We start from the raw sequence: 56,656 nt of genomic DNA on the forward strand, positions 1-56,656 counted from the left end.
CAAGCGTGCCAAGGAATACAACAACGACACGATTCCCGGCGAGTACGCCACCTTGCGGACGCCTTGCCCGAACTGCGCCGGCGTGGTCAAGGAAAACTACCGCCGCTTCGCCTGCACCAAGTGCGACTTCTCGATGAGCAAGACGCCGGGCAGCCGCCAGTTCGAGATCGAGGAAGTCGAAGAGCTGCTGGAAAAGCGCACCATCGGACCGCTGCAGGGCTTCCGCTCGAAGATGGGCCGTCCGTTCGCGGCCATCCTGCGTATCGTGCGCGACGAGGAAATCGGCAACTTCAAGCTCGAATTCGATTTCGGCCAGGACCAGGAGGGCGGCGAAGACGGCGAGGGCGTCGACTTCACCGGCCAGACCGCGCTCGGCCCCTGCCCGAAGTGCTTCGGCGGTGTCTACGAGATGGGCCTGGCCTATGTCTGCGAGAAGAGCGTGGCCAAGCCGAAGAGCTGCGACTTCCGCAGCGGCCGCATCATCCTGCAGCAGGAAATCCTGCCCGAGCAGATGGCCAAGCTCCTGAACGACGGCAAGACCGACCTGCTGCCGGGCTTCGTTTCGCAGCGCACGCGCCGTCCGTTCAAGGCCTTCCTCACGCGCGGCAAGGACGGCAAGATCAGCTTCGAGTTCGAGGAACGCAAGGCCAAGCCGGCGGCCAAGGGCAAGGCCGCGGCCGCGAGTGGTGCTGACGGTGCCGATGGCGCCGAAGCGACGGCGCCGATCAAGGCCGCCGCACGCAAGTCGCCAGCCAAGGCCGCCGCCAAGACGGCCGCCAAGCCCGCCGCCCGCAAGGCGCCGGCCAAGACCGCCGTCAAGCGCGCCAGTGCGTCGGCCAAGAAGGATGCGGCCGGCTGACCAGGACGGCGCAAACAAAAACCGCGGACTTGTTCCGCGGTTTTTTTTCGTCTGGACAGGGTAATGCCGCTAGGCCGGCGGCGGGCGCAATGCCTGTGTTAAGTACTCACCCAAAAATAAATGTGTTTTTGGCTTCCAGAACCGGCGCGTTGCTGCGTCGGCTCGTGCTTGCAGTGCTCGCACTGCGGCGCTCTCGCCGTCTTGCACCGCATCCGAACCGGCACGTCCGGTTCTGTTTGCCAAAATTCCCATTTATTTTCGGTCGAGTACTTAGCGGCGGCGGAAATAAAAAAACCGCGAGCCTTGCGTCGCGGTTGTGTGGGGTGCCTGCGCTGTTGCCCGGCGCCTTATTCCTGCCAGTCCTGCAGGGCGCGGATCGCAGCTTCTCCGTTGCGGATCGCCTTGACGCGGCGAACAACCTCGTCGCGCCACGCTTCCTCGGCATCGAGGTCGGCCGGGCCGTCGACGTCCTGCGACAGCAGGCGCAGTACTACATGCTTGTCTTCAGCGGAGAGCAGCTGAATCTTCTCGCAGATTTCGGCAAGCATGGTCGACATCGGTGTCCTCACTGGAAAACGGTGATTTGATCATAGCCCGAGTTCTATCGGCTGTCGACCGGAACCATGTTGTCTGTGGGTTTCTTGTCAATCAGCTTATGGTCCGGGTCGATGCCGGCCCGCGCCGGAGGGGCGTCGACGACGAAGCGCACGTCCTGGTGCCGCTCGCGCACCAGGCGCCGCTCGCGCACCAGAGGCTTGCCGTCGCGGTCGTCGACACCGAATTCGATGTAGTCGGCCAGCGCCGCGTCGTGCTCGGCCGCGCCGCCGACGCGCACCTTGCCCGCGCTGGCATGCAGGGTGACCTCGTACTTGCCGTCCGGCCGGCGCCGCGCTGGCGCTGTCGGCGCGGTTTTCATACAGCACGATCGCCTTGAACAGGTCGTCGACCAGGTAGGCCTTGTCCGCCGGCGCGGCCGCGCGCAGCGCCGTCGCCAGCGCGGTGGCCGCGGCCGTGCGTCCTGTTGCCGCCGGCGCCGTGCGCAGCATCTCGCGCAGCGTCGCGTTGAGCTGCTCTTCGCCCAATATATCCTGCAGCAGGTAGAGCGCCATGCCGCCCTTGCGCTGCTGCAGCCAGGCTTCGTCCATGCCCTGCATGAGCGGCTGTTCGCGGCCGAGGACGAGCGCGCGTCCCATCAGGTAGGCCTGCAGGTCGTGGCGCAGGTAGCGCCGCATCCCGGTCGAGCCCTCGCTGCGGCGCAGCGCCATCAGTGCCGTGTATTCGGCCAGTCCGTCCACCAGCGCGTCGCCGGGCAGGCGCTCTTCCCACCACTGGCGCGCGGTGCCATACGCGCCCATGTAGAGGGGGTAGTCGATGTCCCGGGCCGCGCCGCCGTCGACGCGGGCAATGAAGGCGCCATCCTCGGGCAGGGCCAGCATGCCGGGGAAAGCACGCGCGGGACCGGCATTGCGCGGCGTCTCGACCACGCGCAGGTCGTGCAGGCCATAAGGGCCGAACTGGCGCGTGCCGTAGTCGAGCACCGCGCTCGCGCCGCGCAGCAGGCCGTCGACGCTGTCGTCGTGCGCCGGCTGGAAGTAGGCGTCGAGGGCGACGTCCTGCCAGCGCTCGTGGCGCACCGCGTAGCGGGCCGACGCCACCGCGTAGCCGCCCGCGATCGGCTGCTCGACCCGGTAGTGGAAATGGCGCCGTTCGTTCGCGATCCATTCGCGTTCGAGCGCGCCGGGGCGATCGCCACCTGGTCGACCGTGGTGCTGACGATGGCACTGAAGCGCACGCTGGCGGCGGGGAGAGCGGCGCTGCTGGCGGGGCGCGTCAGGCGGTGGTGGCGGCGGTCGCGCGCGTCGCGCAGTTCCACCAGCGGCTGGTAGCCGATGCGTGGCAGCGCCTCGTCGGTGAACCAGGTGCCGTTGGCCGCCACCGGAGTATCGCTGCCGAAGCCGAACAGGCCGCCGGGCGCGTAGCTGAGGTCGAACTGCAGGGCCATGCGCGCGCCCGGCGCCAGCGGCGTCGCCAGGCGGTAATGGAAGAAGCCGCGCGCGCGGTCCGCCGTCACCAGGCGCGCCGGCAGCGACAGCCGCGCCACCAGGTCGGCACCTGGCTGCTGGTAGAGAACCAGGTCGGCCAGCGGCGCCGTGCCGCGGTTTTCCAGCTGGTACACGCCTTGCACGGCCAGCGTACGGCTGCGCGGATGGATGTCGACGCGCAGGTCGACCGCGACAAGGGCGGGCTGCGCCAGGCCGGCGAAGCGGCGGTAGCGGGTTTCGTAATCGGCGCGGCGCGCTTCCTCGCTGCGCGCCATGCGGTAGCTGCCGGCGACGTCCAGTTCGTACCAGGCCAGGGCGCCGCTGCCGGCAAAGAGCAGCAATCCGGCCGCAAAGGTGGCGAGGATGGGCAGCGTCAGGTGCTGGCGCGCCATGCGCAGGCGGCTGCGCAGCTCGGCATTCACGCCGTGTGGCCACAGCACGACCGTCAGCGCGAGCAGCACCAGGGCCGCGCCGGCCCAGTACAGTTCGAGCGTGCGCTCGAGCAGCAGGTGGTGGCCGAAGCCGTTCATGCTGGAATACTCCAGCTGCGGGAACACGCCGTACAGCAGCAGCGGGTGGTCGATCCCGCGGCCCTGGACGGCCGTGAAGCCGACGTAGAGCGCCACCAGCACCGCATAGCCGAGGTATTTGCGTGCGCACAGCACCTGGACGGCGATGGCAAGCACCGCCAGCAGGGCGTACTGCGGCAGCAGGATGGTGAACAGGAAGCGCAGGTACAGGCCTGGCTCGAGCGCGAAGTAGCCGCGCAGGAGCTGGCACAGCATCGCGCACAGCATCACCAGGAATAGCAGCAGCGCCTGCATCGCCACCAGTGCCAGCGTTTTCGACAGCGGCGCCAGCCAGGCCGGCACCGGCAACGCGTCGAACAGCTGGGCCACGCGCGCATCGCGTTCGCGCCACACCAGCTGGGCCGCGTAGAATGCGGTCACGACCAGCATGAAGCTGCTGAACATCTCGCGGATCAGGGCCAGCATGTTCCGGGTGACCGGATAGGTGCGGGCGCCGTGCAGGATGCCCAGCTCGAAAGTGCCGCCCGCCAGCATCGCCATCGCGACCAGGGCAATCAGGGCGAAGGGCAGGGTGGCCACCGTCTGGCGCAGGTGCAGGAGGGTGGTGCGCGCCAGCAGTGCCAGTGTGTTGCGGCGTGCGAAGTCGGGGCGCTCGCGGGTATGCACGGCCACCTGCGAGAGGGGCGTCGTTGCGCTGTCGGCGGGCGCGTCGGCGGCGCGGGTTTCCAGCATGCCGACCAGGTGCAGGCGCCAGTAGCCGAGCAGCAGCACGGCCAGGCCGAAGCCGCACCAGATCAGGCGGTTGACCAGGTACACGCCTTCCAGGCCGATGGGGCGTGCGTTGCGTTCGGCGGTCGGCCAGTATTCGGTCAGGCGCAGCACCGCCGTGGTCGCGAACGGGTCGATCAGCGCCGCCAGCGTCTTGTAGTCGAAGTCGCGCGCGAGCGAGGGGGCGATGGTGTAGCCGAGCATCAGGACGATGCTGGCCACGTACACCGGCAGCATGCGCCGCGTCAGCGCCGCCAGCACGAAGAAGATGGCACCGAAGACGAACAGGTTGGGCAGCAGCGTGAACAGCCAGGGCAGCAGGTAGGTGCCGAAGGCGGCGCCGCCGACGCGGTCGGGGTCGACGCCGGGCACCAGGCTGCCGAGCCACTGGCCGAGCAGGATGCCGCTGAAGATCAGGGCCAGCACCGGGTAGGCGCCGAGGAAGCGCCCGAACACGTAGGCGCTCTTCCTGACGGGCGCGCTGAAGAAGAAATGGTGCATGCCGTGCTCGAAGTCCTGCTGGATCGCGCGTCCCATGATGGCGGCCACCACGATCACGGCCGGGCAGCCGAGGAAGGCGGTCGACAGTGCCACCTGGCGCGGCGCGTCGATCAGCATGCGCGCGCCGAAGGCGACGATGGTGTCCTTGAACACGCCGCCCGCGGCCGCCGTCCACAGCAGGGCCAGCACGACGAAGATGCCGAAGCAGCTCCAGGCCAGCAGGCTGCGCGCTGGCGGAGCTCGAAGCGGACGATGGCGAGGAAAGCGGACATCGATCAGCAGTTCCCGGCCTGGGCGTTGTGGCGCCCGGCGATGGTGGCGAAATACACGTCCTCGAGACTCGCGTGGGCGGGCTCGAAGCCCATGCCCGGGTCGTGCTCGGCATAGACGTGCACCAGCGTGCGCCCGGCGCGCAGGCGCGTCGAAATCACCGCATGCTGCTTCTGGAACAGCGGCAGCTCGGCCTTGTCGATGAAGCGCGCCCAGATGCGCTCCTCGATGCCCTCGATCAGGCGCGCCGGCTCGCCGCAGAGCAGCACATGGCCCTTGTGGAGGATGGCCATGTTGGCGCACAGGTCGGCCACGTCGGACACAATGTGGGTCGAGAGCAGCACGGTCTTGTCGCTGCCGATGTCCGACAGTAGGTTATGGAAGCGCACCCGCTCCTGCGGGTCCAGGCCGGCGGTGGGCTCGTCGACGATGATCAGCCGCGGGTCGCCGATCAATGCCTGGGCCACGCCGAAACGCTGGCGCATGCCGCCGGAGAAGCTGCCGAGCTTCTGGTGGCGCACCTCGAACAGGTTGGTTTGCTGGAGCAGGCCGTCGACGACTTCGCGCCGCCGGCTTTTATTCGCAATGCCCTTCAGTTGGGCGAAGTGGTCGAGCAGTTCCCAGGCCGAGACGCGCGGATAGACGCCGAAGTCCTGCGGCAGGTAGCCGAGCATGCGCCGCACGGCGTCCTTTTCGTCGAGGACGTCGATATCGTCGGCGAACACGGAACCGCTGTCGCACTCCTGCAGCGTGGCCAGGATGCGCATCAGCGTCGACTTGCCGGCGCCGTTCGGGCCCAGCAGGCCGAACATCCCGGGCGGGATGTTCAACGTGACCTTGTCCAGCGCCACCACACCGTTGGCGTAGGTCTTGGACAGATTGCGGATGCGTAATTCCATGCGGACTCCCCTAGCAGCTTTGCATGGCGTTCATTTCCGTTTCCGCCAGGCCCTTTTTGACGCCTGCATTGTATGCGCTAACGGCTGACTCAGGCGGACCGATGCGACGCACGGCGCGATGTGCGTTCCAGAGTGCAGAAAAGCGGGGACGGTCTGCACGCGGCGCCTGGCCGGCAGGCGGACGGCAGCGGGGTCGGCTGGCGCATATAATGGCGTTTTGCCGCGAATGAAGGACCCCCATGTTAGCGAACCGTTTCTTCGGCCCCCTGGATGATCTGATCGTCGGCTTCGACAAGGCGCTGCGCGTCGTCGGCGGCGTGGCCTCGGCCTCGCGCGCGAACCCCGCGGCCAACTCGGTCGACTGCGAACTCGACGAACGCGAGCAGCGCCATAGCGCCGGCCTGATGCGCGTGAACCACGTCGGCGAAGTCTGCGCCCAGGCGCTCTACGATTCGCAGGCGCGCCATGCCCAAAGCCCGGCCATGCGCGCCCAGTTCGCGCAGGCCGGCCGCGAGGAAGAAGACCACCTGGCCTGGACCGCGCAGCGCCTGACGGAACTCGGCTCGCAGCCGAGCATGCTCAATCCGCTCTGGTACGCGGGCGCCTACGCGATGGGCACCGTGGCGGCCAGGCTGGGCGACGCGCGCAGCCTTGGCTTCGTCGTCGAGACCGAGCGCCAGGTCGAGGCGCACCTGAACAGCCACCTCGAGACGCTGCCGATCAAGGATGCCAAGTCGCGCGCGATCGTCGAGCAGATGCGGGTCGACGAGATCGCCCACGGCGGCGCCGCCCAGGCGCTCGGCGCGGCCGAGATGCCGGTGCCGGTGAAGCTGGCCATGCGCGCGATGGCGAAGGTGATGACGACGACGGCGTATTACGTCTGATCTTCGATCATCGTAGGGTGGACTCGGGAGTCCACCCTGCACACCCTAAGGCGCCTCGACAATCTCCACGGAGTGCGTCATCTCGACCGAATGGGCCAGCATGATCGAGGCCGAGCAGTACTTCTCGTGCGACAGCTTCACGGCGCGCTCCACCGCCGCCGGCTTCAGGTTGCGGCCGGTGACGACGAAGTGGAAGTTAATCTTGGTAAACACCTTCGGGTCGGTAGCGGCACGCTCGGCCTGCAGGGTGACGTCGCAGCCGAGCACGTTCTCGCGGCCGCGCTGCAGGATCAGGACGACGTCGTAGGCGGTGCAGCCGCCGGTACCGACGAGCAGCATTTCCATTGGACGCGGCGCCAGGTTGTGGCCGCCGCCCTCGGGCGCGCCGTCCATCGCCACCATGTGGCCCGATCCGGTCTGGGCGCGAAAACTCATGCCCGACGGGCCGTTCCAGCTGACTTTGACTTCCATGCAGATTCTCCGCTATCTAAGGGTGCCTGTATTGTAGAACAGCCCACCGCGGCATGCCGGGGTGGGCTGTTCTGGCAGGGGCGCCGCGTGGCTACACGGCCAGCACGTAGCGCTCGCTCTTCATGCGCCAGGTGGCAAAGGCGATCACCGCCGCCACCGGCAGCGCCGCGCTGACGAAGGTGAGCAGGTAGGGCAGGAAGCCCAGCTCGACGCCCTTCGACATTTCGCGCAGCAGGGTCTGGTTCGACAGCATCGGCACCGCGTACATCCACAGCGAGGTCTTCAGTTCCATCATCGAGACCACCAGGCCGGGCAGCATCGGCAGCAGCAGCACGATGCTGAGCAGGCTTTGCGCTTCCTTGAAGGACTTGGCGTTCATCGCCAGGGCGATCTGGGCGGCAGCCGCCAGCAGCGCCAGCGGCAGCGCCAGGAAGCACACCAGCGCGACGTCGAACCAGTTCAGGCTCCACGACATGCCCAGTTCCTCCAGCGGCACCCAGGACAGGACGATGTGCGCCAGGATCAGTTCGAGCGTGAGCCCGACCACGGCCAGGGTGCCGGCCATGAGCCACTTGCCGGTCACGATTTCCCAGGCCCGGGCCGGCTGCGCCATCAGCACTTCCATCGAGCGCCGTTCGCGTTCGCCGGCGGTGCTGTCGACCGCGGCCGACATGCCGCAGAAGAAGGCCGGGAAGAACAGCATGCTGAGCATCCCGCCAATCAGGTTTGGCCGAGCGCGAGGCGTTGGTGCCGGTGTCGTAGCGCTGCACGTTGATCGGCGCCAGCGTCGCCGGCGACACCCCGTGCGCCAGCAGGCGCGCTGGCGACGTTGGCGCTGTAGTTCTCGAGCACTTCCTCGATCTCGCGCCGCTGGGCGCCCTTTTCGGCCGCCGAGTCGTACCACAGCTCGATGCGCGCCGGGCGCATCGCCGCGTAGTTGGTGCCGAACTTCTCCGACAGGCGCAGCACGGCCGCCAGCTTGGTGTCACCCTGCAGTTTCTCCTCGATCGCCGCCTCGTCCAGCATGGCGATGTTGGTGATCGTGATGTTCTTCTGCCGGAGCTGGGCCATCAGGGTGGGCGCCTTGTCGGCGCCGATCACGGCCAGTTCGATGCCCTCGCGTTCCGAGCGGGTGGCGCGGTCGATCAGCTGCTGCATCAGGAAGCCGAACATCACCGGATACATCAGCGTGAACAGCAGCAGCAGGCCGACGTTGCGCTTCTCGCGCAGCGTTTCGCGCAGTTCTTTCAGGTAGATGATGAGGAAGCGCGGCTTCATGCGGCGATCCCTTCTTCGCCAACCAGGCTGACGAAGGCGTCTTCCAGGTTGTCGATGCCGGTACGGCGGCACAATTCGTCGGGCGAGCCCTGCGCCACCGTGTGGCCCTTGGCGATGACGATGACGTCGTCGCACAGGTGGGTCACTTCCTGCATCACGTGGGTGGCCATGATGACGCAGCAGCCGTCGGCGCGCAGGGAAGAGAGCGCACGGCGCAGCGCGCGTGTGCTCATCACGTCCAGGCCGCGGCTCGGTTCGTCGAGCAGCAGGTTGCGCGGGCGGTGCAGCAGCGTGCGCGCCAGCGCCACCTTGATGCGCTGGCCCTGCGAGAAGCCCTTGGTGCGGCGCTCGAGGATGTCGTCCATGGCCAGCAGGTCCGACACCTCGTCGATGCGCGCGGCCAGGGCGGCGCCGCCCATGCCGTTGAGCTCACCGAAATAGGCGAGGTATTCGCGCGTCGACAGGCGTTCGTACAGGCCGAACTGGTCGGTGAGGAAGCCGATATTGCGGCGTACCGCGAGCGGGTCGCGCTCGGGGTCGACGCCGTCGATCGACACGCTGCCGTGGTCGCGCTTGAGCAGGCCCACCAGGGTGCGCAGCAGGGTCGTCTTGCCGGCGCCGTTGGGCCCGAGCAGGGCGGTGATGTGGCCGTCGCAGGCGCTGAAACTGACGCCGCCAAGCGCCTGCACGGTGCCAAACTGTTTACGTACTTCTTGAACTTCGATCATGGGCGGCTCGATGTCAGGGTTGCGGCCCGGCGCTGCCGAGCTGGAAGGTCGGGGCCGGAATCTCGTCCAGGCAGGTGGCGTCGAGCTTGGCGCCGGGCTTGTCGAGGAATTCGCGCAGCAAGCGTGGCGCGCAGCCCAGCTGCGAGACGCCGTGGCCGGCATTGGCCACGACCAGCTGGCGTGCGTTCGACATGTGGCGCGCGGCACTTTGCGCGCCCGCGGCGGCGTCACCGGGTCGAGCGCGCCCGAGAGCAGCAGGGCGGGCGCGGCGATCGTGGCCGGGGCGGCATACGGCACCGCCGGCACGTTCATCGTCTTGCACATGGCCGGCATGCGTTCGGCCAGCGCGCGCGTCAACTGGCCGGTGTTTTCCTTCATCAGATCAGGCGTCATGCGCGGCACGTCCTCGGCGCAGACCACCGCCAGGTGCAGCAGGAAGGCGCTGCTGGCCTCGCTGGCGAAGTCGCCGCTGATGTTATGGCGGGCGATGAAGGGCTCCCAGCGGCCCCGGTAGGCGCTGTGGATCAGGAAAGGCAGGCGGCGCGCGTCGGCCGGCGAATACAGGATGTTGTGGACGGTGCCCGTGAAGCGCTGCCCGGTCATGCTGAAGGTGGCCGGTTGGGCGGTGCGCGGGTCGCTGATCGACAGCTTGATGCCGGCTTCGGCGCGCGCGCCCAGGCTGCCGAATTCGGCGCGCAGGTTCGGATAGGCCTTGTGGCAGGCGGGGTCGCGCGCGCAGCCGTCGAAGAGCTTGTCGAGGGCGGCCTGGCCGTCGCGCCCACCGGCGGGAATCACCTGGTCGGGCGCGGCCACGCCGTCGAGGATCAGCGAGCGCACGCTGTCCGGGAAGGCGCGCGCATAGGCCTGGCCGAGGCGGGTGCCGTAGGAACCGCCCCAGACGTTGACCTTGCCGTAGCCGAGCGCGCGCCGCACTTCGTCGAGGTCGCGCGCGGCGTTCGCGGTGGTGTAGGCGGCGAAGGGGGCGCGGCTGGCCTTGATGCAGCGCGTGACCTCGGCACCCAGTTCGTCATCGCTCATGGTGGCGTGCTCGGGCCGGTCCTCGCAATCGAGCCTGCCCGACAGGCCGGTGCCGCGCTGGTCGATGAAGACGATGTCGCGGGTGGCGCGCACGCGCTTGAAGGCCGCCGACAGCAGGACGATGACGTCGCTGCCGGCCTGGCCGGGACCGCCGGCGAGCACGAACAGCGGATCGGGTTTGGCTCCTTCGCGGAGGGTCGGGGCGACGGTGACGTGCAGCTTGAGCGCGCCGGCCGCCGGTTTCGCGTAATCGAGGGGCACCGGGACTTTGACGCAGCGCAGCGCTTCTTCGGCACCCGGCAGGTGGCAGCTGCGCGGAGCGGGACGCGCCGCGTCCGCCGGCGCGGCTGCAGCGGCGCCTCCCGACGACAGCAACAGCGCCAGCAGGGCAGGCAGGATGGGACTGGTTTTCACTCGAACTCCTCAGTAGTTGACCAATAGTAATTTGGGTTCGTTTGCACGGTCAACTCATGCTTGCGCAAGAAATTACTTGAGGGAAGTCTAGTGGGGTTCGCTTGAGAATGGTTGCGCAAAATCATTAGCCTTCGGATATGAACGTGTCGCATGCGACGGAGGTGCGGGAATGCCACAGCCGGCCTGGGGCCGATCTTGACCGGGTGCCTGCGCTTGAGGTATCATCGCTGGCTTTCCATTTGCTCTGGAAAAGACAATAAGGATGAGTCCGCAGCAACAATTGCGGAACCGCCATTTGAGCAATTTACCTATTTTAGGAAGTCAACATGAAAACTTTTTCCGCTAAGGGCCATGAAGTCCAGCGCGACTGGTTCGTGATTGACGCGACGGACTTGGTCCTCGGACGTGTTGCCAGCGAAGTGGCACTCCGACTGCGCGGCAAACACAAGCCAGAATTCACTCCTCACGTCGATACCGGTGACTACATCGTCGTCGTCAACGCAGGCAAACTGCGCGTGACCGGCACCAAAGCCACCAACAAGACGTACTACCGTCACTCGGGCTACCCGGGCGGTATCTACGAAACCAACTTCCTGAAAATGCAACAGCGTTTCCCGGGCCGCGCGCTCGAGAAGGCTGTCAAGGGCATGCTGCCCAAGGGCCCGCTGGGCTACGCCATGATCAAGAAGCTGAAAGTGTACGCGGAAGGTACCCACCCGCACGCAGCACAGCAACCACAAGCACTGACCCTCTAAGGAACTGACATGATCGGTAACTACAACTACGGCACCGGCCGTCGCAAGAGTGCAGTCGCTCGCGTGTTCATCAAAGCCGGCACCGGCCTGATCGTCGTGAACGGCAAGCCTGCGAACGAGTACTTCTCGCGCGAAACCGGCCTGATGGTCATCCGTCAGCCGCTGGAACTGACCGGCAACGTCGAGCGTTTCGACATCAAGGTCAACGTGCACGGCGGTGGTGAGTCGGGCCAGGCTGGCGCCGTCCGTCACGGCATCACCCGCGCCCTGATCGACTACGACGCAGGCCTCAAGGGCGACCTGGCACGTGCCGGTTTCGTCACCCGTGACGCCCGTGAAGTCGAGCGTAAGAAAGTCGGCCTGCGTAAAGCACGTCGCGCCAAGCAGTTCTCGAAGCGTTAATCGCTTGCAGCCTTCGGGCGTCAGCAGCTTCACGCTGCTGACCTGTTGGACAGAAAGCCGCCTTCGGGCGGCTTTTTTTTCGTCCGTCAATGCTGCGGCATCGCTGGGAGACGCATTGTAGACTGGCCCGTCGATCATTTCGCCGGAGACCTTTCGTCGTGAATAATGGAATCAGGAAGATCAGCCTCGGCCTGCAGGGCGGTGGCGCCTATGCCGCCTTCGGCTGGGGCGTCCTCGACCGCCTGCTCGAGGACGAGCGTTTCGACATTGCCGCCATCAGTGCCACCAGCGGCGGCGCGATCAATGCCGCCGTGCTGGCGGACGGCTATGCCCGGGGCGGCGGCCGCGCGGGCGCACGCGGCCCCGGGAGCGCTTCTGGCGCGCCCTCAGCAGCGCCAGCATGCTCAGCCCGCTGCGCCCGAGCGCCTTCGATATCCTGGGCGGCGCCGGCTCGATGCAGGCGTCCCCGGCCTACCACCTGATGCAGGCGATGAGCGCGGTCTTGCCGCCGCAAATGACGCCAGTCAGCATGAATCCCCTGCATGCGCTGCTCTCGTCGCTGATCGATTTCGAGCGGGTGCGCAGCTGCGAAGAGATCCGCCTTTTCATTCCCGCCACTAACCTGCGCACCGGCAAAGCGAAAATTTTCCTGCGCGACGAGCTCGATGCCCGCATGGTCGCGGCCTCGGCCTGCCTGCCGCAGGTCTTCGCCGCCGTCGAGATCGACGGGGAAGCGTATTGGGATGGCAGCTTTGTCGGCAATCCGGCATTGTCTCCGCTGGTCGAGCAGGGCGACGGCACCGATATCCTGATCGTGCAGAACAATCCGATCGCTCGCGAGCAACTGCCGCGCAGCCTGGCCGATATCGGCAACCGCGCCAGCGAAATCGCCTTCAATCTCAGCTTCGTGCGCGAAGTCAGTGCCATCGAGCACGTCCGTGCCGTGGTCGACGAGGAGCGTATCGAGCAGACGCACGCGGCCGCCGTGCGCCTGCACATGATCAGCGGGAATGGCGAACTGGCCAATCTCGATATCTCGAGCAAGTTCAACCTGGAATGGCCCTTCATCCTGCAGTTGCGCGAGGCGGGGCGCAAGGCGGCGGGCGACTGGCTCGATGTCCACGCCGGGAACGTGGGCCTGCGTTCGACCATCGACACCGAGGCGGTGTACTACCCCGAGCGCCAGATGGCGCGCGCGCGGTGAACGGCCTGAGGGCACTTGGCTGTTCGCCGGCGGCATCCCCTTTGCCAGTCGTACGGGCGCGAAAACGCGCTACCTGACAGGCTGTTAAAATTGCGGCCTCGTCCTGCAAGGGCTCATATTTCATGGAAGGAACAGACATGATCAAAGTTGGCATCGTTGGCGGAACCGGTTACACGGGCGTGGAATTGCTGCGGCTGTTGGCCGCGCATCCCGGCGTGGAGCTGACCGCGATCACTTCGCGCAAGGAAGACGGCCTGCCCGTAGCCGACATGTTCCCCTCGCTGCGTGGCCGCGTGAACCTGGCCTTCTCGGCGCCCGACAAGGCCGACCTGACGGCCTGCGACGTGGTGTTCTTCGCCACCCCGCACGGCGTGGCAATGGCGCAGGCGCCCGCCTTGCTGGAAGCCGGCGTGAAGGTCATCGACCTGGCGGCCGACTTCCGCCTGAAGGACAGGGCAAGCTTCGAGAAGTGGTACAAGATCGAGCACACGGCGCCGCAGCTGATCGAGGAAGCCGTCTACGGCCTGCCCGAGCTGAACCGTGACGACATCCGCAAGGCGCGCCTGATCGCCAATCCCGGCTGCTACCCGACCACGATGCAGCTCGGCTTCGTGCCGCTGCTGAAAGCCGGCTTGATCGATGCCGGCAGCCTGATCGCCGACGCCAAGTCGGGCGTGTCCGGCGCTGGCCGCAAGGCCGAGATCGGCACGCTGTTCTCGGAAGCGAGCGACAACTTCAAGGCCTATGGCGTGGCCGGTCACCGCCACACGCCCGAAACCTCGGCCCAGCTGCAGCGCTTCACCGACCAGAAGGTCGGCCTGATCTTCACCCCGCACCTGGTGCCGATGATCCGTGGCATGCACGCGACCCTGTATGCGCGCCTGACGAAAGACATCGACGACGACGCCCTGCAGGCGCTGTTCGAGGATGCCTACAAGGATTCGCCCTTTGTCGACGTCATGCCTTTCGGCTCGCACCCGGAAACGCGCTCGACGCGCGGCTCGAACATGCTGCGCCTGGCCGTGCACCGTCCGGACGGCGGCGACACCGTCGTCCTGCTGGTGGTGCAGGACAACCTGGTCAAGGGCGCATCCGGCCAGGCGGTGCAATGCATGAACCTGATGTTTGGCCTGGACGAAACGACCGGGCTGCAAGGTATCGCGCTGTTGCCGTAATGTAAGAATTCCTGGCGGCATTGCCGGACACGAGCTAGATCAAGGTGGCAACTGTTGAGAACGGTAAATTGACCGATGCACTGGTCGGTTTACACGTCGCAACTTCCATCTACTACAGGGGTGCTCCATGTTCGGTCGCAACGCAAAAAGCGAAATTGACAGCCTGATCGGCGTAGCCGCCCGTATCGAGGGAGACCTGTGTTTCAGCGGCGGCCTGCGCATCGACGGCGAGGTGCACGGCAATGTCATCGCCAACGAGGGTCCGGATAGCGTGCTCATCGTTTCCGAGCACGCGCGCATCGAGGGAGAGGTGCGTTGCGCCAACCTGGTGGTAAACGGTTTCATCGCCGGGTCGGTGCATTCGACGGAACTGCTTGAATTGCAGCCGAAAGGCCGCATACATGGGGATGTCCATTACAAGCTGCTCGAGATGCACGGCGGCGCCCTGGTGACCGGCAAGCTCACGCACCAGCCGGCCGGGGAACCCGTGTTTCATCTGGCGCCGGCGGTAGCGACCGGAGCATGACCGGCGCGAACAGTCTATAATGGGAATTGTTGAATCCAATCAGGAGTTTATCCCATGACCGCAGTAGCCGAAGCGCAAGACTTTGACACCATCCCGACCCCCATCGTCTTCACCGACAGCGCTGCCGAAAAAGTGGCCCAGCTGATCGAGGAAGAGGGCAATCCCGACCTGAAGCTGCGCGTGTTCGTGCAGGGCGGCGGCTGCTCGGGTTTCCAGTACGGCTTCACCTTCGACGAAATCGTGAACGAAGACGACACCACCATGGAGAAGAACGGCGTGCAACTGCTGATCGACTCGATGAGCTACCAGTATCTGGTGGGCGCCGAAATCGACTACAAGGACGACCTCGAAGGCGCCCAGTTCGTCATCAAGAACCCGAACGCCACCAGCACCTGCGGTTGCGGTTCGTCGTTCTCGGCCTGATAAGCCAATCTGCCGCCCGGTTTTTTCTGGGCGAGAATGAAAAATCCGGGCATTGCCCGGATTTTTTTTCGTCCATGCCGTACATGCCCGCTGCGCCTGTGGCCATCTTCAAGCGGGGTACAGCGCCCCCAGCACCCGCGGACCTGTTGCGCCCGTCACCGCCGGCATGTTGCCTGGCTGACGCAGGTTGAAGCGATAGCCCAGCCAGGCAAAGGCCAGTGCCTCGACGTGGTTCGGGGCAATGCCCAGTTCCGCCGTCGATTCGACCAGCACCTGGCCGCCGAGGGCGGCGCCCAGCATGCGCAGCAGGGTGCCGTTATGGGCACCGCCGCCGCAGACGTAGACGGCGTCGATCCGGACCTGTTCGTCGAGGATGGCGCGCGCGATCGTCTGCGCGGTCAGGGCGGTGAGCGTGGCCTGTACGTCGGCCGCGGCCACGCCGGCGAAACCCGCCAGGCGGGCGTCGAGCCAGTCCATATGGAACAGGTCGCGGCCCGTGCTCTTCGGTGCCGGCTGATGGAAATAGGGTTCCTGCAGCAGGTAGGCCAGCAGGGCGGCGTCCACCTTCCCGCTCGCGGCCCAGGCGCCGCTGGCATCGTACTCCTTGCCCTGGTGGCGCCCGATCCAGCCGTCCAGCAAGACATTGCCGGGACCGGTATCGTAGCCGGTCACGCGGCCGTCGGCATGCAGCATGCTGATGTTGCCGATGCCGCCGATATTGACCACCACCCGCGTCGTGCCGGGTTTGCCGAAGGCCGCCGCGTGAAAGGCCGGCACCGGGGGCGCGCCTTGGCCGCCGGCGGCGATGTCGCGGCTGCGAAAGTCGGCGATGACGTCGATGCCCGTCAGTTCGGCCAGCAGGGAGGGATTGTTGGTCTGGCGCGTAAAGCCGCGTTCCGGGCGGTGGCGTACCGTCTGGCCGTGCACGGCGACGGCAGCAACCGGTCCCGGGGCGCGTCGCGAGCATGCCGGCACACTGCGCGTAGGCATGCGCCAGGCCGTTGGCGGCGATCGCCTCGCGCTCGATCTCGTTGGGGCCGTTTGCCTGCAGCCCCATGAGCTCGGTGCGCAGCGCGGCAGGGAAGGGGACGAAGGCAGACTCCAGGGTGCGGATCGCGCCATCGGCGAAATCGGCAAGCACGCCGTCCACGCCGTCGAGGCTGGTGCCGGACATCAGGCCGATATACAGGGAGGAAGATGAGGTCGTCATATGCGCATCATAGATGAAAGCGTGACTGCAAAATGCCCGCCGTGGCTGCGGCAGGCAACAAAAAAGCCTGCCGTGCAAATGCAGGGCAGGCTTTCTCGAAGAGGCGAATCGCTTTAGCGGGCCGCCATGGCGTTGCCGCCTGGAGTCAGCAGCGAGAAGCGGTGGTTCATCTCGGCAGCTGCCATGCGGAAGCGGGCCAGCTCGCCCTTGCTCAGCGGGGCGGCCATCAGGTCCTTCAGCGTGCTTGGATCGCGCGCGACATTGGCAACGCGGAACTCATAGTGCAGGTGGGCACCGGTCGACCAGCCGGTCGAGCCGACAAAACCGATCACTTCACCCTGGCTGACCTTGGCACCCTTGCGCAGGCCGCTGTTGAAGCGGCTCATGTGGGCATAGGCGGTGCTGTAATTGCCCCAGTGCTTGATGACGACCATGTTGCCGTAGCCGTTCGAGACGCCGATGAAGTCGATGGTGCCGTCGCCCGAGGCGTGGATCGGGGTGCCGAGGGAAGCGGCGTAGTCGATGCCCTTGTGGGCTTTCCACTGGCCCGAGATCGGGTGCACGCGGTTGGCGAAGCCCGACGAGACGCGCGAGAATTCCAGCGGCGACTTGAGGAAGGCTTTTTTCAGCGACTTGCCGTCCAGGCTGTAGTAGCCGCCCTGCCTGGTCACCGGGTCTTCGAACCAGACAGCCTGGTAGCTCACGCCGCGATTGATGAATTCGCCTGCCAGGATGCGGCCGGTTTTCACCAGTTCGCCGTCGAGCCAGAAGGTTTCGTAGACAACATTAAAGCGGTCGCCGCGCTTGATGTCGCCGCGGAAGTCGATGTTGGTCGAGAACATCTTGACGATTTCGCCGACGACGGAGTCGGGAATCGAGCCGCCGTCGACATTCGCGTCGGTCGCCGAATACAGCGAGGAGCTGTTGAGCTCGCGCGAACGCATTTCGACGCGGCGTTCCAGCTTGGCCGGTGCTTCCGAAGCCTTGAAGCTGTCGCCATCGCGTGCGATGGTGAGCGTGGTCGGGGCGTTGTTCTTGTCGGTGAGGGTGGCGCGCAGCGACAGCAGCAGGCCGTTTTCGTCGGTCTCGGCCTGCAGGCGCTTGCCGTTCTTCAGCGACAGGATGCGGCGGGCCAGTTTGTCGGAGCGGATGAAGTTCTGTGCCTGTGCATCTTCCACACCCAGGCGTGCCAGCATGGTGCCAACGGAGTCGCCCGAACGGACGCGCTCTTCGTGGATGAACTGCTGCTCGTCCTGCTGGAGCGCGGCGATCTGGTCGGAGAGATTGGGCAGGGCCAGGTTCTCGGCAACCGACTTGACCGGCACGTCGGCGTCGTCCTGCGCGATCGGCGCCGTAGCCACGGCGCCGAATGCGCACAGTGCCAGGGCGAGCGCGCCAGCGCCGACGATACGGGTCTTGCGACTCATGTTCGCCAAGCGGAACGGGCTGTTGCCAGTGATTTTATGTATAGGATTCATGCAATCAGTTAAAATTTGCCGCTTCAACTTCGGGCCACTTTTATTCTTGTTGTTTTGAAAAGTTTTCCTACGGCAAGATTGATGGGATCGAGCATTATACCAAAATACGTGGTCCTACAACCGCTTTAGCCAATTTCCTACAAATAATTTATGACCTCGCCCGCGTCTTGTAGTAATAACAACCCTGCGTCCGCCACCTCTACCTTGCCCCTGTCCGACAAGGTGCAAGAGGCGCTCGCCATCACGAAACGCGGTGTCGACGAACTGCTGATCGAAAGCGAATTTGCACAAAAGCTGGCCCGCTCGGAAGCGACCGGTACGCCGCTGCGCATCAAGCTGGGCCTGGACCCGACCGCCCCGGACCTGCATCTGGGCCACACCGTCGTACTGAACAAGCTGCGCCAGTTGCAGAACCTGGGGCACCAGGTGATCTTCCTGATCGGCGACTTCACTTCGATGATCGGCGACCCGTCGGGCCGCAACGTCACCCGTCCGCCGCTGACGCGCGAGCAGGTCGAGGAAAACGCCCAGACCTACTTCCGCCAGGCAGCCTTGGTGCTGAACGCCGAGCGTACCGAAATGCGCTACAACTCCGAGTGGTGCGACCCGCTGGGCGCGCGCGGCATGATTCAGCTGGCCTCGCGCTACACCGTGGCACGCATGATGGAACGCGACGACTTCACCAAGCGCTACAAGAGTGGGACACCGATTGCTGTGCATGAGTTCCTCTATCCTTTGATGCAGGGCTACGATTCGGTTGCTTTGAAAGCAGACCTTGAGTTGGGTGGAACAGATCAAAAATTCAACCTCCTCGTTGGCCGTGAATTGCAGAAAGATTACGGTCAGGAACCGCAGTGCATTCTGACCATGCCGCTGCTCGAGGGCCTGGACGGCGTCGAGAAGATGTCGAAATCGAAGAACAACTACATCGGCATCACCGAGGCGCCGAACACGATGTTCGCCAAGCTGATGAGTATTTCCGACGTCATGATGTGGCGTTACTACGAGCTGCTTTCGTTCCGCTCGCTGGACGACATTGCCTCCTTGAAAGCCGCAACCGGGGCCGGCGCCAATCCGCGCGACGCGAAAGTCGCCCTGGCCCAGGAAATCGTCACCCGTTTCCATTCGGCGCAGGCGGCCCAGGATGCGCTGGCCGACTTCGTCAACCGCTCGAAGGGTGGCATCCCGGACGAGGTGCCGGAAGTCACGGTCGCGGGCGCGCCGCTTGGCGTGGCCCAACTGCTCAAGGCTGCCGGCCTGTGCGCGTCCACCTCGGAAGCGATGCGCATGGTCGACCAGGGCGGCGTACGCATCGATGGCGCTGTCGTGAGCGACAAGAACCTGAAGGTCGAGGCCGGCAACTTCGTGATGCAAGTTGGCAAGCGCAAGTTCGCGCGTGTGAATTTCAGCGCATGATCGGACTGCTGCAACGCGTCAGCCACGCAAGCGTCGTGGTCGATGGCGCCACGGTAGGCGCGATTGACAAGGGCTTGCTGGTGCTGGTCTGCGCCGAGAAGGGCGACACCGAGCGCGAGGCCGAAGCCTTGTTGGCCAAGCTGCTCGGCTACCGCGTCTTTGCCGACGAGGCCGGCAAGATGAACCGCAGCCTGCGCGACATCGCCGGCGATCTGCTGCTGGTGCCCCAGTTCACGCTGGCGGCCGATACCCGTTCCGGCACCCGGCCCTCGTTTTCGCCGGCCGCGGCGCCGGAAGACGGGCGGCGCCTGTTCGACCATGTCGTGCGCCAGGCCAGGGCCTCCCATGGCAAGGTGGAAACAGGGCGTTTTGGCGCCGACATGCAGGTGGCATTGACGAACGATGGTCCCGTGACGATCTGGCTGCGCGTTGATCCCGTCGTTGTCGCGCGTTGAAACCTGCCTTGCCAGCCGCGGTCAATATGAGGAGGCCCACCGGGAGTCTGCGATGAAGATCTGGAGTGATTCGTTTACCGAAGGCGGGCTGATCCCGCCAGAGTGCGCGTTTGCCGTCGCCGATGCGGCCAGGCATGTGCGCCTGTCGAGCAACCGCAATCCGCACCTGGCCTGGGACGAGGTGCCGGCCGGCACCCAATCGCTCGTCATCCTCTGCGTCGATGGCGACGCGCCTTCGGATGGAACCGACGTCAACAAGGAAGGGCGCACCGTGCCCGAAGGCCTGAAACGGGCTGATTTCCATCACTGGGCACTGGTCGACATTCCGCCCAGCCTGAAGTCAATTGCAGAAGGGCAGTTTTCCGACATGGTGACTCCCGGCGGCAAGAGCGGGCCGAACCTGCCTTTCCTCGTCAAGAACGGCACCGAGCACCAGTTGCGCCAGGGTATCAATGACTATACTGGCTGGTTCGCGAACGATCCCGACATGGCTGGCCAGTATTTCGGCTACGACGGACCCTGCCCGCCGTGGAACGACGAGCGCGTGCACACCTATGTGTTTACGATCTACGCACTCGACGTTCCGCAGTTGGCGCTCGATGGCGAGTTCACCTGTGCGGAAGTACGCGAGGCGCTGATCGGCCATATCCTCGACGAAGCCCAGATTTTCGGCGTGTACTCGCTCAACCCCGACGTCGCCTCGACGCTGTCCACCTGAAGCGCCGGGAATCCCGGCGCACACTTAACTCATGCAAGACGACAAGACCACGCGGATCCTGCTGATCCGCCACGGCGAAACGGCGTGGAACGCCGAGCGCCGCCTGCAAGGCCACCTCGATATCGACCTCAACGAAGAGGGCAGGCGCCAGGCCCGGGCCCTGGCCGCGGCGCTGGGGGACGAGCCGATCGACGTGCTCGTCGCCAGCGACCTGGCGCGCGCCAGCCAGACGGCAAAAGCCATTGGCGACGGGCGCGGCCTGCCGCTGTTCATCGATGCGCGCCTGCGCGAGCGCTGCTATGGCGGCTTCGAGGGCCTGCTGTACTCCGAGATCGCCGCACGTTTTCCACACGCGTTCGCTGCCTGGCAGGGGCGTGATGTCGATGCAGTGCTGCCGCCTGGTAAGAATCGGGGCGAAAGTTTCCGCGAGTTCTATGACCGGTCGATCGGCGCCATCCTCGGCTGGGCTGCGGACAATCCCGGCAGGACGCTGGCCCTGGTGGCCCATGGCGGTGTGCTCGAGTGCGCCTACCGGGCCGCTCTCGGCCTGTCTCTGGTAACGCCGCGCGATTTTAAAATCCACAACGCCAGCATCAACCGCTTCCTGGTGAAAGATAGCAAGCTCGAGCTGGTGAACTGGGGCGAGGTTGAGCATTTGCGCGACGCCACGCTGGATGATGTCGGCTAGCCACTTCTTTCCATTCTGTCCAGCACCATTTATCGCGTTCGCTACAGTTTGGAAAAAAATTTGCTGATTAATTGAGCAGGGGATCGGGTAAAATAGCAGGTTCCCGTGCCTTCCCAACATATTCCTGCTGTGCAAATCGGTCCTTATCTCCTCCGCAATAATGTCTTCGTTGCGCCCATGGCCGGCGTGACCGACCGCCCGTTCCGCCAGCTGTGCAAGCAGCTCGGTGCCGGCTATGCGGTGTCCGAGATGGCGGCCTCCAATCCCCGCCTGTGGGCCAGCGAAAAGACCAGCCGCCGCACCGACCACGCGGGCGAGATGGAGCCGAAGGCGGTACAGATCGCCGGCGCCGACCCCCAGGACCTGGCCGACTGCGCCCGCCATAACGTCGAGCGCGGCGCGCAGATCATCGACATCAATATGGGTTGCCCGGTGAAAAAGGTTTGCAATAGCTGGTGCGGTTCGGCCCTGCTGCAGCACGAAGACCTGGTCGAACGCATCCTGCATGCGGTCGTCGCGGCGGTGGACGTGCCCGTTACCCTGAAATTCCGTACTGGCTGGGATCGCCAAAACAAGAATGCTTTGAATATTGCGCGCATGGCGGAACAGGCCGGCATCCAGATGCTGACCCTGCACGGGCGTACCCGGGCCGACGGCTACAAGGGCGAGGCCGAATACGACACGATCCGCGCCGTCAAGGCGGCGGTCGGCATTCCGGTGGTCGCCAACGGCGACATCACGACCCCGCAAAAGGCGAAATTTGTGCTCGACTACACGGGTGCGGACGCCGTCATGATCGGCCGCGCGGCCCAGGGCCGGCCCTGGATCTGCCGCGAAATCGACCACTACCTGCGTACCGGCGAACTGCTGCCGCCGCCGCTGGTGGAAGAGGTGCGCGCCCTCATGAACGAACACCTGCCGGCACATTATGCCTTCTACGGCGAGTATGTCGGCGTGCGCACCGCGCGCAAGCACATCGGCTGGTATGTCGAGGATTTGCCCGGCGGCGAGGCGTTCCGCCAGCAGATGAACCGTCTCGAGTCGACGGCCGAGCAGCTCGCGGCCGTGGATAATTTTTTCCAATCCCAACTCCGACATGGCGAGCGGTTACAATACCGGCCCGCAGAGCTTATGCAAGATGCAATAGCGGCATAGTAAAAGTAGTCAAACAAGAAAAACGATTTGGGGACAGTGCCGGCACATCGGCACAGCAATCACTAACCAGGACGAAGCAGCAGACATGAGCAAAGAGAGTATCCAGGAAGTTGTCCAGAAGAGCCTCGAGGACTATTTCAATGACCTGGGCGAGCAGAAACCGACGAACATCTACGACATGATGCTGCTGACCGTCGAGAAGCCGATCCTGGAAGTGGTGATGACGCGCGCCGACGGCAACCAGTCGCACGCCGCCCAGATGCTGGGCATCAACCGCAATACCTTGCGCAAGAAACTGCAAGAGCACGGACTGCTGTAAAGTCTGCCGGCACGAGTGGCCGTGCGCGGGCGCGGCCAATATGGCGTGCCCTGATTCCGCACAGAATTCCCATCAACAACGGCCACTCCCCATGATCAAACAAGCTCTCATTTCCGTCTCCGACAAGACCGGCGTGCTCGATTTTGCCCGTGCGCTTTCCGCGCTCGGCGTCAATATCCTGTCCACCGGCGGCACCGCCAAGCTGCTGCAAGACAATGGCGTGCCGGTGACGGAAGTTGCCGATTACACCGGCTTCCCGGAAATGCTCGACGGCCGCGTGAAGACCTTGCATCCGAAAGTCCACGGCGGCATCCTGGCGCGCCGCGATTTCCCCGAGCACGTCGCCAAGCTGGAAGAGCACGGCATCCCGCAGATCGACATGGTCGTGGTCAACCTGTATCCATTCCAGCAGACCGTCGCCAGGGAAGCGTGCTCGCTGGAAGACGCGATCGAGAACATCGACATCGGCGGCCCGACCATGCTGCGCTCGGCGGCCAAGAACCATCGCGACGTGGTCGTCATCGTCGACCCGAGCGACTACGGCGTGGTGCTAGCGGAAATGAAAGGGACCGGTGAGGGCGCCGGCGCCGTGAGCTACGACACCAAGTTCCGCCTGGCCAAGAAAGTCTTCGCGCACACTGCCCAGTATGACGGCGCCATCACGAACTACCTGACCAGCCTGGGCGAAGACAAGGCACACGCCACCCGCTCGAGCTATCCGCAGACCATCAACATGTCGTTCGAGAAGGTGCAGGACATGCGCTACGGCGAGAACCCGCACCAGGGCGCCGCCTTCTACCGCGACATCGTCACGATCGATGGCGCGCTGGCGAATTACCGCCAGCTGCAGGGCAAGGAACTGTCGTACAACAATATCGCCGATGCGGACGCGGCCTGGGAATGCGTGAAGTCACTGGGTGGCTTCCAGCAACCGGCCGGCTGCGTGATCGTCAAGCATGCCAATCCCTGCGGCGTGGCCATCGGCGTCGATGCGCTGGACGCGTATGCCCGCGCCCTGCAGACCGACCCCACCTCGGCCTTCGGCGGCATCATCGCCTTCAATGTCGAAGTCGATGGCCGCGCCGCGGAGGCGCTGGCGAAGCTGTTCGTCGAAGTGCTGATCGCACCGTCCTTTACCGCTGAAGCGCGCCAGATCATGGCGGCCAAGCAGAATGTGCGCCTGCTGGAAATCCCGCTGGGCAATGGCCACAACGCCTACGACGTGAAGCGCGTCGGCGGCGGCTTGCTGGTGCAGGCGCCGGATGCGAAGAACGTCGGCATGGCCGACCTGCGCGTGGTGAGCAAAAAGCAGCCGACCCCGCAGCAAATGGCGGACCTGATGTTCGCCTGGCGCGTCGCCAAATTCGTCAAGTCGAACGCCATCGTTTTCTGCGCCAACGGCATGACACTGGGCGTCGGGGCAGGGCAGATGAGCCGCATCGATTCGGCCCGCATCGCCTCGATCAAGGCACAGAACGCCGGCTTGTCGCTCGCCGGTTCGGCCGTCGCCTCGGATGCCTTCTTCCCCTTCCGTGACGGGCTCGACGTGGTGGTCGATGCCGGCGCCACCTGCGTCATCCACCCGGGCGGCTCGATGCGCGACCAGGAAGTCATCGACGCGGCGGACGAACGTGGCGTGGTGATGCTGTACACGGGAACGCGTCACTTCAGGCACTGATTGACCGTTGTCCGCGTAGGGTAGGCGGGGCGGAATAGTCCAGTGGACTGTTCTGCGGCCTACGCGTTCAACGCACGCATGCGCATTCGCGCAGGGTAGGCGGGTCCCCCGCCTACGCGTTCAACCATCACATGAAATTCCTGCAGCGGTTTGTCACCGACCGTTGAACGCGTGGGCGGCAAAGCCGCCCACGCTACGTCCATGGCATGCTATACATGGACTCTGCGCTCGCCGTAACTGGTTTATTGTTGTCAGGCTACCACTGTGCACCCTTCCGCGTGGGCACGGGGTGCCCACCCTACTGGGTTTTTACCCAGTATTTTTCCCACGAACGTTGCTGGCCGGTATAACATTCGTCCATGATTATCCTCGGCATCGACCCAGGCCTGCGCACCACCGGCTTTGGGGTTATTGAAAAACACGGCAGCAAGCTGCGCTACATAGCCTCGGGCACCATCAAGACCGGACTCGAGGGTGCGCTGCCGCCGCGCCTGAAGATCATCCTCGACGGCGTGCGCGAAGTCGTGGCCACCTACGGCCCGCACTGCGCCGCCATCGAAAAAGTGTTCGTGAACGTCAATCCGCAGTCGACCCTGCTGCTGGGCCAGGCGCGCGGCGCCGCGATCAGCGCGCTGGTGGGCGCCGACCTCGACGTGGCCGAATACTCGCCCACCCAGATCAAGCAATCCGTCGTCGGCACCGGCAAGGCCGCCAAGCCGCAGGTCCAGGACATGGTCGCGCGCCTGTTGATGCTGCCCGGCCTGCCCGGCAGCGATGCGGCCGATGCGCTGGGCGTGGCCATTTGCCACGCGCACACCCACGACACGCTGGCGCTGCTGAACGTGCTCAGCCCGCAGAAGGCCACGCTGCGCATGAAGAACGGCCGCCTCGTCTAACTGAACATCAAAAAGAAAGGCCCACCATGATCGGTCGCATTTCCGGAATCCTGCTCGACAAAACCCCGCCGCAACTGCTGGTCGATTGCAACGGCGTCGGCTATGAAGTCGACGTGCCGATGAGCACCTATTACAACCTGCCGCATACCGGCGAAAAAGTCGTGCTGTTCACCCACCAGGCCATCCGCGAGGACGCGCACCTGCTGTTCGGCTTCGGCACGGCCAGCGAGCGGGCACTGTTTCGCCAGCTGATCAAGATTACCGGCGTCGGCGCACGCACCGCGCTGGCGATCCTGTCGGGCATGACGGTGGCCGACCTGTCGCAGGCGGTGACGCTGCAGGAAGCCGGCCGCCTGGTGAAGATCCCCGGCATCGGCAAGAAGACCGCCGAACGCCTGCTGCTGGAACTGAAAGGCAAGATCGGCGCCGACCTCGGCGTGGTCGGCGGCGGCGCCCCGCGCGACGATACGCAAGCGGACGCCATGAATGCGCTGCTGGCATTAGGGTATTCTGACAAGGAAGCGCTGGTCGCGACCAAGAACCTGCCCGAAGGCGCAAGCGTGTCGGACGCCATCAAGTTCGCACTGAAAGCGCTGTCCAAAGGATGAGGCAGGATTTTCGCGCGGCACGCCGCGCGCCTGCCGAACGGGTTCGCCATGCAGGGCGAACCCTGGCCTGCGACCATACACGGTATTGTAGAGATTAAGCAATGAGCATCCAGACCGACAATTTCACCGAGCACCGCGTCATCGACGCGGCCCCGGCCTCGCCCAACGAGGAGGCGATCGAGCGCGCCTTGCGCCCGAAGCAGCTCGACGAATATGTCGGCCAGGTCAAGATCCGCGACCAGCTCGAGATCTTCATCTCCGCCGCTCGCAAGCGCCGCGAGGCGCTCGACCACACGCTGCTGTTCGGCCCGCCGGGCCTCGGTAAAACCACGCTGGCCCACATCATTGCGCGCGAGATGGGCGTGAACCTGCGCCAGACTTCCGGCCCGGTGCTGGAGCGTCCGGGAGATCTGGCCGCGATCCTCACCAATCTCGAACCGAACGACGTGCTGTTCATCGACGAGATCCACCGCCTGTCGCCCGTCGTCGAGGAAATCCTGTATCCGGCGCTCGAGGACTACCAGATCGACATCGTGATCGGCGAAGGGCCTGCCGCGCGTTCGGTGAAACTCGACCTGCAGCCGTTCACGCTGGTGGGCGCCACTACGCGCGCCGGCATGCTGACGAACCCGCTGCGCGACCGTTTCGGCATCGTCGCCCGCCTCGAGTTCTACAACGTCGAGGAGCTGACCAAGATCGTCACCCGCAGCGCAGCCCTGCTGGAAGCACCGATCAACCAGGAAGGTGCACGCGAAGTGGCGCTGCGCGCACGCGGCACCCCGCGTATCGCCAACCGCCTGCTGCGCCGCGTGCGCGACTATGCGGAAGTGAAGGGCAATGGCGAGATCACCAAGGACATGGCCGACCGCGCCTTGCTCATGCTCGACGTCGACTCGGTCGGCTTCGACGTCATGGACCGCAAACTGCTGGAAGCGGTGCTGTTCAAGTTCGGCGGGGGCCCGGTCGGCATCGGCAACCTGGCGGCGGCGATCGGCGAAGCGGCCGACACCATCGAGGACGTGCTCGAGCCCTACCTGATCCAGCAAGGCTACCTGCAGCGCACTCCGCGCGGACGTATCGCGACGCCGGCGGCGTATCAACACTTCGGCGTGGCCGCACCGCGCATCAGCCCGACCGGCGACCTCTGGGACAATTTGCGATGAGCCTCCGTTGAGCACGAATCCTGGCCAGATGCAGATCTGGGTCGACGCCGACGCCTGTCCCGCCGTCATCAAGGACATCCTGTACCGGGTGGCCGAGCGCACGCAGATCCCCGTGACGCTGGTGGCGAACCAGCTGATGCGCGTGCCGGGCTCGAAATTCATCCGTGCGCTTCAGGTGCCCAGCGGCCCTGACGTGGCCGACGCCGAGATCGTCGAACGCCTCAGCCCCGGCGACCTGGTCGTCACCGGCGACATCCCGCTGGCGGCGCAGGTGCTGGAGAAGGGCGGCTACGCCCTCAACCCGCGCGGCGACTTTTATACGAAGGACACCATCGCCCAGCAACTGACGATGCGCGCCTTCATGGAAGAACTGCGCAGCGGCGGCGTCGACACCGGCGGCCCGCCCGCCTTCAGCCAGGCCGACCGCCAGCAATTCGCGAATGCCCTCGACCGGCACCTGGCACGCCACCGTCCGCGCAGCTGACCGCAGCTGACCGCAGCTGACATTTGTCACCTTAAACTGGTGGCAGCTGCTTCTGTTGCGGCGTCCTCGCCAAACGCATACTGGGCTCATACCAACACGGGAGAGCCCTGATGAACACCACCACCCTGAAAACCCTGCTGCTGTGCGCCGGCATCGCTTGCAGCCAGGCCGCCCTGGCCGCCGCCACCCTGGTACGCGACGTGCGCGTCTTCGACGGCGAGAAAGTGCACGAGCGCCGCTCGGTGCTGTTCGAAAACGGCAAGATCGCCGACGCCGACTTCCGTGGCGCCGCCCCCGCCGGCAGTCGCATCGTCGAAGGCGCCGGCCGCACGCTGCTGCCCGGCCTGATCGACGCCCACACCCACGCCTTTGCCTTCCAGGAGTTGCCGGTGCTGTTCGGCGTGACGACCCAGATCGACATGTTCACCGACATTGGCATGATGAAAAAGGCCAGGGAAGAGATGGCACAGGGACGCCGCCATGACCACGCCGACCTGTTTTCGGCCGGCACCCTGGTCACCGCCCCGCACGGCCATGGTACCCAGTTCGGCGTCGCCATCCCCACCATCACCGGGCCGGAACAGGCCCAGGCCTTTGTCGACGAGCGCATCGCCGAAGGCTCGGACTTCATCAAGATCGTCATGGAAAGCGGCTACGGCTTCCCCTCGCTCGACCTGGCCACGGCGAAGGCAGTAATCGAGGCGGCGCACCGGCGCGGCAAGCTGGCCGTGGTCCACATCGGCACCGAGAAGGATGCGCGCGCCGTGCTGGAAGCGGGCGCCGACGGCCTGGTGCACCTGTTCCCGGCGGCATCCGCCGATGCGCAAGGCCTGGCGCGCCTGGCCGCCAGCCGCGGCGCCTTCGTCATCCCGACCTTCACCGTACTGGAAAGCATGGCGGGCTGGCGCGGCGACGACCTGCTGGCCGATCCCGCTCTGGCCGGTCTGCTCGGCAAGGACGCGCAGGCCCCGCTCAAGGCACGCTACGGCAATACGTCGCATCCCGAGCGGCTGGCGGCGCCCAAGGCCGTCACCGCGGCGCTGGTCAAAGCGGGCGTACCGGTGCTGGCCGGCACCGACGCCGGCAACCCCGGCACCCAGTACGGCGTGAGCATGCACCGCGAGATGGCGGCCCTGGTCGAAGCGGGCCTGACCCCGGCGCAGGCTCTGGCCGCCGCCACCAGCGTGCCGGCGAAAGTGTTCAAGCTGGGTGGGCGCGGCCGCATCGACAAGGGCTACAAGGCCGACCTGCTGCTGGTGGAGGGTAACCCTGCGGCCGACATCCTGGCCACGCGCCGCATCGTCGAAGTGTGGAAGGACGGCGAGAGCGCGAACGCGCTGCGCGCGGGCCAGCGCCAGCAGGTGGCGCAAGCCGCCCGTGAAGCCGCCAGGGGCAGGGCGGCATCTCCCCTGCCGGCGGACGGGCGCATCAGCCGCTTCAGCGAGAAGGGGCTGGCCAGTCCCTTCGGCATGGGATGGGGACCGTCGACCGACGGTTTCGCGGGCGGCAAATCCACCGTGGCCTTGAAGACGGGAGCGGTGCTGGCGGATGGCGAGGTGCCGCTCGCGATCGAGGCCAAGGTGGCGCCGGGCCTGCCCTTCGCCCGGGCCGGCGTGGCCTTCATGCCTGGCGCGCGGCCGATGGAGCCGGTGAACCTGTCCGCCGCCAACAGCGTGCGCTTCAAGGTGCGCGGCGACGGCAAGACTTACCAGATCATGGCGATGACGGACGGTGTACGCATTCCCGCCGCCAAGTCCTTTGTCGCGGGACCGGAATGGACGGAAGTGTCCGTTCCCTTCAGCGAGCTGAAAGGCTTCGATCCGTCGGCGATGACCATGTTAGGATTCAACGCCGGTCCGCAGCCGGGCGACTATCGCTTCGAGATCGCCGACGTGCGCCTGCTGGCACAATAACGACTACCACAGGAAGAGATGAACACGATCACGCAGGCGATGCGGCGCGTATGGACGGGGCCCTGGCTTCCGCCCGAGCAGGGCAAGCGGCCCTACCTCTGGCTGCTGAGCCTTGGCTACATGTTCTGGAAGTACGCCTACGTACCACCGAGCCTGCGCGAGGCGCTGCTGCTGTCGCTGACCCTGGTGGTCTTCTTCTGGCTGTACTGCGCCAGCTACTGGGCGCGCGGCAGGCAAGTCGCCGCCTGCATGCTGGTCAGCTGCCTGATCGGCGCTGCCTGGGTGCGCTGGAACGTGGGCGCCGCCACTTTCTTCATCTTCGCCTGTGCCATGGCCGGCCAGATCGTCTCGGTGCGGCATGCCATGCTGTCGATCGCCGGCGTCATCGCCTTTGGCGGGCTGGCCGCGCTGCTGATCGAGGAAACGCGCATGTGCTGGCTGTTCCTGATGCCGCTGCTGACCGTCAGCCTGCCGGTGGGCATCGGCGCCGTGCTGGACGCACGCCTGCGCCGTTCGCGCGAGGCGCTGCTGCGCAAGCAGGAGGAGGTCGAGCACATGGCCACCATCGCCGAGCGCGAACGGATCTCGCGCGACCTGCACGATTTGCTGGGGCATTCGCTGTCGATGATTACCCTGAAGGCGGAACTCGCCGGCAAGCTGCTGGACCATGAGGGCGGAGGCGACGCCGCCCGCGTCGCCGCCAGGCGCGAGATCGCCGACATCGAGCAGGCCGCGCGCCAGACGCTGGCCGAAGTGCGCGCGGCCGTCAGCGGCTACCGCGAGAGCGGCCTGGCACAAGCCCTCGCCAGCGCCCGCGCCAGCCTCGCCGCGGCCGATGTCGAACTGGACGAGCAGGTCGCGCGCGTGCCGCTGGCACCGGCCGCCGAACACGTGCTGGCATTGGCGCTGCGCGAAGCCGTCACCAACGTGGTGCGCCACGCCGGCGCGCGCCGCTGCACGCTGTCGCTGGGGCTGGAGGAGGGCAATGCGGTGCTGCGCGTTGCCGACGACGGCACCCGCCTGCGCGGCGAACACGACCTACGTCACGGCAACGGCCTGGCCGGCATGCAGGAACGTGCCGCATCCCTTGGCGGCAGGCTGGCGCTGCGTGTCGGCGCCGGGCTGGCGCTGGAACTGCGCGTGCCCGCCGGAGGCGCGGCATGATCCGGGTCCTGATCGCCGAAGACCAGGCCTTGGTACGGGGCGCGCTGGCGGCCCTGCTCGGACTGGAACCGGACCTCGAAGTGGTTGGCACCGCAACCGACGGCAGGCAGGCGCTGGGGCTGTGTGCCGAGCTCAAACCCGACGTGGTGCTGACCGACATCGAGATGCCGCACCTGACCGGCCTGGAGCTGGCGGCGCGCCTGGTCGAGGAGGGGCGCCGCCTGCCGCGTCCTGATCGTAACCACGTTTGGGCGCAGCGGCTACCTGCGCCGCGCGCTGGCGGCCGGGGTACGCGGCTACCTGCTCAAGGATGCGCCCGCCGAGACGCTGGCAGCCGCGATCCGTACCGTGCACGGCGGCGGCATGACGGTGGCGCCGGAGCTGGCCGTGGCCAGCTGGAGCGGCGGAACCGATCCGCTCACCGAACGCGAACGCCAGGTCCTGCGCCTGGCGGGGGAGGGCAGCAGCAGCGCCGACATCGCGCGCCAGGTGCACCTGTCCGAAGGCACGGTGCGCAACTACCTGTCCGAAGCCATCAGCAAGCTCAACGCGGGCAACCGGGTCGAAGCCTATCGCCTCGCGCGCGACGCCGGATGGCTCTGAGGAGTACCTGCGGCCAGCCGGAACGTAGCGCCGTCCAGCTTGCTTATCTGTCATCATCCCCACGGATGCGCGAGAGGAGCGGCAAGTGTGGATGGAACGTAGCTGGATGATCGTGGTGCAGGAGTTTTCCGACCTGGGCGATGTGGAAGGCATTACCCGTGTCGTCGTGCGCCTGCTGGTGGCGGTGGTGCTGGGCGGGATGCTCGGCTATGAGCGCGAATCGGTCGGCGCCTCGGCCGGCCTGCGCACCCACATGCTGGTGTCGCTCGGCTCGGCCATGTTCGTGCTGATCCCGCTGCAGGCAGGCATGGAGATCGATGACCTGTCGCGCGTGCTGCAAGGCATCACCGCCGGCATCGGCTTCCTCGGCGCCGGCGCCATCCTCAAGCACAGCAACAAGAACGACATTCGCGGGCTGACGACGGCCGCCAGCGTCTGGCTGACGTCGGCCATCGGTATTGCCGCCGGCATGGGGCGCGAGGCGACCGCCGTGCTGAGCGCGCTGTTTGCCCTCGTCATCCTTGCCATTCTGCGCACCAGCCCTAAGCGGGGCGCCGACAAGCAGGGGCGCGACCGCTAGGTTCGCCAGCATTCGTTTTCATCAGGCAAGCGGGCGCCTCGTCCGTGCCGGTTTGCTAGGATAACTCGCCTGGTGAAAACCTTGTGGCGAGGCGCCCATGTCAGGAAATCAAGCGGACCCACGGACCGACAGCTACACGGCTGCGCGCGTCAACGATGCCCTGAATATCCTGCGCAAGGATGGCATGAATCCCGCGCTGGAATTCATGCAGCTGGTCGGCGTGCCGCGGCGCGTCGCCATGCGTGTGTTGAGTTTGCCCGAGCAGCAGCGCTGCGCCGATCGCCGCCGCGCGGCCAGGTAAGCCCTTGCAACCGAAACAATCTTCCCGTATTTATGTTGCCGTACACCAACATAAGTTGGATGTGAGCGAGGTTTTGCTTCCTCCAAGGCCGAGTCCCTTCTTAGAATGTAAAAGCCGAACAAGGTCGATCTGACCTTTTCCCCGCTTCTTACTTTCTATTTTCCGGTGCCTTTGCGCATCGGAGCAAAGGACCATCATCATGGCTGTTCCCCAGTTCTTTCGCCAGCGCGCCCTGGCGGCGCTCGTGGCCACCGCCTGCCTGAGCCCGTTCGCTGCCAGTGCCGCGGACGAGGACACGGCGGCGTCGCGCCTCCACGTCAGTGGTTTTGCCTCGATCGTTGCCGGCCGCAACATCGATTCGCCGACCCAGCCCGATTATGCCGGCCCCAGCACCCTCGGTGGCCGTGCCTGCCCCTGCTATATCACCGACTGGACCAATGGCAGCGTGTATGGCGACGACCTGACTTTCAAGCCGGAATCGCGCGCCGGCATCCAGCTGCGCTACAACGCCACCGACAAGCTGTACTTCGTTACCCAGGTCGTCACCCGTGCGGTCGAACCGAAGCCAGCGGTCGAGTGGGCCTACGGCAGCTACAAGCTCAACGATAACCTGGAAGTCCAGGCCGGCCGCAAACGCATTCCGCTGTACTACTACTCCGATTTCCAGGACGTCGGCACGGCCTACCCATGGATCGGCACCCCGCCCGAACTGTATGGCTGGGAAGTGACGAACTACAACGGCGCCAGCGTTCGCTACAAGACCAAGCTGGGCCGTATCAACCTGAGCTCGAGCGTGTTTGGCGGCAAGGAAACCAAGAAGGAAACGCCGTACTACGCCATGTTCACCGAGGGCGACACCAAGGTCACCTGGCGCAACCTGGTCGGCGGCGACCTCGAGGCCAGCCGTGGCCCGCTGACCGTGCGCGCCGTGTACATGCAGGCGCAAGTCGATACCAGCAACGCCACCACCGAATGGAGCGATACCGCACGCCTGCGCGCCTTTGGCCTGGCGGCCAACCTCGATTTCGACGACTGGTTCGTGCTGAGCGAAGTGACCCGCCTGTCGCGTACCTACGACGCCTACCGCGTCGACGCGCCGGCCTACACCATCGGCGCCGGTTACCGCTGGGGCAGCTGGACCCCGATGCTCAACTTCGCGCACTACGAAGAGAAGAGCACCGACCACGACTGGTACGAGCCCGCCGCCTACCAGCGCGCCTCGCTGACGCTGCGCTACGACATCAACGAAACCAGCAGCGTGAAAGTCCAGTTCGACAAGTACAAGGACACCACCCATAACTTCGGCGACGACCTCAAGGCCCTGCGCGCGGCCTACGAAATGGTGTTCTGAGCAAAGGAAACAAGATGAAAAAGATGATCAACATTGTCGGCCTGTCGCTGGGACTGGCCGTGGCCGCCAGTGCCGGCGCCGAAGTGGTCGTGGTGGCCGGTGCCGCCAGCCCGGTCGCGAAAATGACGAGCGACCAGGTCGCTGACCTCTACCTGGGCAAGTCCAGCGGTCCTGCCCTGATCGACCAGGACAAGAACTCGGCGGCACGCACCGAGTTCCTGGAAAAAGTGGCCTCGAAAAAGGGCGCCCAATACGAAGCGACCTGGGCGAAGATCGAGTTTTCCGGCAAGGGCATGCGCCCCAAGGTGCACGCATCCGATGCGGCCGTCAAAAAAGCCCTGGCGGCCGATCCGAACGCGATCGGCTATATCGACAAGGATGCGGTGGACGGCAGCGTCAAGGTGCTGCTCTCGGTGCAGTAACCGCCGGTTGCACAGCATCCCGCACGAGTCCCTGCGCCAGCCCCTGGCGCAGGGATTTTTTTTCGCGCGTCCGGCGTAATAAAAAAGCGGCCACGCGGGCCGCTTCGATGGAGCGCGGGCTGTTACTGCTCGCGCTGCCAGATTTGCGAACGGCCCAGCATCGGCATGCCGATGTAGCCGCGCACTTCCATCTTCTGGCCGCCGTCGCGCAGCGTGGCCTTGCTCTTGTAGACCTTGCCCTTGGCCGGGTCGAGGATTTCGCCGCCCGAGTATTCGTTACCGTCCTTCTTCAGGCCCGACAGGATCGTCATGCCGATGATCGGCTGGTTCTTGCGCGAATCGGTGCAGGCGGTGCATTTCGGGTTCTGGTCTTCGTTTTGACCGCGGAACAGCTTTTCGATCTTGCCCTGCAGGGCGCCGTTTTCCTCGGTGACGCGTACCAGCGCTTTCGGCAGCTTGGTTTCGTCGTCGATGGTCTTCCACAGCCCGACCGGCGACCCGGGGTTCTGTGCCCATGCGGCGGTGGTGAGCAGCATGGTGGCAATCAGGCTGGCGGGGATCAGCTTGCGCATGTTCGGTCTCCAATTTGTTATGAATAAGCCAGAGTGTAGCAAACCGTTCCGTTGATGTGGCAACTCCGCGTGTCAAAATTGCTTGAAGGATAGAGCGTAGCGGCACAATCTTGAACAGATTACTCACGATGAAACGATTGCGGGGCGGACGAACATGGTTTTGCTAAAGATATTCGGCCTCCTGGCCGCGATGCTGGCCGTTGTCGGCTTCGGTCTTTGTGGGATCGTCATCGCGGACGCAAACCGCGAAACCCGCACCGCCATCCTGGTCGTGGTAGGAGCGGTGCTCGTCTTCTTGCTCTTCACGCTGGGCTCTGTCGTGTAGAAAGGGATCAAGGGCAGCTTCTCGTCTTTCGATTCGCCACCATGAGCGCACCCGTGCTTGCGCCCGCGACCGCGCAACTGGTCCACCTCGTGCTGGAATGGCTGGCGATGGCCGTCGGCTTCCATCGCTGGACGTACGCGCGCTGAAGAAATCCTGCATCCACTTCGCCCAGCCGGACGGCAAGATGATTCCCTTCGAGAGCTACAACCTGTTGTACCGCGCCGGCGCGCAGCGCGAGACCATCCGCCGCAGCATCGCCTTGCAGACGGCGGCAAGGCGCATGCCGGCGCGGCGATCGTTGGCGGCGACCTTATCCCGCACTGGCCTGAATCGTCTGGTGTCGCATCACGCGCGACGCGCCCACGCCGATTTCGTGCGGCCCCACACTTTGAAACACATCAATATCGGAGCACTGCTCGTCCATATGCTGGAACTCAGGCGCAAAGTCTTTGCGCGTTCTCAACTCAACCATTGAGGAAACATCATGAGTGTATCCAGATTGATGAGGCAGCTCCTTGCTGCGTCCGTGCTGGCATTGGGGGCAGGGACCGCCTCCGCCGATATCGTCGTCATCGACTTCGACGACATCAGCGGCATCTACATCGACTCCTACAGCGAGTCCGGCTTCGACATCGTCTCGCTGGAAACAGGCGTCGGCGGCGGCCACCTGCACCCGGGCAGCGGCGACCTCTGGCTGCACAGCCAGTTCGGCTCTTCGCCCTACCAGATCCGGCGCACGGACGGGGCGAATTTCGACGTGCTCGGCTTCGAGTACCTGGGCGGCACCTCGACCTTCATTGCCGACAACGGCGCCACCTTCAATATCGTCGGCGAAGTGCCGCTGACCCACGTCGAACTGCCGGCCAGCTTCCAGAACGTCAATTACATCAACTGGTACATGACCACGCCCGACCCGGACGACATCTATGGCGAAGACTGGGGGCGGATCGACAACATCGTGACGCGGGTGGCGCCGGTGCCGGAACCGGCCCATGCGGGCATGCTTGGGCTGGGCCTGGGGGCGCTGCTGGCGGCCCGCCGGCGTGCACGCCGCAAGGAATAGGCAGGGCGCCGGCAATCGGTCTCACGGCGGCGGTGTGATGGACCTGCCGTCGCCACGGCCTGCCTTCGTGGGACCGGGCTTCGGAGGTGATAGCATTGACTGACCTTCCTCGCCAATGGAGCCGCCATGCCTCTCGATCTCCGCGAAACCTATGTCCACCTCTCGGAAGACGGCAGCGCCCGGGCGCTCGATGGCAACGGCTTCTGGCAGCTGCCCGAACCCGAGAGCGCACGTTATGACAAAGGCTGGCTGATTACCGAATTTGCGTTCACCGAGGATTGGCCGACCTGGGAAATGCACCCGGAGGGCGACGAGTTCGTGTATCTGCTCTCCGGCGCGGTGGAACTGTTGCTGGAGCGCGACGGGACGGTGGAAACGGTGACGCTCGAAGGCAGCGCTGCGGCGCTCGTGCCGCGCGGAGTGTGGCACACCGCCAAAGTGCGCTCCCCGAGCCGCATGCTGCATGTGACGCGTGGCGCGGATACCCAGCACCGGCCAGCCTAGTCCAGAAGACCGACAGACGGCATACAGGCTGGGGTCAGGTCTGACATTTGGACACGGCCTCTGCCTTGGCTTCAGGCCTCACACGTGTCAGCTTGCACTCCAGTGGCACATCGTACAAAAACAGCCCCGGACGATGCACCCTATAGTCGAGTTCGTGTCCGAATGTCAGACCTGACCCCAGCCTCTCAGTTGGTGCGTCAGGCGCCGGTGCGCTTCGGGCGGTGCCCAAGCCTGGTCAGCGTATCCATGACGAGCTCGCAGTGGTCGCCCTGCACTTCGATCACGCCATCCTTCACGGTGCCACCCGAGCCGCAGGCCGTGCGCAGCTGCTTGCCGAGTAGTGCGAGGGCGGAGGCGTCGAGCGTGAGGCCCTTGACGAGGGTAACGCTCTTGCCGCCGCGGCCTTTCGTCTGGCGCGACACGCGCACGACGCCATCGCCGGTGGGCACGGTGCTCGCCTTGCAGGCGCACTGGGAGAGGGGCTGGCGGCATTCCGGGCACATGCGCCCGCCATCGGTGGAATAGACCAGGCCGCCGTTTGCGCGAGGTTTCATAGCTGGTTGCTTGAGGTGGAATAGAGCACGGCAGTGTAGCAGCACAGAATGAAAAAAACCGGCCGGCGGGCTTGCACCCGGCGGCCGGTTTCATGCGGCTGGCAGCCCGCCCGATCAGGCTGGCGGCAGCTTGCCCAGCTGCTCGCGCATCTTCTCGATGGTCGCGCTGAAGTTCGCCAGGCGTTCCTTCTCCTGCGCCACGACGGCAGCCGGCGCGCGCGCGACGAAGCTTTCGCTCGACAGCTTGCCGTTGGCCTTGGCGATCTCGCCCTCGATGCGCGCGATCTCTTTCGAGAGGCGCTCGCGTTCGGCGGCGACGTCGATTTCCACTTTCAGCATCAGCTTGGTCGTGCCGACAACCGACACGGCGGCCGGCGATTCCGGGAGGGCATCGACGATCTGCACTTCCGCCAGTTTGCCGAGCGAGGCGATGAAAGGCGCGAAGCCGGCCATGTTGGCGCGGTCGGCTTCATTGCCCGGTTCGACGATCAGCGGCACGCGCACCGACGGCGACAGCTTCATCTCGCCGCGCAGGTTGCGCGTCGCATTCGTGAGCTCCTTCAGCTGCGCCATCCAGGCTTCGGCGGACTCGTCGATCGCATCCGGATTGGCGATCGGGTAGGGCTGCAGCATGATGCTGTCGCCCGACTTGCCGGCCAGCGGCGCCACCGCCTGCCACAGTGCCTCGGTCACGAACGGAATGACCGGATGCGCCAGGCGCAGGATCACTTCCAGCACGCGCAGGAGCGTGTGGCGGGTGGCGCGCTGCTGCGCCTCGGTACCTTGCTGGACCGAGACCTTGGCCACTTCCAGGTACCAGTCGCAGTACTCGTCCCAGACGAACTTGTAGATGCTGCTGGCGATGTTGTCGAAGCGGTAGTCCTCGAAGCCTTTCGCCACTTCCAGCTCGACCCGGTTCATCAGCGAGATGATCCAGCGGTCCGACGGCGACAGGTCCTCGGGGTTCGGCGCCGAGCAGTCCTTGCCCTCGGTGTTCATCATCACGAAGCGCGTCGCATTCCACAGCTTGTTGCAGAAGTTGCGATAACCCTCGGCGCGACCGAGGTCGAAATTGATGTTGCGGCCCAGGGACGCGTAGCTTGCCATCGTGAAGCGCACGGCATCGGTGCCAAAGGCCGGAATCCCGCTCGGGAATTCCTTGCGCGTGGCTTTCGCAATTTTTTCGGCGGCGCGCGGGTCCATCAGGCCAGCGGTGCGCTTGGCCACCAGCGACTCGACGTCGATACCGTCGATCAGGTCGATCGGGTCCAGCGTATTGCCCTTCGACTTGCTCATCTTCTGGCCCTGCGAATCGCGCACCAGGCCGTGCACGTACACGGTCTCGAAGGGCACCTTGCCCGTGAAGTGCGCGGTCATCATGACCATGCGCGCGACCCAGAAGAAGATGATGTCGAAGCCCGTCACCAGCACCGACGAGGGCAGGAACATCTTCATGTCCGGCGTCTCCTCCGGCCAGCCCATGGTCGAGAAGGGGACGAGGGCCGAGGAGAACCAGGTGTCCAATACGTCTTCGTCGCGGCGCAGTTCACCCGTGATGCCTTGCGCGGCGGCCTTGGCCTTGGCTTCTTGCTCGTCACGGGCGACGATGATGTTGCCGGCTTCGTCGAACCAGGCCGGGATGCGGTGGCCCCACCACAGCTGGCGCGAGATGCACCAGTCCTGGATATTGCCCAGCCACTGGTTGTAGGTTGTCGACCAGTTCTCCGGCACGAACTTGATTTCGCCGCTGGCGACTTTTTCGAGCGCCACTTCGGTGATCGATTTGCCCGGATTGAAGCTACCTTCCGGGGCCGGCTTCGTCATGGCGACGAACCACTGGTCGGTCAGCATCGGCTCGATCACGACGCCGGTGCGGTCGCCGCGCGGCACCATCAGCTTGTGCGGTTTCACCTGTTCGAGCAGGCCAAGCGCTTCGAGGTCGGCGACGATCTGCTTGCGCGCTTTGAAACGGTCCAGGCCCTGGTATTGCGCGGGGGCGTTCTCGTTGATCTTCGCGTCGAGCGTCATGATCGTGATCGGCGCGAGATTCGCGCGCTGGCCGACGGCGTAGTCGTTGAAGTCGTGCGCCGGGGTGATCTTCACGCAGCCGGTGCCGAATTCCTTGTCCACATAGCTGTCGGCGATGATCGGGATTTCGCGATCCGTCAGCGGCAATTTCAGCATCTTGCCGTGCAGGTGAGTGTAACGCTCGTCGGTCGGATCGACCGCCACGGCGACGTCGCCCAGCATGGTTTCAGGACGGGTGGTGGCCACCGTCAGGTGGCCCGAGCCGTCGGCCAACGGGTACTGGATATACCACATCGAGCCGTCTTCCTCGACCGAATCGACCTCCAGGTCGGAGACGGCCGTGCCCAGCACCGGGTCCCAGTTCACCAGGCGCTTGCCGCGGTAGATCAGGCCCTGCTCGTACAGGCGCACGAACACTTCCGAGACGACCTTCGAGCGGGTCTCGTCCATCGTGAAGTATTCGCGGCTCCAGTCGGCCGAGGCACCCAGGCGGCGCATCTGGCCGGTGATGGTGTTGCCCGATTTTTCCTTCCACTCCCAGACCTTCTTGATGAATTCGTCGCGACCGAGGTCGTGGCGCGAGACCTTCTGGGCGTCGAGCTGGCGCTCCACCACGATCTGCGTGGCGATACCGGCGTGGTCGGTGCCCGGAATCCAGGCCGTGTTATGGCCGCGCATGCGGTAGTAGCGCGTCAGGCCGTCCATGATGGTCTGGTTGAACGCGTGGCCCATGTGCAGCGTGCCCGTCACATTCGGTGGCGGCAACTGGATGCTGAACGCGGGCTTGCCGGCGTCGAGCGTGGCGGCGAAATACCCGCGCTCTTCCCAGGCGGCGCGCCAGTGTTGTTCGATGTCGGCTGGCTCGAAAGACTTGGCTAATTCCATGATGTGGCAGTGTGAGGTGCGAAAACGACCATTATAGAGGAGGAGGGCGGGGGTGAGGTCAGGCGATAGCGGGAAATTCGGCGTCGAATCGTTGTCGTTCGTGGCGCTGTTGCGTGTGTTGCGTGTGTTGGTATCGGTATGCCCAATCCGCGTGGGCACGGGGTGCCCACCCTACAGGAGGCCCTCTTGGCAAGCCCAGGCAACCCCCGGTTCAACGCACATGTCCCCCAGGGTGGGCACCTGTGCCCGCGCGGATTGAACCCATCACGAACGGCACAGGCAACAACCCCATGTCCAGGGGAGCACCCGTCCCGAGTAAGCGCTCAATATTTTTTTGCTAACGCCAATTCGCAGGCTATAATCCGCCCGCTGCCGCAAGGCAGCACACGCTAGGGGTCCTGCGCGTCGATCGATGCGCGGGTGAGACATACCCTCTGAACCTGATCTGGATAATGCCAGCGAAGGGAAGCTTTCGAGATGCGGATTCGTGCCCACGCACGCGCCTGACGCCACTCTCGGCCTCCTTTGCTGGCTCCTCACGCAAAGGAGCCGCATGAATGCACCACTGAAGTTCGACGCCGCCACCGCCATGGTGGACAGCGCCGCGATTGCCCCCTTCCCGAATTCGACCAAGGTCTACATCGAAGGCAGCCGCCCCGATATCCGCGTGCCGATGCGCGCCGTCGCCCAAAGCGACACCCCGGCCAGCTTCGGCGGCGAGACCAACCCGCCCGTCTTTGTCTACGACACCTCCGGCCCCTACACCGACCCGGCAGCGTCCATCGACATCCGCCGCGGCTTGCCGGCACTGCGCCGCACCTGGATCGCCGAACGGGGCGACACCGAGGAGCTGTCCGGCCCGAGCTCGACCTACGGCGCCGGGCGCCTGCTTGATCCGAGCCTGGACGCGCTGCGCTTCGAGCTGCAGCGCAAGCCGCGCCGCGCGAAAGAGGGCGCCAACGTCACCCAGATGCATTACGCCCGCCGCGGCATCATCACCCCGAGATGGAATTCATCGCCCTGCGCGAGAACCTGCGCCGCAAGGAGTACCTGGCGTCGCTGGAAGCGAGCGGCGAGATGGGCCGGCGCACGGCCGCGCTGCTGGGCCGCCAGCATCCGGGCCAGTCGTTCGGTGCCGCCATTCCTGAGGAGATCACGCCGGAATTCGTGCGTTCCGAGGTCGCCCGTGGCCGCGCCATCATCCCGGCCAACATCAACCACCCCGAGAGCGAGCCGATGATCATCGGCCGCAACTTCCTGGTGAAGATCAACGCCAACATCGGCAACTCGGCCGTCACCTCGTCCATCGGCGAGGAAGTGGAAAAGATGACCTGGGCGATCCGCTGGGGTGCCGACAACGTGATGGACCTGTCCACCGGCAAGCACATCCACGAGACGCGCGAATGGATCATCCGTAACAGCCCGGTCCCGATCGGCACCGTGCCGCTCTACCAGGCGCTGGAAAAAGTGAACGGCAAGGCCGAAGACCTGACCTGGGAAATCTACCGCGACACCCTCATCGAACAGGCCGAGCAGGGCGTCGACTACTTCACCATCCACGCCGGCGTGCGTTTGCCGTATGTGCCGATGACGGCCAAGCGCCTGACAGGCATTGTGTCGCGCGGCGGCTCGATCATGGCCAAGTGGTGCCTGGCGCACCACGAGGAGTCCTTCCTCTACACGCATTTCGAGGACATCTGCGCCATCATGAAGCAGTACGACGTGGCCTTCAGCCTGGGCGATGGCCTGCGTCCGGGTTCCATCTACGATGCCAACGACGAGGCCCAGCTGGCCGAACTGAAGACCCTCGGCGAACTGACCCAAATCGCCTGGAAGCACGACGTACAGGTGATGATCGAGGGGCCCGGCCACGTGCCGCTGCACCTGATCAAGGAGAACATGGACCTGCAGCTGGAACAGTGCATGGAAGCGCCGTTCTATACGCTGGGGCCACTCACCACCGACATCGCGCCCGGCTACGACCACATCACCTCCGGCATCGGCGCGGCCCACATCGGCTGGTACGGCACCGCGATGCTGTGCTACGTGACGCCGAAAGAGCATCTCGGCCTGCCCGACAAGAACGACGTCAAGGACGGCATCATCACCTACAAGATCGCGGCCCACGCCGCCGACCTGGCGAAGGGCCACCCGGGCGCGCAGATCCGCGACAACGCGCTGTCGAAAGCGCGCTTCGAATTCCGCTGGGAAGACCAGTTCAACCTCGGGCTCGACCCGGACAAGGCGCGCGCCTTCCACGACGAGACGCTGCCCAAGGATTCCGCCAAGGTGGCGCATTTCTGCTCGATGTGCGGCCCCCATTTCTGCTCGATGAAGATCACCCAGGAAGTGCGCGCCTACGCGGCCGAGCAGGGCGTGGGCGAAGACACGGCTCTGGTGCGCGGCATGCAGGAAAAGGCGATCGAATTCGTGCGCGGCGGCGCGAAACTGTACCGCGAGGTCTGAGCATGTTCGACATCGAACTCAATGGCGAACCCTACAGTTTGCTGGACGGCCAGACCCTGGGCGACCTGGTGCAGGCGCTCGGCGTCGGGAAGCAGGCGGTGGCGCTGGCGGTCAACCGCGAGGTGGTGCCGCGCCAGCAGTGGGCCTCGCGCGTGCTGGCGCGCCAGGACAAGGTCGACATCGTGCGCGCCATCGGCGGCGGCTGAAAGGATGAACAAAGGATGAACATGAGCGAAGACTTCCTCACCATCGCGGGCAAGCAATACCGCTCGCGCCTGCTGGTCGGCAGCGGCAAGTACCGCGACCTGGATGAAACACGCGAGGCCACGCTGGCGGCCGAAGCCGAGATCGTCACGGTGGCAATCCGCCGCGTGAACATCGGCCAGGATCCGAAGGCGCCAAATTTGCTCGACGTGCTGCCGCCGTCCCGGTTCACCATCCTGCCCAATACCGCCGGGTGCTACAACGCCAGGGACGCGGTCTACACCCTGCAGATGGCGCGCGAACTGCTGGACGGGCACAAGCTCGTGAAACTCGAGGTGCTGGGCGACGAGACCACGCTGTTCCCGCACATGCCGGAAACCCTGAAGGCGGCCGAGACCCTGGTGCGCGACGGCTTCGACGTCATGGTCTACTGCAGCGATGACCCGGTGCAGGCGAAACTGTTGCAGGAGATCGGCTGCGTGGCCGTGATGCCGCTGGCCTCCCTCATCGGTTCCGGCATGGGCATCCTCAACCCCTGGAACCTCAAGTTGATCATCGAGGAGGCCCGCGTGCCGGTGCTGGTCGACGCCGGCGTCGGCACCGCGTCGGATGCGGCGATCGCGATGGAACTCGGCTGCGACGGCGTGCTGATGAACAGCGCGATTGCCTGCGCACGCGCGCCGGTGCGCATGGCACGCGCGATGAAGCTGGCGGTGGAAGCGGGCCGCGAGGCCTACCTCGCCGGACGCATGCCGCGCCGCTTCGCCGCGTCGCCCTCGTCACCAAGCGACGGGCGCCTCGCGTGACGGCGTCCGGTAGGGCGTCCCATAGGGCGTCCCATAGGGCGGCTGTCATCGGACTGGCGACCGGGTCGGCGTCGGTTACCGCGCCGGGTACCGCGTCGCATAGCGCGCCGGGTACCGCGTCGCATGGCGCGTCGCATAGCGCGGCCGGCATCTCCCCGGCATGGCGCCGGCGGTGCTGGTCTTCGCCGGCCTCGATCCCGGCGGCGGCGCCGGTTCGGCCGCCGACATCCTGGCGATCGCCGCCCAGGGTGCCCACGCGCTGCCGGTGGCCACCGCGCTGACGGTGCAGGACAACAACCGCGTGCATGCCGTGCGTCCGGTCGAGACCGAGTTCGTGCTGCACCAGGCCCAGGCCCTGATCGATACCTGCGCCATCCGCGCGGTCAAGATCGGCATTCCCGGCAACCGCGCAAATGCGCTGGCGATTGCCGGGCTGCTGAGAAGCCTGCGCAAGCGTGATCCGAAGCTGCCGGTCGTGCTCGATCCGGTGCTCGCCAGCGGCCATGGCGATGCGCTGGCGTCCGGCGATCCGCTCGATGCCGTCGCCGAGCTGCTGGCGCTGGCCACCATCGTGCTGCCGAACGAGCCGGAAGCCTGCGCGATCGGCGCCTTCCCCGGCGCCCAGTGGCTGGTCACGGGCGGCCATGGCGATGGCCAGTTCGTCACCAACCGCTGGTATGCCAACGGACAGCTGGAACAGCGCTGGCGCTGGCCGCGCCTGCCCGGCGCCTACCACGGCAGCGGCTGCACCCTGGCGGCCGCCCTGGCCGCACGCCTGGCGCTGGGCGAATCGATGTTCGAGGCGCTGGGAGCCGCCCAGTCCTACTGCCACGAAGCCCTGGCCCAGGCCTTCGCGATCGCGCCGGGCCAGCGCATTCCCCGCCGCTTTTACAGCGCACAGGCCAGGACGGCGTGCAGGCGCTGCCCACCACATGAAAGGATCCAATATGCACGGCTTGTATCTCGTCACCCCGAACTGGGACGACACCGACCGGCTGCTGGCCGCCACCGAAGCGGCCCTGCGCGGCGGCGCGGCCCGGTGCAGTACCGCCACAAGGAGGCCGGCGCGGCACTGCGCCTGGAGCAGGCGACGGCGCTGCTGGCGCTGTGCCGGCGCCACAAGCGGCCGCTGGTCGTCAACGACCACCTCGACCTGTGCATGCGCATCGATGCCGACGGCGTGCACCTGGGCGGGGGCGACACCGCGCTGCAGCAGGCGCGCTGGGGCCTCGGGCGCGACAAGATCGTCGGCGCCTCCTGCTATGGTGAGCTGGCGCTGGCACGCGCGGCGCAGGCGGCGGGCGCGAGCTACGCTGCCTTCGGCGGCTTCTATCCCTCGCCCGTCAAACAATACGATTTCGTCACGGCGCCATCGATCCTGGCCGCCGCGCGCGCCGAACTGGAGCTGCCGCTGGTCGTCATCGGCGGCATGACCCCATCGAACGCCGCACCCCCGGTGGCGCAGGGTGCCCACATGGTGGCGGCAATCACGAGCGTGTATGGCGAAGCCGACCCGGAAAGCGCGGCGCGCCGCTTCGCCACACTGTTCGAGGGGGCCGCTGCAGCCCACGCGCAGGGGGTTTGATGGACAGTCAGTTGTAGGGGCGAGACAGATCGGCTATGCTGGACTTCCCTATTTATTGCTCATGAGCAAAAATAGGGGATCTCCGGGGATATCCCCCTCTTCTACAGCAGGAATGACATGGACAACACCTTGATGAACGACGGCGTGCTGGAAGCGCTCGCATTCAAGCTCGGCAACGAAGAATACGGCATCAAGATTTTGAAGGTGCAGGAAATCCGCGGCTACGAGGCCGTCACCCGCATTGCCAGCGCGCCGGAACATGTCAAGGGCGTGGTCAACCTGCGCGGCACGATCGTGCCGATCGTCGACATGCGCATCAAGTTCAAGCTGGGTGAGCCGACCTACAACCAGTTTACCGTCGTGATCATCCTGAACATCCAGGACCGCGTGGTGGGCATGGTGGTGGACGCGGTGTCGGACGTGATTTCGCTGACGGCCGAGCAGATCAAGCCGGCGCCGGACATGGGCGGCGCGCTCAACACCGATTACCTGCTGGGCCTGGGCACGGTGGACGAACGCATGATCATCCTGGTCGACATCGACCGCCTGATGACGTCCGAGGAAATGGGCGTCATCGAGACCCCGGCGAGCTGAGTGATCATGCTGAGCCGACTCAAGGTAGGAACCCGACTGGCGCTGGCCTTTGTGCTGGTGCTGGCTTTTCTCGTGGCCGTGATTGCGATGGGCATCAGCAAGCTCGGTGCGCTCCATACCGGCACCCGTACGATGGCGACCGACGCCTATCCGAAGGTGGTGCTGGCCCAGAGCCTGGCCGACCGCATCAACCGCAGCGCGCGCTCGGTGCGCGACTTGCTGTTGACGGACGATGCCCAGGCCGTGGCCAAGAACCTCGGCGTGATCGCCACCAGCCGCAAGGAAGCGGCCGAGATGTTCGCCGGGCTCGACAAGCTGGTGGTATCCGAGGATGGGGTCAGGAACCTGCGCACCTACAAGGCCGCCTACGACCAGTACATGGTGGCCCTCGATGAAGTCATGCGCCTGCGCGCCGCCGGCGAGCACGATGCGGCCGTCGCCCATCTGCTGGGCCCTGCACGCAAGATCCAGAGCGCGGTCTTCATTTCGTCCAACGAACTGATCGACCACCAGGGCAAGACCATGCAGGCCACCTACGAGGCGGCCGAGCAGACCTATGTCGTCGGCCGCAACGCCATGCTGATCCTGGGCGCGCTGGCGCTGCTGGGCGGCGTGGCGGCCGCCACCGTCATCACCCGCAGCCTGCTGCGCCAGCTGGGCGGCGAACCGACCTATGCGGCCGACGTCGCAGAGCAGATCGCCGCGGGCAACCTCGGCGTGCCGATCGCCACCCGCGCCGGCGACACCGGCAGCCTGCTGTTTGCCATCAAGGGCATGCGCGACAGCCTGGCTGGCATCGTCAGCCAGGTGCGTCTCGGTACCGACACCATCGCCGCCGCGTCCGCCGAGATCAACGCCGGCAACCAGGACCTGTCCAGCCGCACCGAGCAGCAGGCTTCCTCGCTCGAGGAAACCGCATCGTCGATGGAAGAGCTGACCGCGACCGTCAAGCAGAACGCGGACAATGCGCGCCAGGCCAACCAGCTCGGTGCCAGTGCCTCGCAGGTCGCGGTGCGCGGCGGCGACGTGGTGGCGCAAGTGGTCGAGACCATGGACGCGATCAACGCTTCCTCGCGCAAGGTGGTCGACATCATCGGCGTCATCGACGGCATCGCCTTCCAGACCAATATCCTGGCCCTGAACGCCGCCGTGGAAGCGGCGCGTGCCGGCGAACAGGGACGCGGCTTCGCCGTCGTCGCCTCCGAGGTGCGCAACCTGGCCCAGCGTTCGGCTGCGGCAGCGAAGGAAATCAAGGCCTTGATCCACGCTTCGGTCGACCGTGTCGACGCCGGCAGCGCGCTGGTGGCGCAGGCCGGGACGACGATGCGGGAAGTGGTCGACAGCGTGCGCCGCGTGACCGACATCGTCGCCGAGATCAGTGCCGCCAGCGCCGAACAGAGCGCCGGCATCGAGCAGGTCAATGGCGCCATCGCCCAGATGGACCAGGTGACCCAGCAGAATTCGGCCCTGGTCGAGGAAGCCGCCGCCGCCGCCGAATCGATGCAGGACCAGGCCGCGCGCCTGAGCCAGGTGGTGGCCCTGTTCCGCCTGGGCGAGGAAGACGCGGTTCCCGTGCGTGCGCAGACATCGTCCGTGACCGCCCTGGTGCCGGCAAGCGCGTCCGTGCGCTCCTGAGCCGCTTCGCACCGACACCCCGCCCGCAAGGCGGGGTTTTTTTTCGCCCGCCGCCGATGAAGGCCGCCCGGCGCCGCGCGCACCGTCCCTGTTCTTGTGCCTACAATAGCGCTATTGCACCTACCGAGAACATTTCGATGCACCTGCTACACCTGTTCAATCGCACCCGCCGCCATCCTTCCGCCATCCTCTTGATGGTGCAGTTGCTCGCGATGGTGCTGTACCCGTTTGTCGAGCACACGGCCGCCGGCCACGTGACCCTGAACGCCTTCGGCATCGTCATCCTGACGCTGACTACCAACATGGTACGGCGCACGCCCGGGCTGACGCGCATCAGCGTGATGCTGGCGGTGCCGATCATTGCCCTGCTGATCGCGCAGATGCTCTACGACCTGCCGCAGCTGCGCGCCTGGTCATCCGGACTGGAAGTGATCTTCTATTTCTATGCCGCCGGCTCGCTGATCGCCTACATGCTGGAAGACCGGCACGTGACCACCGACGAACTGTTCGCCGCCGGCGCCACCTTCACGCTGCTGGCCTGGGCCTTTACCCACCTCTACCTGCTGGTGCAGGCGCTGGCGCCTGGCTCCTACGGCGCCGCGGTGCACCCCGAGCTGCCGCGCACCTGGAGCGAACTGAATTACCTCAGCTTCGCACTGCTCTCGAGCACCGGCATCGGCGACGTCATCCCGCTTACCGTGCACGCGCGCTCGCTCGCCAGCATCGAGATGTTCGTCGGCCTGATGTATCTTGCCGCCGTGGTGGCGCGCCTGATCGGCCTGACGATGCAGCCGAATAAGTAATGTAGGGTGGGCGGCTGTATCCGCGATGGCGGATCGACGACGAGGTCAATGCCGCCCACGCGTTCAACCGTCATACGAGCAGCCGCGTCAGTCCTACTCTTCGCCAACCGGCATGCCGGTGTACTCGCGCACCAGGAATGCCTCCAGCTCGGCCAGCGGCATCGGCCGCGCGAACAGGTAGCCCTGGCCTTCGTCGCACAAGGCTTCGCGCAGGGTCTCCACCACCTCGTCGGTTTCGATCCCTTCGGCCACCACGGACAGGTCGAGCACGTGGGCCATGTCGATCAGCGCCCCCACGAAACCGTCGCCGGCCGGGTTGTCGGAGATGAAGGAGCGGTCCAGCTTCAGCACGTCGATGGGCAGGCGTTTCAGGTAGGACAGGCTCGAGTAGCCGGTGCCGAAATCGTCGATCGAGAGGCGCACGCCCAAGGCTTTGAGGCCCCTGAGCACTTCCACCGACTGGTCGAGGTCCTCGATCAGCGCGCTTTCCGTCAATTCCAGTTCCAGTGCGCCTGCCGGCAAGCCGGATTCGGCCAGTGCGGTGCGCACGTGGCCGATCAGGTCCGGCGAGCGCAACTGGCGCGCCGAGACGTTGACGGAAACGTGCAGGTGCAGGCCGAACTGCTCGTTGATCTGCTGGACGTCGCGGCAGGCCGCGCCGAGTACCCAGCGGCCGATGGTTTCGATCTGGCCGCGCTCCTCGGCCAGCGGGATGAATTCCAGCGGCGCCACGCGGCCGAATTCGGGATGGTCCCAGCGCAGCAGCGCTTCGACGCCGAGCGTGCGCAGCGAGCGCAGGTCGACGCGCGGCTGGTAGTGCACCGCAAACTGGTTCTGCTCCAGCGCCCGGTGCAGTGCCGCCTCGAGCTGCAGGCGGCGCTTCGCCTCCAGGCTCATTTCCGGCTCAAAAAACTGGAAGGAGCCGTCGCCCTGCGCCTTGGCCTTGTACATGGCCGTGTCTGCCTTCTGGAACAGCTCGTCGGTCGACGTGTCCTCGCCCCCGGCCAGGCTGATGCCGATCGACGCCCCCACGCGCATTTCCATGCCGTCCGCAACGAAAGGCATATCCATCGTGGCGAGCAGGCGCCGCGCAATGGCGGTCGCGGCCTCGCGGCCCATGCAGCTCGCTGCCACGACGAATTCGTCACCGCCCAGCCGCGCCACGACGTCGCCCGGCCGCATGCACGATTGCAGGCGCCTGCCCACCTGTTGCAGCAGCCGGTCGCCGGTGGCGTGGCCCATTGAATCGTTGACTTCCTTGAAGCGGTTCAGGTCGATGAAGAACACCGTCGTCCCACCCTGGCCCTGGTCGAGCATGCTCGATACGCGGCGGTTGATCCAGTTCCGGTTCGGCAGGCCCGTCAGCGTGTCGCGCGTGGCCAGTTCTTCCAGCCGCGCCTCGGCGCGCTTGCGCTCGGTAATGTCGATGATGAAGGCTGTCAGCGACCGTGCCTCGCCCTGCGCATCGAGCTCGACGGTCTGGTTCACCAGGGCGACGACATGGTGGCCCTGGCGGTGCAGGAGCACGGTCTCGAGTGCACGTTCGCGATGACCGGTGCAGCGGACGTTGAGCGCCGGGCTGGCGTCGCCGGCAACCAGGATGGCCGCTACGGGCTTGCCGACCAGTTCCTCGCGCGAGTAGCCGGAGAGCTGGCACAGTGCCGGATTGATGTCTTCGACGATGCCGTCGCCGTTGAGGAGCATGTAGCCGGCCGGCGTGATCTGGATCGTTTCGCGAAAGCGCCGTTCGCTGTCGCGGATCTGCTGTTCGCGCGCCACACGATCGGAAATGTCGTGGAAAAACACCGACAGGCCTTCTTCGTGCGCATAGATGCGCTCGCTGACCCAGACACCGACCGGTTCATAGAAGGTTTCGAAGCTGATGCTTTCGCGGCTTGCCATGGCCTTGACCAGGTTCTGGCCGACCACCGACTCGGCCAGGCCCGGGGCAACGTCCCACACGACCTTGCCGAGCGCCGCGTCGCGGTCGACACCGACGAAGGCTGCCGCGCGGTTATTCGCATACACGATTTCCCACGACGAGTTGACGGAGAAAAAGCCGTCGTCGATGCTCTCGATCAGGGTGAGGTTGTGTTCGGCCATGCGCTCGAGGCGCCGCAGCATCTCGTTTTCGCGCGTGATATCGCGCGACACGAACACGGCGCCCAGGCAGTCGCCCGTCACCGGATCGATCACCATGCGCGTCTTCGATGCCAGCGCGCGATACTGGCCCTGCGTGTCGCGCTTGCGCAGTTCGATCGCATCCGGCCGCGGTTCGCCGGCCAGGATGCGCCGCATGTCGTCGTTGGCATGGGCATGGTCGTCCGGATGCACGAAATCGATCGCCGGTTGCCCGATCAATTGTTCCCTTGTCCAGCCGAGGTTGCGTGTGAAGGACGAGGAAATGTCGATGTAACGCCCGTCCAGGTCGCAGAAGGCCACGAGGTCGGTCGCGTTGTCGACCATGAGCCGCAGGGTAGCCGCATCGCGTGTCGCTCCATCCAGCGCTACCTGTCGTCCCGTCACGTCCACCAGCGTGCACGCGTATCCGCCATCCTGTTGCCGGGGCAGGGCCGTGATCAGGCCGTGCCGCTGGCGGCCATCGCCGCAGGCAATCTCGAGCTGGCATTCGAAGGCTTGCCGCCGCGCCAGCACGCCATCGAGTTCGCGCGCGAGCGCAGGACCGTCTGTCACGGCGACCGTTGCCAGCCAGGCAGGCAGCGGCATGCCCGCCATGTCCGGCAGCAGTCCCGGGCACCACGCCAGCGGCGCTTCGCACAGGCCCTCGGCATCGATGGACCATGCGAGGTGAAGAAGCGGTTCTTGGGTCGAGCTGCGTTCGCGGATCATGTTGGGCGGCTTCGTGTCGTGAGCCAGGCACTGGCGCCTTGCTCACATGCTTGATATGGAATCGGAAAAAAGTCAGGTCAGGACAGGAGGCCGAGCGCTTGCGTACTGTGTACGCATGCACGGCCGACCGTGGACGATAGCATCGCTAGTTCCATGCGGCAACATTCCAGTAAGCCTGCCTCTTGTTTGTGGTTCTGTTGCAACTGAAGAAGCGGTAGGCGTGACAGGTCTGTAAATAGAGAATGGCAACTTCGATAGTGGCCGAGCTCATCTGCCTGGCGGTTCATGCACTGATTGAACGCGCAGGCGGCGCGGATGCAACGTCGACGCACAGGGCAGGGCCGAGCCGCCTACCCTACCGCGAGGCAAAAAAAAGGACGCCGAAGCGTCCCTTTTTTTCACCCGAAGGCGTCGATTACTTACCGCAGCCCAGCGACTTGATACGGTCGTAGGCAGCCTTGGCTTGCACCAGGCCATAGCCGTACTTGGTGTCGCGGCCGGCGGTGCCCAGGTCCTGGGCGCTGGCGGTCAGCGAGGTACGGATCTGCGCGCCCGTGCAGGTCGGGAAGTAGCTCCACACCAGTGCGGCGACGGCCGACACGTGCGGGGTGGCCATCGAGGTGCCATCGAAGTAGGCATAGTTGGTTGCCTTCACGCCGACAGTGGCGCTCTGGCCCAGCTTGGTCTTCATCGATGCGCCATCGACATCGGTCGCGGTGACCGACGGGATGCTGGTCACGGTGGTGCCGAGGGTCGCGCCGAAGGCACCGGCCACGTTGTTGTACACCACCGCGCCGACGCCGCCGCTGCTCTGGCAATTCGAGACCTTGGTCGCGAAGTCGACCGTGCCGCGGGCGATCAGGCAGACCTTGCCGGAAACGGCCGTGTTGACCTTGTCGCCGATGCCGAAGTCGGCCAGCGCAGCAGTCGCGGTCTTCACCGGCGAGCCTTCCATCGCGCCCGGGACGTAGGTGGTGGTGCCGACTTTCAGCACGCCTTCGCTGCCGCTGCCCATCGGCACGGTCGACAGGACGCCGACGCCGGGACCGGCGATTTCGACCTTGCTGTTGTACTGCGAGAAGCTCGCCCACTGCTTGTTCTCGTCGACGGCGCCAACCATCATCACGCTGCTGTAGCCGGCCGGGTAGGACACCACGGTGTTGCCGTCGTTACCTGCGGCGGCGATGTTCAGCACGCCCTTGGCCTGGAGCGCATCGAATGCATTCCTTTCGGTGGTGCTCGATCCGCCGCCGCCCAGCGACATGCTGATCACGTTCGCGCCGGCCGCGCCGCACTTGTTGGCGGCCGAGGCCAGGGTCGACGAGTAGGCCCAGCCGTCGGCGCCGAAGACCTTCACGATATGCAGCTTCAGGCGCTTGTTCGGGTTGACGCCGACCACGCCGACGCCGCTGTTGTTGACCCCGGCGATGGTGCCGGCAACGTGGGTGCCGTGGTGGTTTTCGTCGGTGTACCACCAGCCGGTGCCGGCATCGTATTCGCCGGTGACGACGTTGCCGGTCAGGTCTTCGTGGTCGCGGTTGTAGCCGGAGTCGATGATGCAGACCTTGCGGTTGCCGACGTTGGCGTCGCTCAGCAGGTCGGCCTGGACTTGCTTGATGCCGTAAGGGACCAGTTGGCCCGCGGTGTAGGGCGTGCCGGTCGACGGGCTGGTCAGCGCGAACGGACGGCGGATCACGTCTGGCTCGATGTACTCCACGTTCGGGTTGTTTTCCAGGCCTTTCAGCGCAACCAGTGGCACTTCAATGGCCATGGCGTTCGTGCCAAAGATTTCGTGCTTGACCGAACCCCTGGCGGCCTTGACCACGCCTTTGAGGGCGGCGGCGCTGCCTGGCTTGAAGGCGACGATGACACGGGTGGTGTCCGGTGCTGCGGCATGGGCATTGCAGAACACGCCGGCCGCGATGGCGGCCACGCACAGCTTGAGGGTGGTAAGGGCGTGCTTCGATTTCTGAACCATCTAATTCTCCGTATATAAACCTGTTAAATGCCGCGATTTCTTCGGTCGCATGCACGTTTTTTGAAAAACGATTGCCGTGTAGAACGGCTGAGCCAGTGTAGGCGCAACCATACAGCTGAGCAAATGACAGTCCAAACGTGCGTGGCGCGTGTTGCAATGTTGCACGCTTGCTAAAGGAGATTTACAAATTTTCCGAAGTGCATGTTATATTTTTCGCCCTCTCGATTGTGCATACGCAACAATTTCAGCAAGCGCCGGGCCGCTTCTCGACGTCGCTGCCGGACCCCTGACCATGTTGCAGCGCGCGGCTCGCACGCTTCGATATCCGTGGCGCATAAGGCCTTCCCTGACCCACGTCACAAAAACAATCGGGCCAGGCCTGTGCAAGACAGGTCCTGGCCCGATCGCCTGGCAAGCCGGCGCGCGTGGAACGCGGCCGGCAGCGCATGACGGTGCTTACATGCCGCAGCCCAGCGACTTGATGCGCTCGTAGGCCGCCCTGGCCTGCACCAGGCCGAAGCCGTATTGCGGATCGCGCCCCGCCGTGCCCAGGTCGAGCGCGCTCTTGTCCAGCGACGCGCGGATCTGCGCCGCGCTACAGGTCGGGAAGTGGCTCCAGACCAGTGCCGCCACGGCCGCCACATGCGGCGTCGCCATCGAGGTGCCGTTGAAGTAGGCGTAGTTGCTGCGCTTCGTTCCTACCGTCGCCTCCTGGCCCAGCCGGGTCCTCAAGGCCGCGCCGTCGGTATCGGTGGTGCTCACCGAGGCAATGGTGGTGACGACCTCGCCCAGGGTGCCGTTGATCGCGCCCGGCACGTTGTTGTAGATGACGGCGCCAACGCCGCCGCTGTTCTGGCAGTTCAGGACTTTCAGGCCGAAGGTGATGCTGCCGCGCCCGATCAGGCAGATCTTGCCCGCCATGGCCGGGTCGAGCTTGTCGCCGATGCCGAAGTCCGCCAGCGGCGCGGTCGCCACCTTGATCGGCGCGCCGGTCAGGCTGCTCGAGGTATAGCCCGTGGCGCCCACGCTCAGCACCGTGTCCAGGCCGCGGCCCATCGGCACGGTGGAGAGCACCGATACGCCGGGACCGGCCAGCTCGACCTTGCTGTTGTACTGCGAGAAGCTGGCCCATTGGCGGTTTTCGTCGAGCGCGCCGACCGACACCACGCTCGGGTAGCCAGCCGGATACGACACGGTCGTATTGCCATCGTTGCCGGCAGCCGCGAAGCTGAGGATGCTGGCTGCGGCCAGGCCGTCGAAGGCGCGCCGTTCGGTAAGGGTTGGCGTCCCGCCGCCCAGCGACATGCTGACCACGTTGGCGCCGGCCGCCTTGCACTTGTTGGCCGCCGTGGCCAGGTCCGAGGAATAGGCCCAGCCATCGGCGCCGAAGACCTTCACGATGTGCAGCTTGAGCTGGCTGTTGGGGTTGACGCCGACCACGCCCTTGCCGCTGTTGTTGACGGCGGCGATGGTGCCGGCCACGTGGGTGCCGTGGTTGTTTTCGTCGGTGTACCACCAGCCGGTGCCCTCGTCGTATTCGCCGCTGACGTGGTTGCGGATGAGGTCTTCGTGGCGGCGGTCGAAGCCGGAATCGATGATGCAGACCTTGCGGTTGCCGGCGAACGCATCGCTCAGTTGATCGGCCTGGACCAGCTTGACCCCGTAGGGCACCTGCTGGCCAGTCGCATACGGGGTGCCGGTCGAGGGCGTCGCCAGGGCGAAGGGATAGCGCTTCGCGTCTTCTTCCACGAACTCGACGTCGGGGTTGTCCTGCAGGCTGCGCACCGCGCTGCGCGGCACTTCCATGGCGACGGCGTCGGTGCCGAAGATGGGGCGCGCGGCCGTTGCCGCGGCGCCGCCGAGGGCGCTCTTCATCGCCATCTTCGCGCCAGGCTTGAAGCCGACGATGACACGGGTGGTATCGGCGGCGTGGGCGGAACTGCACAGGAGGGCGGCAGCGGCGGCGGCGAGGCACAGGCGCAGGCTTGCCGGTGCGTGCTGGAAGTGTTGGACCATTGGTTCTCCATGGGTGGGCTGATCGAACGCCGCGCCTTGGCGCGTCGCGTGCGCTGGGTGTGTCCCGGCCACTCCCTTCTTCCCGCCACCGGCAATGCCGATCGCGCTCTCACGGAGTAAAAAAGGGCCGGGACCTGTAAGCTACAGAATCCCGGCCCTGTTGGTTACCTGACAATACTGACTGCTTGACGGCGGCCAGCCTGCGAGGCTTCCCGATGACACCCGCTTACATGCCGCAGCCCAGCGACTTGATGCGGTCGTAGGCGGCTTTCGCCTGGACCAGGCCGAAGCCGTACTTGGTGTCGCGGCCGGCGGTGCCGAGGTCCAGCGCGCTCTTGCCGAGCGAGGTACGGATCTGGGCGGCGGTACAGGTCGGGAAGTAGCTCCACACCAGGGCAGCAACGGCCGACACGTGCGGCGTCGCCATCGAGGTGCCGTCGTAGTAGGCGTAGTTCGATGCCTTGATGCCGACGGTGGCGCTCTGGCCCAGCTGGGACTTCATGGCCGTGCCCTCGACGTCGGTGGCGGTGACCGACGGGATGCTGGTGACCGTGGTGCCCAGCGTGCCGCCGAATGCGCCTGCCACGTTGTTGTACACCACGGCGCCGACGCCGCCGCTGTTCTGGCAGTTCTGCACCTTGACCGCGAAGTCGACGGTGCCGCGGGCGATCAGGCAGACCTTGCCCGAGACCGCGGTGTTGACCTTGTCGCCGATGCCGAAGTCGGCCAGCGGCGCGGTCGCGGTCTTCACCGGCGAGCCTTCCATGGCGCCCGGGGCGTAGGTGCTCGAGCCGACCGTCAGGACGGCTTCCTGGCCCGCGCCCATTGGAACGGTCGACAGCACGCCGACGCCAGGGCCGGCCAGCTCGACCTTGCTGTTGTACTGCGAGAAGGTGGCCCAGGCCTTGTTCTCGTCGACAGCGCCGACCGAGACCACGCTGGTGTAGCCGGCCGGGTAGGAGACTTTGGTATTGCCGTCATTGCCGGCGGCGGCGATGGAGAGGATGCCGGCCGAGGCCAGCGAATCGAAGGCGCGCTGCTCGGTCAGGCTCTTGGTCGGGCCGCCCAGCGACATCGACACCACGTTGGCACCGGCCGCCTTGCACTTGTTGGCGGCGGTGGCCAGGGTCGAGGAATAGGCCCAGCCGTCGGCACCGAACACCTTCACGATGTGCAGTTTCAGCTGCTTGTTCGGGTTGACGCCGACGACGCCGGTGCCGCTGTTGTTGATGCCGGCGATGGTACCGGCGACGTGGGTGCCGTGGTGGTTCTCGTCGGTGTACCACCAGCCGGTGCCGGAGTCGTACTCGCCGGTCAGGTTGTTGCCCGACAGGTCTTCGTGCTTCTGGTCGATGCCCGAATCGATGATGCAGACCTTGCGGTTCGCGGCGGCCGAGTCGCTCAGCTGGTCGGCCTGCACCATCTTGATGCCGTAGGGGACCAGCTGGCCGGTGGCGTAGGGGGTGCCGGTGGAGGGCGTCGCCAGGGCCAACGGATAGCGCTTCACGTCTTCTTCGATGAATTCGACGTTCGGATTGTTCTCCAGGCCTTTCAGCGCGGTGCGCGGCACTTCCATGGCGACGGCGTTGGCGCCGAAGATCTCATGTTTCACGGTGCCTTGCAGGGTCGAGGCCAGCGACTTCATGGCCGCCTTGGCGCCCGGCTTGAAGCTGACGATGACGCGGGTGGTGTCGGCCGGGGCCGCGCTGGCGGTGCCGCAGACGATGCTGGTGGCAGCCGCGATCAGGCACAGGCTGAGGGTTTGTGAAGCGCGAGTGAAACGTTGAACCATGGTGACTTCTCCGTATAAAAGCCTATAGGTATGCCGCGATTTTTTCATCGCGTGCACGTTTATGTAGTGCGTCTTTCGCCGTAAGCACGGCTGAGCCAGTTTAGGCACGAAACATATGTACGTGCAATTGAAACCCAATCGTGCGCGGCGATGTTGCAATGTTGCGGTCGCGCACGATTGGAAAACAGTTCGACAACAAAAAAGGTGCTATATTTTTGGCCCTGACA

The 56,656-nt window shown here is 65.5% G+C and carries 50 protein-coding genes, 6 pseudogenes and 1 riboswitch (1 of these 57 only partly in view); of the genes and pseudogenes, 39 read left to right on the top strand and 17 right to left on the bottom strand.

The genetic code is table 11. From position 1 onward, the window contains the following. A protein-coding gene (locus G4G28_RS04190; protein ID WP_182990959.1) for a DNA topoisomerase III crosses the window boundary here: on the top strand, positions 1-859 show its 3' end. Its footprint begins 1,823 nt before the window's first position; the window shows 859 of its 2,682 coding nt (coding positions 1,824-2,682); its start codon lies beyond the left edge, outside the window; its stop codon occupies positions 857-859. A gap of 347 nt (positions 860-1,206) precedes the next feature. Here G4G28_RS04190 and G4G28_RS04195 read toward each other — a convergent pair whose 3' ends face one another. From G4G28_RS04195 to G4G28_RS04205, 3 genes are all read right to left on the bottom strand, one after another. Further along, complete coding sequence (locus G4G28_RS04195) at positions 1,207-1,416, bottom strand: addiction module protein (protein ID WP_182990960.1); 210 nt, start codon at positions 1,414-1,416, stop codon at positions 1,207-1,209. 707 nt (positions 1,417-2,123) lie between these two features. Then, on the bottom strand, positions 2,124-4,889 hold the full coding sequence (locus G4G28_RS04200) for an ABC transporter permease (RefSeq protein WP_229507886.1): 2,766 nt from the start codon (positions 4,887-4,889) through the stop codon (positions 2,124-2,126). Positions 4,890-4,975: 86 nt separating this feature from the next. Further along, positions 4,976-5,869: an ABC transporter ATP-binding protein gene (locus tag G4G28_RS04205; protein WP_182990961.1), complete on the bottom strand. Its 894-nt coding sequence runs from the start codon at positions 5,867-5,869 to the stop codon at positions 4,976-4,978. Between the two features lie 239 nt (positions 5,870-6,108). Here G4G28_RS04205 and coq7 point away from each other — a divergent pair, with 239 nt between their 5' ends. After that, positions 6,109-6,753, top strand: coding sequence for a 2-polyprenyl-3-methyl-6-methoxy-1,4-benzoquinone monooxygenase (coq7, locus tag G4G28_RS04210; protein ID WP_183108077.1), 645 nt, complete (start codon positions 6,109-6,111; stop codon positions 6,751-6,753). Positions 6,754-6,798: 45 nt separating this feature from the next. On the opposite strand, the gene G4G28_RS04215 is transcribed toward coq7, so the two are convergent. The 5 genes and pseudogenes from G4G28_RS04215 to G4G28_RS04230 form a co-directional block, all read right to left on the bottom strand. After that, positions 6,799-7,224 carry an OsmC family protein gene (locus tag G4G28_RS04215; protein WP_183108078.1) on the bottom strand — a complete coding sequence of 142 codons (426 nt, stop codon included), beginning with the start codon at positions 7,222-7,224 and terminating at the stop codon, positions 6,799-6,801. A 91-nt stretch (positions 7,225-7,315) separates the two neighbouring features. Beyond that, on the bottom strand, positions 7,316-7,936 hold the full coding sequence (locus G4G28_RS25235) for an ABC transporter permease subunit (RefSeq protein WP_229507887.1): 621 nt from the start codon (positions 7,934-7,936) through the stop codon (positions 7,316-7,318). Positions 7,937-7,944: 8 nt separating this feature from the next. After that, the gene (locus G4G28_RS25240) at positions 7,945-8,502 is read right to left on the bottom strand and encodes a hypothetical protein (protein ID WP_229507888.1); all 558 of its coding nucleotides are present in this window, start codon (positions 8,500-8,502) and stop codon (positions 7,945-7,947) included. Further along, positions 8,499-9,230 (bottom strand): ATP-binding cassette domain-containing protein, encoded by a 732-nt coding sequence (locus G4G28_RS04225; RefSeq protein ID WP_183108079.1) that lies wholly within the window; start codon positions 9,228-9,230, stop codon positions 8,499-8,501. Before G4G28_RS04225 ends, G4G28_RS25240 begins: the two co-directional genes overlap by 4 nt. Before the next feature lie 249 nt (positions 9,231-9,479). Next, positions 9,480-10,682 (bottom strand): annotated as a pseudogene (locus G4G28_RS04230) (alpha/beta fold hydrolase); the annotation flags it as partial. Positions 10,683-11,008: 326 nt separating this feature from the next. Between G4G28_RS04230 and rplM the strand changes: the two are divergent. The 7 genes from rplM to erpA all read left to right on the top strand — a co-directional run bounded on the left by rplM (position 11,009) and on the right by erpA (position 15,167). Continuing rightward, positions 11,009-11,437 (top strand): 50S ribosomal protein L13, encoded by a 429-nt coding sequence (rplM, locus tag G4G28_RS04235; protein WP_056338863.1) that lies wholly within the window; start codon positions 11,009-11,011, stop codon positions 11,435-11,437. 9 nt (positions 11,438-11,446) lie between these two features. Next, positions 11,447-11,839 (top strand): 30S ribosomal protein S9, encoded by a 393-nt coding sequence (rpsI, locus tag G4G28_RS04240; protein ID WP_027865814.1) that lies wholly within the window; start codon positions 11,447-11,449, stop codon positions 11,837-11,839. A 158-nt stretch (positions 11,840-11,997) separates the two neighbouring features. After that, positions 11,998-12,321, top strand: a complete 324-nt coding sequence (locus G4G28_RS25245; protein ID WP_229507889.1) for a patatin-like phospholipase family protein — start codon at positions 11,998-12,000, stop codon at positions 12,319-12,321. Further along, a complete protein-coding gene (locus tag G4G28_RS04245) occupies positions 12,240-13,043 on the top strand; it encodes a patatin-like phospholipase family protein (protein ID WP_229507890.1) in 804 nt (267 codons plus the stop codon). The genes G4G28_RS25245 and G4G28_RS04245 overlap by 82 nt, the downstream gene beginning before the upstream one ends. Before the next feature lie 137 nt (positions 13,044-13,180). Further along, entirely contained in the window at positions 13,181-14,218 is a 1,038-nt protein-coding gene (gene argC / locus G4G28_RS04250; protein WP_182990966.1) for an N-acetyl-gamma-glutamyl-phosphate reductase, read from the top strand. 127 nt (positions 14,219-14,345) lie between these two features. Beyond that, positions 14,346-14,744, top strand: coding sequence for a polymer-forming cytoskeletal protein (locus G4G28_RS04255; protein ID WP_182990967.1), 399 nt, complete (start codon positions 14,346-14,348; stop codon positions 14,742-14,744). A 54-nt stretch (positions 14,745-14,798) separates the two neighbouring features. After that, a complete protein-coding gene (erpA, locus tag G4G28_RS04260) occupies positions 14,799-15,167 on the top strand; it encodes an iron-sulfur cluster insertion protein ErpA (RefSeq protein ID WP_182990968.1) in 369 nt (122 codons plus the stop codon). A 108-nt stretch (positions 15,168-15,275) separates the two neighbouring features. On the opposite strand, the pseudogene G4G28_RS04265 reads toward erpA, so the two are convergent. Together G4G28_RS04265 and G4G28_RS04270 are read right to left on the bottom strand one after the other, a co-directional pair. Next, a pseudogene (locus tag G4G28_RS04265) lies at positions 15,276-16,377 on the bottom strand (anhydro-N-acetylmuramic acid kinase). A 113-nt stretch (positions 16,378-16,490) separates the two neighbouring features. After that, positions 16,491-17,855, bottom strand: coding sequence for a peptidoglycan DD-metalloendopeptidase family protein (locus G4G28_RS04270; protein ID WP_182990970.1), 1,365 nt, complete (start codon positions 17,853-17,855; stop codon positions 16,491-16,493). A gap of 150 nt (positions 17,856-18,005) precedes the next feature. On the opposite strand from G4G28_RS04270, the gene tyrS reads away from it, so the two are divergent. The 18 genes and pseudogenes from tyrS to G4G28_RS04360 all read left to right on the top strand — a co-directional run bounded on the left by tyrS (position 18,006) and on the right by G4G28_RS04360 (position 33,769). Next, positions 18,006-19,271: a tyrosine--tRNA ligase gene (gene tyrS / locus G4G28_RS04275; RefSeq protein WP_182990971.1), complete on the top strand. Its 1,266-nt coding sequence runs from the start codon at positions 18,006-18,008 to the stop codon at positions 19,269-19,271. After that, on the top strand, positions 19,268-19,726 hold the full coding sequence (gene dtd / locus G4G28_RS04280; RefSeq protein ID WP_182990972.1) for a D-aminoacyl-tRNA deacylase: 459 nt from the start codon (positions 19,268-19,270) through the stop codon (positions 19,724-19,726). The genes tyrS and dtd overlap by 4 nt, the downstream gene beginning before the upstream one ends. A gap of 52 nt (positions 19,727-19,778) precedes the next feature. Beyond that, positions 19,779-20,444, top strand: a complete 666-nt coding sequence (locus tag G4G28_RS04285) for a YbhB/YbcL family Raf kinase inhibitor-like protein (RefSeq protein WP_182990973.1) — start codon at positions 19,779-19,781, stop codon at positions 20,442-20,444. A 31-nt stretch (positions 20,445-20,475) separates the two neighbouring features. Then, on the top strand, positions 20,476-21,132 hold the full coding sequence (locus G4G28_RS04290; RefSeq protein ID WP_182990974.1) for a histidine phosphatase family protein: 657 nt from the start codon (positions 20,476-20,478) through the stop codon (positions 21,130-21,132). A gap of 129 nt (positions 21,133-21,261) precedes the next feature. Further along, on the top strand, positions 21,262-22,287 hold the full coding sequence (gene dusB / locus G4G28_RS04295) for a tRNA dihydrouridine synthase DusB (RefSeq protein WP_182991711.1): 1,026 nt from the start codon (positions 21,262-21,264) through the stop codon (positions 22,285-22,287). Between the two features lie 85 nt (positions 22,288-22,372). Continuing rightward, positions 22,373-22,606 carry a helix-turn-helix domain-containing protein gene (locus G4G28_RS04300; protein ID WP_182990975.1) on the top strand — a complete coding sequence of 78 codons (234 nt, stop codon included), beginning with the start codon at positions 22,373-22,375 and terminating at the stop codon, positions 22,604-22,606. A gap of 91 nt (positions 22,607-22,697) precedes the next feature. Next, complete coding sequence (gene purH / locus G4G28_RS04305; RefSeq protein ID WP_182990976.1) at positions 22,698-24,284, top strand: bifunctional phosphoribosylaminoimidazolecarboxamide formyltransferase/IMP cyclohydrolase; 1,587 nt, start codon at positions 22,698-22,700, stop codon at positions 24,282-24,284. Between the two features lie 359 nt (positions 24,285-24,643). Then, complete coding sequence (gene ruvC, locus G4G28_RS04310) at positions 24,644-25,180, top strand: crossover junction endodeoxyribonuclease RuvC (RefSeq protein WP_182990977.1); 537 nt, start codon at positions 24,644-24,646, stop codon at positions 25,178-25,180. A 26-nt stretch (positions 25,181-25,206) separates the two neighbouring features. After that, complete coding sequence (gene ruvA, locus G4G28_RS04315; protein ID WP_182990978.1) at positions 25,207-25,788, top strand: Holliday junction branch migration protein RuvA; 582 nt, start codon at positions 25,207-25,209, stop codon at positions 25,786-25,788. 101 nt (positions 25,789-25,889) lie between these two features. After that, positions 25,890-26,951 carry a Holliday junction branch migration DNA helicase RuvB gene (gene ruvB / locus G4G28_RS04320; RefSeq protein WP_182990979.1) on the top strand — a complete coding sequence of 354 codons (1,062 nt, stop codon included), beginning with the start codon at positions 25,890-25,892 and terminating at the stop codon, positions 26,949-26,951. A gap of 28 nt (positions 26,952-26,979) precedes the next feature. Continuing rightward, positions 26,980-27,435: a YaiI/YqxD family protein gene (locus tag G4G28_RS04325; RefSeq protein WP_182991712.1), complete on the top strand. Its 456-nt coding sequence runs from the start codon at positions 26,980-26,982 to the stop codon at positions 27,433-27,435. 110 nt (positions 27,436-27,545) lie between these two features. Next, on the top strand, positions 27,546-29,348 hold the full coding sequence (locus tag G4G28_RS04330) for a CIA30 family protein (protein ID WP_183108080.1): 1,803 nt from the start codon (positions 27,546-27,548) through the stop codon (positions 29,346-29,348). A gap of 18 nt (positions 29,349-29,366) precedes the next feature. After that, a complete protein-coding gene (locus tag G4G28_RS04335) occupies positions 29,367-30,512 on the top strand; it encodes a sensor histidine kinase (RefSeq protein WP_182990980.1) in 1,146 nt (381 codons plus the stop codon). Further along, positions 30,509-31,115, top strand: a pseudogene (locus G4G28_RS28845) (response regulator transcription factor). The gene G4G28_RS04335 and the pseudogene G4G28_RS28845 overlap by 4 nt, the downstream one beginning before the upstream one ends. A 91-nt stretch (positions 31,116-31,206) precedes the next feature. Beyond that, entirely contained in the window at positions 31,207-31,695 is a 489-nt protein-coding gene (locus G4G28_RS04345) for an MgtC/SapB family protein (protein WP_229425577.1), read from the top strand. A gap of 97 nt (positions 31,696-31,792) precedes the next feature. Next, entirely contained in the window at positions 31,793-31,996 is a 204-nt protein-coding gene (locus G4G28_RS04350; RefSeq protein ID WP_182990981.1) for a hypothetical protein, read from the top strand. Between the two features lie 199 nt (positions 31,997-32,195). Further along, a complete protein-coding gene (locus G4G28_RS04355) occupies positions 32,196-33,347 on the top strand; it encodes a porin (protein ID WP_182990982.1) in 1,152 nt (383 codons plus the stop codon). Between the two features lie 14 nt (positions 33,348-33,361). Continuing rightward, a complete protein-coding gene (locus G4G28_RS04360; RefSeq protein WP_229425452.1) occupies positions 33,362-33,769 on the top strand; it encodes a hypothetical protein in 408 nt (135 codons plus the stop codon). A gap of 122 nt (positions 33,770-33,891) precedes the next feature. Here the strand turns inward: G4G28_RS04360 and G4G28_RS04365 are convergent, their stop codons facing one another. Continuing rightward, positions 33,892-34,341: a DUF2147 domain-containing protein gene (locus G4G28_RS04365; protein ID WP_182990983.1), complete on the bottom strand. Its 450-nt coding sequence runs from the start codon at positions 34,339-34,341 to the stop codon at positions 33,892-33,894. Positions 34,342-34,531: 190 nt separating this feature from the next. Here G4G28_RS04365 and G4G28_RS27395 point away from each other — a divergent pair, with 190 nt between their 5' ends. From G4G28_RS27395 to G4G28_RS04385, 4 genes are all read left to right on the top strand, one after another. After that, positions 34,532-34,666: a hypothetical protein gene (locus G4G28_RS27395; protein WP_267873662.1), complete on the top strand. Its 135-nt coding sequence runs from the start codon at positions 34,532-34,534 to the stop codon at positions 34,664-34,666. Positions 34,667-34,850: 184 nt separating this feature from the next. Continuing rightward, the gene (locus G4G28_RS04375) at positions 34,851-35,141 is read left to right on the top strand and encodes a hypothetical protein (protein WP_183108518.1); all 291 of its coding nucleotides are present in this window, start codon (positions 34,851-34,853) and stop codon (positions 35,139-35,141) included. Positions 35,142-35,150: 9 nt separating this feature from the next. Then, positions 35,151-35,729, top strand: a complete 579-nt coding sequence (locus G4G28_RS04380) for a PEP-CTERM sorting domain-containing protein (protein ID WP_182990984.1) — start codon at positions 35,151-35,153, stop codon at positions 35,727-35,729. Positions 35,730-35,855: 126 nt separating this feature from the next. Then, positions 35,856-36,233 carry a cupin domain-containing protein gene (locus G4G28_RS04385; RefSeq protein ID WP_182990985.1) on the top strand — a complete coding sequence of 126 codons (378 nt, stop codon included), beginning with the start codon at positions 35,856-35,858 and terminating at the stop codon, positions 36,231-36,233. A gap of 197 nt (positions 36,234-36,430) precedes the next feature. On the opposite strand, the gene G4G28_RS04390 is transcribed toward G4G28_RS04385, so the two are convergent. Further along, entirely contained in the window at positions 36,431-36,787 is a 357-nt protein-coding gene (locus G4G28_RS04390) for a translation initiation factor Sui1 (protein ID WP_182990986.1), read from the bottom strand. Between the two features lie 114 nt (positions 36,788-36,901). Further along, a complete protein-coding gene (locus G4G28_RS04395) occupies positions 36,902-39,700 on the bottom strand; it encodes a valine--tRNA ligase (protein ID WP_182990987.1) in 2,799 nt (932 codons plus the stop codon). Positions 39,701-40,081: 381 nt separating this feature from the next. Continuing rightward, positions 40,082-40,184, top strand: a riboswitch (TPP riboswitch). 69 nt (positions 40,185-40,253) lie between these two features. On the opposite strand from G4G28_RS04395, the pseudogene thiC reads away from it, so the two are divergent. The 8 genes and pseudogenes from thiC (at position 40,254) to G4G28_RS04435 (ending at position 47,793) form a co-directional block, all read left to right on the top strand. Then, a pseudogene (thiC, locus tag G4G28_RS04400) lies at positions 40,254-42,166 on the top strand (phosphomethylpyrimidine synthase ThiC). A 2-nt stretch (positions 42,167-42,168) separates the two neighbouring features. Continuing rightward, a complete protein-coding gene (thiS, locus tag G4G28_RS04405) occupies positions 42,169-42,372 on the top strand; it encodes a sulfur carrier protein ThiS (protein ID WP_182990988.1) in 204 nt (67 codons plus the stop codon). A gap of 21 nt (positions 42,373-42,393) precedes the next feature. After that, the gene (locus G4G28_RS04410) at positions 42,394-43,176 is read left to right on the top strand and encodes a thiazole synthase (protein ID WP_182990989.1); all 783 of its coding nucleotides are present in this window, start codon (positions 42,394-42,396) and stop codon (positions 43,174-43,176) included. Positions 43,177-43,336: 160 nt separating this feature from the next. Then, positions 43,337-43,984 (top strand): annotated as a pseudogene (locus G4G28_RS04415) (hydroxymethylpyrimidine/phosphomethylpyrimidine kinase); the annotation flags it as partial. A gap of 139 nt (positions 43,985-44,123) precedes the next feature. Further along, positions 44,124-44,761, top strand: a pseudogene (gene thiE, locus G4G28_RS04420) (thiamine phosphate synthase). Between the two features lie 117 nt (positions 44,762-44,878). Next, the gene (locus tag G4G28_RS04425) at positions 44,879-45,355 is read left to right on the top strand and encodes a chemotaxis protein CheW (protein ID WP_229425453.1); all 477 of its coding nucleotides are present in this window, start codon (positions 44,879-44,881) and stop codon (positions 45,353-45,355) included. 6 nt (positions 45,356-45,361) lie between these two features. Next, positions 45,362-46,990, top strand: a complete 1,629-nt coding sequence (locus tag G4G28_RS27750) for a methyl-accepting chemotaxis protein (RefSeq protein WP_183108082.1) — start codon at positions 45,362-45,364, stop codon at positions 46,988-46,990. A 137-nt stretch (positions 46,991-47,127) separates the two neighbouring features. Continuing rightward, the gene (locus G4G28_RS04435; RefSeq protein WP_182990990.1) at positions 47,128-47,793 is read left to right on the top strand and encodes a two pore domain potassium channel family protein; all 666 of its coding nucleotides are present in this window, start codon (positions 47,128-47,130) and stop codon (positions 47,791-47,793) included. A 93-nt stretch (positions 47,794-47,886) separates the two neighbouring features. On the opposite strand, the gene G4G28_RS04440 is transcribed toward G4G28_RS04435, so the two are convergent. The 4 genes from G4G28_RS04440 to G4G28_RS04455 all read right to left on the bottom strand — a co-directional run bounded on the left by G4G28_RS04440 (position 47,887) and on the right by G4G28_RS04455 (position 56,429). Next, positions 47,887-50,643, bottom strand: coding sequence for an EAL domain-containing protein (locus G4G28_RS04440; RefSeq protein ID WP_182990991.1), 2,757 nt, complete (start codon positions 50,641-50,643; stop codon positions 47,887-47,889). Between the two features lie 415 nt (positions 50,644-51,058). Continuing rightward, positions 51,059-52,621 carry a S8 family serine peptidase gene (locus tag G4G28_RS04445; protein ID WP_182990992.1) on the bottom strand — a complete coding sequence of 521 codons (1,563 nt, stop codon included), beginning with the start codon at positions 52,619-52,621 and terminating at the stop codon, positions 51,059-51,061. Positions 52,622-53,077: 456 nt separating this feature from the next. After that, a complete protein-coding gene (locus tag G4G28_RS04450) occupies positions 53,078-54,637 on the bottom strand; it encodes a S8 family serine peptidase (protein WP_182990993.1) in 1,560 nt (519 codons plus the stop codon). Positions 54,638-54,863: 226 nt separating this feature from the next. Beyond that, positions 54,864-56,429, bottom strand: coding sequence for a S8 family serine peptidase (locus G4G28_RS04455; protein ID WP_182990994.1), 1,566 nt, complete (start codon positions 56,427-56,429; stop codon positions 54,864-54,866). Between the last annotated feature and the right edge of the window lie 227 nt (positions 56,430-56,656).

The sequence above is a fragment of the Massilia sp. Dwa41.01b genome (genome assembly GCF_014171775.1).
GTDB lineage: Bacteria > Pseudomonadota > Gammaproteobacteria > Burkholderiales > Burkholderiaceae_D > Telluria.

Excerpts from the sequence above, each read along its gene's own strand:
- G4G28_RS04195 (WP_182990960.1), bottom strand. The coding sequence starts at position 1,416 with ATGTCGACCATGCTTGCCGAAATCTGCGAGAAGATTCAGCTGCTCTCC.
- G4G28_RS04205 (WP_182990961.1), bottom strand. The coding sequence starts at position 5,869 with ATGGAATTACGCATCCGCAATCTGTCCAAGACCTACGCCAACGGTGTG.
- coq7 (WP_183108077.1), top strand. The coding sequence starts at position 6,109 with ATGTTAGCGAACCGTTTCTTCGGCCCCCTGGATGATCTGATCGTCGGC.
- G4G28_RS04215 (WP_183108078.1), bottom strand. The coding sequence starts at position 7,224 with ATGGAAGTCAAAGTCAGCTGGAACGGCCCGTCGGGCATGAGTTTTCGC.
- G4G28_RS25235 (WP_229507887.1), bottom strand. The coding sequence starts at position 7,936 with ATGCTCAGCATGCTGTTCTTCCCGGCCTTCTTCTGCGGCATGTCGGCC.
- G4G28_RS25240 (WP_229507888.1), bottom strand. The coding sequence starts at position 8,502 with ATGAAGCCGCGCTTCCTCATCATCTACCTGAAAGAACTGCGCGAAACG.
- G4G28_RS04225 (WP_183108079.1), bottom strand. The coding sequence starts at position 9,230 with ATGATCGAAGTTCAAGAAGTACGTAAACAGTTTGGCACCGTGCAGGCG.
- rplM (WP_056338863.1), top strand. The coding sequence starts at position 11,009 with ATGAAAACTTTTTCCGCTAAGGGCCATGAAGTCCAGCGCGACTGGTTC.
- rpsI (WP_027865814.1), top strand. The coding sequence starts at position 11,447 with ATGATCGGTAACTACAACTACGGCACCGGCCGTCGCAAGAGTGCAGTC.
- G4G28_RS04245 (WP_229507890.1), top strand. The coding sequence starts at position 12,240 with ATGCTCAGCCCGCTGCGCCCGAGCGCCTTCGATATCCTGGGCGGCGCC.
- argC (WP_182990966.1), top strand. The coding sequence starts at position 13,181 with ATGATCAAAGTTGGCATCGTTGGCGGAACCGGTTACACGGGCGTGGAA.
- G4G28_RS04255 (WP_182990967.1), top strand. The coding sequence starts at position 14,346 with ATGTTCGGTCGCAACGCAAAAAGCGAAATTGACAGCCTGATCGGCGTA.
- erpA (WP_182990968.1), top strand. The coding sequence starts at position 14,799 with ATGACCGCAGTAGCCGAAGCGCAAGACTTTGACACCATCCCGACCCCC.
- G4G28_RS04270 (WP_182990970.1), bottom strand. The coding sequence starts at position 17,855 with ATGAATCCTATACATAAAATCACTGGCAACAGCCCGTTCCGCTTGGCG.
- tyrS (WP_182990971.1), top strand. The coding sequence starts at position 18,006 with ATGACCTCGCCCGCGTCTTGTAGTAATAACAACCCTGCGTCCGCCACC.
- dtd (WP_182990972.1), top strand. The coding sequence starts at position 19,268 with ATGATCGGACTGCTGCAACGCGTCAGCCACGCAAGCGTCGTGGTCGAT.
- G4G28_RS04285 (WP_182990973.1), top strand. The coding sequence starts at position 19,779 with ATGAAGATCTGGAGTGATTCGTTTACCGAAGGCGGGCTGATCCCGCCA.
- G4G28_RS04290 (WP_182990974.1), top strand. The coding sequence starts at position 20,476 with ATGCAAGACGACAAGACCACGCGGATCCTGCTGATCCGCCACGGCGAA.
- G4G28_RS04300 (WP_182990975.1), top strand. The coding sequence starts at position 22,373 with ATGAGCAAAGAGAGTATCCAGGAAGTTGTCCAGAAGAGCCTCGAGGAC.
- purH (WP_182990976.1), top strand. The coding sequence starts at position 22,698 with ATGATCAAACAAGCTCTCATTTCCGTCTCCGACAAGACCGGCGTGCTC.
- ruvC (WP_182990977.1), top strand. The coding sequence starts at position 24,644 with ATGATTATCCTCGGCATCGACCCAGGCCTGCGCACCACCGGCTTTGGG.
- ruvA (WP_182990978.1), top strand. The coding sequence starts at position 25,207 with ATGATCGGTCGCATTTCCGGAATCCTGCTCGACAAAACCCCGCCGCAA.
- ruvB (WP_182990979.1), top strand. The coding sequence starts at position 25,890 with ATGAGCATCCAGACCGACAATTTCACCGAGCACCGCGTCATCGACGCG.
- G4G28_RS04325 (WP_182991712.1), top strand. The coding sequence starts at position 26,980 with ATGCAGATCTGGGTCGACGCCGACGCCTGTCCCGCCGTCATCAAGGAC.
- G4G28_RS04330 (WP_183108080.1), top strand. The coding sequence starts at position 27,546 with ATGAACACCACCACCCTGAAAACCCTGCTGCTGTGCGCCGGCATCGCT.
- G4G28_RS04335 (WP_182990980.1), top strand. The coding sequence starts at position 29,367 with ATGAACACGATCACGCAGGCGATGCGGCGCGTATGGACGGGGCCCTGG.
- G4G28_RS04345 (WP_229425577.1), top strand. The coding sequence starts at position 31,207 with ATGGAACGTAGCTGGATGATCGTGGTGCAGGAGTTTTCCGACCTGGGC.
- G4G28_RS04350 (WP_182990981.1), top strand. The coding sequence starts at position 31,793 with ATGTCAGGAAATCAAGCGGACCCACGGACCGACAGCTACACGGCTGCG.
- G4G28_RS04355 (WP_182990982.1), top strand. The coding sequence starts at position 32,196 with ATGGCTGTTCCCCAGTTCTTTCGCCAGCGCGCCCTGGCGGCGCTCGTG.
- G4G28_RS04360 (WP_229425452.1), top strand. The coding sequence starts at position 33,362 with ATGAAAAAGATGATCAACATTGTCGGCCTGTCGCTGGGACTGGCCGTG.
- G4G28_RS04365 (WP_182990983.1), bottom strand. The coding sequence starts at position 34,341 with ATGCGCAAGCTGATCCCCGCCAGCCTGATTGCCACCATGCTGCTCACC.
- G4G28_RS27395 (WP_267873662.1), top strand. The coding sequence starts at position 34,532 with ATGCTGGCCGTTGTCGGCTTCGGTCTTTGTGGGATCGTCATCGCGGAC.
- G4G28_RS04375 (WP_183108518.1), top strand. The coding sequence starts at position 34,851 with ATGATTCCCTTCGAGAGCTACAACCTGTTGTACCGCGCCGGCGCGCAG.
- G4G28_RS04380 (WP_182990984.1), top strand. The coding sequence starts at position 35,151 with ATGAGTGTATCCAGATTGATGAGGCAGCTCCTTGCTGCGTCCGTGCTG.
- G4G28_RS04385 (WP_182990985.1), top strand. The coding sequence starts at position 35,856 with ATGCCTCTCGATCTCCGCGAAACCTATGTCCACCTCTCGGAAGACGGC.
- G4G28_RS04390 (WP_182990986.1), bottom strand. The coding sequence starts at position 36,787 with ATGAAACCTCGCGCAAACGGCGGCCTGGTCTATTCCACCGATGGCGGG.
- G4G28_RS04395 (WP_182990987.1), bottom strand. The coding sequence starts at position 39,700 with ATGGAATTAGCCAAGTCTTTCGAGCCAGCCGACATCGAACAACACTGG.
- thiS (WP_182990988.1), top strand. The coding sequence starts at position 42,169 with ATGTTCGACATCGAACTCAATGGCGAACCCTACAGTTTGCTGGACGGC.
- G4G28_RS04410 (WP_182990989.1), top strand. The coding sequence starts at position 42,394 with ATGAGCGAAGACTTCCTCACCATCGCGGGCAAGCAATACCGCTCGCGC.
- G4G28_RS04425 (WP_229425453.1), top strand. The coding sequence starts at position 44,879 with ATGGACAACACCTTGATGAACGACGGCGTGCTGGAAGCGCTCGCATTC.
- G4G28_RS27750 (WP_183108082.1), top strand. The coding sequence starts at position 45,362 with ATGCTGAGCCGACTCAAGGTAGGAACCCGACTGGCGCTGGCCTTTGTG.
- G4G28_RS04435 (WP_182990990.1), top strand. The coding sequence starts at position 47,128 with ATGCACCTGCTACACCTGTTCAATCGCACCCGCCGCCATCCTTCCGCC.
- G4G28_RS04440 (WP_182990991.1), bottom strand. The coding sequence starts at position 50,643 with ATGATCCGCGAACGCAGCTCGACCCAAGAACCGCTTCTTCACCTCGCA.
- G4G28_RS04445 (WP_182990992.1), bottom strand. The coding sequence starts at position 52,621 with ATGGTTCAGAAATCGAAGCACGCCCTTACCACCCTCAAGCTGTGCGTG.
- G4G28_RS04450 (WP_182990993.1), bottom strand. The coding sequence starts at position 54,637 with ATGGTCCAACACTTCCAGCACGCACCGGCAAGCCTGCGCCTGTGCCTC.
- G4G28_RS04455 (WP_182990994.1), bottom strand. The coding sequence starts at position 56,429 with ATGGTTCAACGTTTCACTCGCGCTTCACAAACCCTCAGCCTGTGCCTG.